This window comes from Limimaricola variabilis (genome assembly GCF_014195545.1).
Lineage (GTDB): Bacteria > Pseudomonadota > Alphaproteobacteria > Rhodobacterales > Rhodobacteraceae > Limimaricola > Limimaricola variabilis.
Genome location: NZ_JACIBX010000009.1, coordinates 1 through 56599, shown reverse-complemented (window position 1 = coordinate 56599; position 56599 = coordinate 1). Strand labels below are relative to the sequence as shown.

Here is a 56599-nt window from a genome sequence, read left to right as displayed (position 1 = left end):
GCGGTGTCGGTCGCCAGCTTGAACTCGTCGGCGCCGTAGCCGGCTTCGTTCAGCTCGGCCAGGATCTCCTCGTTGAGGTTGCCCATGCCGGCACCGATCATGAAGCTCTCGAAGGCGACTTCCTCGTCGACATACTCGTAGCCCCAGTACCACTGGAAGCCGGTCACCTTGATCCGGACATCACCCTCGGGGATCTCCTGCTGGTCGAACAGCACCGGCAGGGAGAAGGCGCCGATGAAGATCAGGATCACGATCGGCACAACGGTCCAGGCGATCTCGAGCGGCGAGTTGTGGGTGAAGGTCGCGGGCTTCGGATTGGATTTGCGGTTGTAGCGCAGGATCACGAAGGCCAGCAGGCCGGTAACGAAGAGCGTGATCGCGGTGATGATCACCAGCAGCATGCCGTCGAGCCAGTGGATGTCGCGCGCCAGCTTGGTCGCGGCGGGCTGCCAGCCCACGGCCCCGTCAACCGGACGGCCGATGATCGGCAGCTCGGCGATCGTCTCCTGTGCCGAAACCGCGCCCGCCGTCAGGCTGGCGGCGATGGTCCCGAGCATGGCGAGGGGCTTTGTGAGGTGCATGTCTCTACCTTGCATGTGTGGCGTAATCCGGCGCCCCGAGGCCCCCGCGCGGGCGGAATCCCCTGTCGTCCGCGGGTCTATTCCCATAAACTGTCGCGCAGAACAAGCTGTCGGGTTGCGGCAAAGGGACGCTCGCCCTACCTGCCCCGGCGCCCCTTTCCCACCCGCCGAGGACGCCAGATGACCGCACGCCAGGCCGAACCCGCCTTCGACCCCTTTGCCACACATCTCGACCGCGCCGCGGCGCTGCGGCTCCTGCGCGAGGCGGTGGCGGGCGCCGATGATGGCGAGCTGTTTCTCGAGCGTCGCCGTTCCGAGGTGCTGGGCTTCGATGACGGGCGGCTCAAGCACGCCAATTTCGACGCGGCCGAGGGCTTCGGGCTGCGCGCGGTGCGTGGCGAGACCGCCGGCTACGCCCATTCGACCACGATCGACGAAGCGGCAGTGGCCCGCGCCGTCGCCACGGCCCGGCTCGCCGTGGGCGATGGCGGCGGCACGCTGGCCGAAGCGCCGGCGCGCACCAACCGCCACCTTTATACCGATGCCGACCCGATCATGGGCGCGAGCTTCGGCGCCAAGGTCGACATCCTGCGCGAGATCGACGCGGTGGCGCGCGCGCTCGACCCGCGGGTGGTGCAGGTGACTGCCAGCCTCGCCGCCTCGCATCAGGAGGTGGCGATCCTGCGGCCCGAGGACGCGCTCTATACCGATATCCGCCCGATGGCCCGGATCTCGATCGGCGTGATCGTCGAGAAGGACGGGCGCCGCGAGAGCGGTCACATGGGCGGCGGTGGACGTTTCGGCCTCGACGGGCTGATGGCGCGCGACCACTGGGAGCCGGTGCTGCGCGAGGCACTGAGGATCGCGCTGGTCAACCTCGACGCCGAGGCAGCGCCCGCCGGGGTCATGGACGTGGTGCTCGGGCCGGGCTGGCCCGGCATCCTACTGCACGAGGCGGTGGGCCACGGCCTCGAGGGCGATTTCAACCGCAAGGGTTCCTCTGCCTTTTCGGGGCTGATGGGCAGCGAGGTCGCCGCGCGCGGCGTCACCGTACTCGATGACGGCACGATTCCGGATCGCCGGGGCTCGATCACCTTCGACGACGAGGGCACGCCCTCGAACCGCACCACGCTGATCGAGGATGGCAAACTGGTGGGCTACATGCAGGACCGGCAGAACGCGCGGCTGATGGGCGTCGCGCCGACCGGCAACGGCCGGCGCGAGAGCTTTGCCCACACGCCGATGCCGCGCATGACCAACACCTACATGCTGGCGGGCAATGACGATCCCGAAGCCATGGTCGCCGATCTCAAGGACGGGATCTGGGCGGTGGGCTTTGGCGGCGGGCAGGTCGACATCACCTCCGGCAAGTTCGTCTTCTCCTGCACCGAGGCCTACCGGGTGAAGAACGGCAAGGTCGGCGCGCCGGTCAAGGGCGCCACGTTGATCGGCGACGGCGCCACGGCCCTCAAGAAGATCCGCGCCATCGGCAATGACCTCGCGCTCGACCCCGGCATCGGCAATTGCGGCAAGGCGGGTCAATGGGTGCCGGTCGGCGTGGGCCAGCCTTCCCTGATGATCGGTGGCCTGACGGTGGGCGGATCGGGCAGCTGATACGCCTTTTGATTTACGCGCTGTTAACCGAGTCGCCCTAGTTCTGGTCGGGCAACAGGCGAGGCGCGGATGGCCCAGAACCCGACTTCTTCCGCTCACCCCCCACTCCCACCCACCTCGGAAGAAGACACGCTGTCCCGCCTGCGCCTGTTGCGCTCCCGCCGCGTGGGTATCGTCACCTACTGGCGCCTGATGGCCGAGCATCGCTGCGCACGCGGCGCGCTTGCGGCGCTGCCCGACATCGCCCGCGCCGCCGGGATCGAGAATTACGTCCCCTGCCCACCCGAGGCCGCGCGCGCCGAAATGGCGGCCGCCGCGCGGCTCGGGGCGCGGTTGCTGGCGCATGGCGATCCCCTCTACCCCTCTGACCTTGCCGCCCTGCCCGACGCGCCCCCGCTGCTGTGGATGCGCGGCCGCGCGGCACTGCTGCGCCGTCCGCTGCTGGCCGTGGTCGGCGCGCGCAACGCCTCGTCTCTCGGGTTGCGCATGGCGCGGCGCATGGCGGCGGATCTGTCGGAGGCGGGCTGGGTCGTGGTATCGGGGCTGGCGCGCGGCATCGACGCCCAGGCGCATGAGGCCGCGCTCGGCGGCGGCACGATCGCGGTGACCGCTGGTGGCGTCGACGTGACCTATCCGCCCGAAAACGCGAAGCTGTCCGACCGCATCGCCCATGATGGGCTGATCCTGTCGGAGCAACCCATGGGCCTCGCGCCGCAGGGGCGGCACTTCCCGGCCCGCAACCGCATCGTCGCCGGGCTCGCTCGGGCCACCATCGTAGTCGAGGCCGCGCCCCGCTCCGGCAGCCTGATCACCGCCCGCGCAGCACTCGAGGCGGGCCGCGAGGTGATGGCCGTCCCCGGACACCCCTTCGACGCCCGCGCCGGCGGCTGCAACGCGCTGATCCGCGACGGCGCGACGCTGCTGCGCGGTGCGCGTGACGTGCTGGACATCCTTGGCACGCCTGCCGCGGCTGCGCCGATCATCGCCGAGCGTCCGACGCCCCGGCCGCCGGATGCTCCGGTCGAGGGACTGGAGGGGCGCATCCTCTCGGCCCTTTCTGCCGCGCCGCTGGCCGAGGACCAGCTGCTGCGCGACCTTGGCCTTCCGGCGGCGCAGGTGGCCCCGACGCTGGTCGACCTCGAACTCTCGGGCCGGGTCGAGCGGCAGCCCGGGGGGCTGCTGGTGCGCCGGGACCTTGCCCGGACCGGCTGAAACGGGGCGACAGAGGGCGGATTGACATTGCGGCGGCGGCCGCCACATGTTGCGCGCCCAAAGCGCCCCTCCCCTGTCCCGAGGATTCCCCATGCCCGTCGTCGTCGTCGAATCTCCGGCCAAGGCCAAGACGATCAACACTTATCTCGGGTCGGACTACACCGTCCTCGCCTCCTACGGGCATGTGCGCGACCTGCCGCCCAAGGACGGCTCGGTCGACACTGAGAACGATTTCGACATGCGCTGGGAGGTCGGAGCCGACAGCCGCAAGCACGTCAAGGCGATTGCCGACGCGCTCAAGAACGACCCGAATCTGATCCTCGCCACCGACCCTGATCGCGAAGGCGAGGCGATCTCTTGGCACCTTCAGGAGGCGCTGACCGCGCGCAAGGTGCTCAAGAAGGACACACCGGTGTCGCGGGTCGTGTTCAACGCGATCACCAAGGCCGCCGTCACCGAGGCGATGAAGAACCCGCGCGAGGTCGACGCGCCCTTGGTGCACGCCTATCTGGCGCGCCGCGCGCTCGACTATCTCGTGGGCTTCAACCTGTCGCCCGTGCTGTGGCGCAAGCTGCCCGGCGCGAAATCCGCCGGCCGCGTGCAGTCGGTCTGCCTGCGGCTCATCGTCGAGCGCGAGATGGAGATCGAGGCGTTCAAGCCTCGCGAATACTGGAGCGTGAAGGCGCAGCTGGTCACGCCGCGTGGCCAGGAATACGAAGCGCGCCTCACCGTGCTGGCCGGCAAGAAGCTCGACCGCTTCGACATCGCCGACCGGACCCAAGCCGAGATGGCCGTGCAGGCCGTGGCCTCGCGCGATCTCACGGTATCTTCGGTCGAGGCGAAGCCGGCGTCGCGCAACCCCTCCGCGCCTTTCATGACCTCGACGCTGCAGCAAGAAGCCAGCCGCAAGTTCGGCATGGGCGCGCGCGCCACGATGTCGGCCGCCCAGCGCCTCTACGAGGCGGGCTACATCACCTATATGCGGACCGACGGCATCGACATGGCGCCCGAAGCGGTGATGGCCGCGCGTGACGAGATCAAGTCGCGCTACGGCGAGGCCTACGTGCCCAAGAGCCCGCGCATGTACAAGAACAAGGCCAAGAACGCGCAGGAAGCCCACGAGTGCATCCGGCCCACCGACATGTCGCGCGACGCCTCGAAGCTGGCGCGGCTGGAGGCGGACCAGCGCAAGCTCTACGACCTGATCTGGAAGCGGACGCTGGCCTGCCAGATGGAAGCCGCGCGGATGGAGCGCACCACCGTCGACATCGCCAGCCGGGACGAGCAGGTCGTGCTGCGTGCCACCGGCCAGGTCGTGCTCTTCGACGGCTTCCTCAAGGTCTATGAAGAGGGCCGCGACGACGTCGAAAGCGATGACGACCGCCGCCTGCCGCAGATCCATCAGGGCGAGGCCGCCAAGTTCGCCTCCGGCACGCTCAAGGGTGCCTTCGCCAAGGCGACCGAGGAGAACAAGGACGCGGCCGTTCTCGGCGGCCCCGATGCCGTGCTGGCACTGCAGCACCACACCCAGCCGCCGCCGCGCTACACCGAGGCGACGCTGGTCAAGCGCATGGAAGAGCTCGGCATCGGCCGTCCCTCGACCTATGCCAGCGTCATCGGCACGATCCAGGACCGCGAATACGTCACCAAGGACAAGAACCGGCTGATCCCCCAGGACAAGGGGCGGATCGTCACGATCTTCCTGCTGAACTTCTTCAAGCGCTACGTCGAATACGACTTCACCGCCGAGCTCGAGGAGCAGCTCGACGACGTCTCGGCCGGCAAGGCGGATTACAAGGAGCTGCTGGCCCAGTTCTGGCGCGACTTCTCGGCCGCCATCGCCGAAACCTCGGAGCTGCGCATCACCGAGGTGCTCGACGTGCTCGACGAGGCGTTGGCGCCGCAGCTCTACCCGCCGCGCGAGGATGGCTCCGATCCGCGCATCTGCCCGCAATGCGGCACCGGCAAACTGCATCTGAAGACTTCGCGCACCGGCGGCTTCGTCGGCTGCGGCAACTATCCCGAATGCCGCTACACCCGCCCGATCGGCGGTGACGGCGCCGACACCGGCGCCGATCGGGTGCTGGGCGAGGATGGCGGCGACGAGATCTGGCTCAAGACCGGGCGCTTCGGTCCCTATGTCCAGCGGGGTGAGCCGACCGAGGACCAGCCCAAGCCGCCGCGCGCCTCGCTGCCGAAGGGGTGGCAGGCCGATGCGATGGATCTCGACAAGGCGCTGACGCTCCTGTCGCTGCCGCGCCTCGTCGGTCACCACCCCGAGGATGGCGAGCCGGTCGAGGCCGGGCTCGGCCGCTTCGGCCCCTTCGTCAAGCACGGCAAGCTCTATGCCAACCTCAAGGAGGTCGACGAGGTCTTCGAGATCGGCATGAACCGCGCGGTCGAGGTACTGGCCCAGAAAGCCGCCGGGCGCGGTGGCCGCGGCGCGGCCGCCAAGGCGCTCAAGGAGCTGGGCGAGCACCCTTCGGGCGGCGCGATCTCGGTGATGCCAGGGCGTTACGGGCCCTATGTGAAATGGGAAAAGGTCAACGCCACCCTGCCCAAGGACGTGGAGCCCGAAGCGGTGACGCTGGAGCAGGCGATCGCTCTGGTCGACGAAAAGGCGGCCAAGGGAGGCAAGAAGGCTCCGGCCAAGAAGGCGGCGGCGAAGAAGCCCGCAGCCAAGAAGACTACGGCCAAGGCCAAGACCGCGACCAAGAAGGCCCCGGCCAAGAAAACCACGAAAAAGGCCGCCGACGCGGCCGAATGAGGCTGGAAGCCGCGCCGCCCGCTGCGGCGCGGCATTTCCATTGACTTCGCGCCCGCTCGGCGCAAGGCTCCCCTCCGTGACAACAGGGGGAGAGCGATGAAAAAGACCTATCCGGACGCGGCTGCCGCGCTCGACGGGCTTCTGTCCGACGGGATGCTGATCGCCGCCGGAGGCTTCGGCCTGTGCGGCATTCCCGAGCTGCTGATCGCCGCCATTCGCGATGCAGGCGTCAAGGATCTCACCTTCGCCTCGAACAACGCCGGCGTCGACGATTTCGGGCTCGGGCTGCTGCTGCAGACCCGGCAGGTGAAGAAGATGATCTCGTCCTATGTGGGCGAGAACGCCGAGTTCATGCGCCAGTATCTGAGCGGCGAGCTCGAGCTGGAATTCACGCCGCAGGGCACGCTCGCGGAGCGCATGCGCGCAGGCGGCTCGGGCATCCCGGGCTTCTACACCAAGACCGGCGTCGGCACCAAGGTGGCCGAGGGCAAGGAGGAGAAGGTCTTCGACGGCGAGACCTACATCCTCGAGCGAGGCATCGTCGCCGACCTGTCGATCGTCAAGGCCTGGAAGGCCGACGAGACCGGCAACCTCGTGTTCCGCAAGACGGCCCGCAACTTCAACCCGCCGGCGGCGATGTGCGGCCGGATCTGCGTGGCCGAAGTCGAAGAGATCGTTCCGGCCGGCAGCCTCGATCCCGACCACATCCACCTGCCCGGCATCTACGTGCACCGGCTGATCCAAGGCGAGCACGAGAAGCGCATCGAGCAACGCACCGTGAGGGAGGGCTGAACATGGGCTGGGACCGCAAGCAGATGGCGGCACGCGCGGCGCGCGAGCTCGAGGACGGCACCTATGTCAATTTGGGGATCGGCATCCCGACCCTGGTGCCCAACTACATCCCCGAAGGTGTTCACGTGACGCTCCAGTCTGAGAACGGGATGCTGGGCATGGGCCCCTTCCCGACCGAGGACGAGATCGACCCCGACCTCATCAACGCGGGCAAGCAGACCATCACGGAGCTGCCGCACACCGCCTATTTCGACAGCGCCACCAGCTTCGGGATGATCCGCGGCGGCAAGATCGCGATGGCGATCCTCGGCGCGATGGAAGTGGCCGAGAACGGCGACCTCGCGAACTGGATGATCCCGGGCAAGCTGGTCAAGGGCATGGGCGGCGCCATGGACCTCGTCGCGGGCGTCGGCCGCGTCGTCGTGGTCATGGACCACACCTCCAAGCATGGCGAGAGCAAGCTGCTGAGAGAATGCACCCTGCCGCTCACCGGCAAAGGCGTGGTCGACCGGGTGATCACCAATCTCGGCGTTCTCGACGTGGTCGAGGGCGGGCTCAGGATCGTTGAATGCGCCCCGGGCGTGACCGAGCAGGAAATCCGCGACGCGACCGAGGCGACCATTGTCTGATCGCGAGATCCGTCGCGAAGGCGGCCCCGACAGGGGCCGCTACGCGCTCGATCTCGGCGGTGGGGCGGAGGCGGAGCTCACCTGGGTAGCGCGGGGCGACACCCGCATCGCCACCTATACCGGCGTGCCGCGCGCATTCGAGGGGCGCGGTCACGCCGCGGCCCTCGTCGCGGCTATGGTCGAGGATGCGAAATCCGAAGGCTTTCGCATCGTTCCCGCCTGCTCCTACGTCGCGCTCTGGGCGCGCAGGCACCCCGAGGCGGCGACGCATTTCGTCTAGAGATTGTTGACGCCGAAGACACAGCCGTCGCTCATCAACACGGGCGGCGTGATGCACAGCCCCCGCGCCACGCCCCAGGCCGCGAGCACCTTGGGCACGTAGGCGCGGGTTTCCGCATAGGGCGGCACCCCTCCATTGTCGCGCACAGCCCCTTCGCCCGCGTTGTAGCCCGCGAGCGCCAGAATGGGGTCGCGGTCGAAATGTCCCATCAACCAGTCGAGATAGGCGATGCCGCCGCGGATGTTGTCGGGGGCCACGGCCCGGTCGCGTACGCCGAAACGGGCGGCGGTGGCGGGCATGAGTTGCATCAACCCCTGCGCCCCCGCCGAGCTCACCGCATCGGCGCGCCCCGCGCTTTCGACCGAGATCACCGCGAGCGCCAGCGCCGGCGAGACGCGGGTACCGATGGTGGCGCGCATGATGTCGGGGCCGTGGATGCGGGCGATCTCCTGTAACTGCTGCAGCCGCGGCGCGACGGCCGCCCCCGGCGGTGCCGCACGCAGCGCGGCCAGCGCCGGTTCGAGCCGACCCGGGCCGCCATCGGCGAGCCGGGGCGACACCGCCTCCCAGAACCAGGCCGCCGTCGTCGCGCCTTGTGATTTTCCCGAAGAAGCCGCGCCTGTAGGCTGGCCGCCCTGCCCCGCCGCCGGGGGCGCGGCCGGTGCACGCGGCGCCGCGGGGTCTATCTGGACGGTGATCCGACGCGCGCCGGGCTTGGGGACCGCGATCCGGCGATAGGTGAAGTCGGTGCCGATCCGCTCCGCCATCACCGGCATCGCAGGGCCGAGAATCAGCGCGGCCAGCAACACCGTGCCGGCGATTCCCCTGCCCAACGCCATGCCTCACCGCCCGTTTTCGTCCGATTCCCTCCCGAGAGTAGCGATGCCGATCGCGCAACGATGCCCCCCTCCGGCGAGGATTTTGCAGATGGTGAGAATACGCCACTTCCTTTCGTATAGCGGCCGGCGTCAGCCGCTGTGAAATCGCTCCAACCGGGACAAACTCCCGCCCCATTCCGACGGCCATATGGGCTCATCCACTGCGATGGACGGGTACACAGCCAACACACGGACCCGCAGAGGCAAGCGTATACCTACCACCCCCCAGGAGGGATCTGACATGCTGAACTTCATCAAGACCTTCGCCCGTGACGAAGCTGGCGCCGTGACCGTTGACTGGGTCGTCCTGACCGCCGCTGTAGTGGGCCTCGGCGTCGCCATCATGGGCCAGGTCGCCACCGGCACCAAGTCGATGGCCGGCGCGATCAGCACCGAGCTTTCGACGACTACCATCATGGGCGCAGGCGATGGCGGCACCTACTAAAGGTACGTGATTTTCTAAGCTCCCGGGGGCCGCATTCTAGTGCGGCCCCCGCTTTGTTTTGGGCGGGCGGCAGTAGCAATGGTCAATCGATCGTCTTGCACCTTCGGCACCAGACAGACGCCCCGCCCTTGACGCCACGCATCCATGGCCGCGCCACAATCGGCCGACAGTGTCGAAGCAACATGAAAACGCGGGCCTCTTGCCCACAACAGGGTCGACCGGATGAAGCGTCGAAAATTCAGGATCCAGTCCGATCAGGATGGGTCCGTCACCGAATGGAGCGCGTTGCTGGCTGGCTCCGTTGCGCTGGCACTTCTCGCGGGCGCGGCCTTCAGCGAGGTCGCGACCAAGATGCTGGCGGATCTGAAGAGCACGGTCGAGACCGAATTGCGGGACGATACCGCCCCGACCCCATGATGCCCGACGCGCAAGGAGACACGAGATGAGAGCAGTATTCGGACTGGTTTTCGCCCTGGGCCTCGGGCTCGCTGGCTTCGCCGTCTACATGGTCAAAGGCTATTTCGACCAGCAGCAGGCCGCGCTCGCCGCCGAACGCGCAGCGGCCGCGCAGAGGCTGCCCACGGTCGAGGTGGTGGGCGTGAAGAACCCGCTGCCCTACGGCACGGTGATCACCCGCGCCGATCTCAAGCCGATCCAGTACACCGAAGCCTTCCTGCCGGAGGGCACCTTCCCCGGCCTCGAGGAGCTTTTCCCCGAAGGCGAGGACGTGCCCCGCATCGTGCTGCGGCCGATGGAGCCGAACGAGCCGGTGCTGGCCTCCAAGATCACCGCGCCGGGCGGCGATGCGGGCATCAGCACGCGGCTCGATGCCGGCATGCGGGCCTTTGCAATCTCTGTCAACGCCACCAGCGGCGTCTCGGGCTTCCTGCGGCCGGGCGACCGGGTCGATGTCTACTGGACCGGCTCGGTCTCGATGAAGGGCGAGGCCCGCGAGGTGACCAAGCTGATCGAAACCGGGCTGGAGCTCGTCGGCGTCGACCAGACCGCCGACAAGGGTCGGTCCGAGGCGATGATCGCGCGCACCGTGACGGTGCAGGCCACGCCGCAGCAGGTCGCCAAGCTGGCGCAGGCACAGTCGACCGGAACGCTGGCCCTGTCGCTGGTGGGCCTTAGCGACGACGCCGTGGCCGGCGCGGTTCAGGTCGACCAGCGCAGCCTGCTCGGCATCGTCGAGGAGGAGGCACCCGAACCGCAGGTGGTCGCGGCCCCTGCCCCCGCGCCGCAGGTCTGTTCGGTCCGCACCCGTCGCGGAGCCGAGGTGGTCGAGATCCCGATTCCCTGCACGAACTGAACCGACTGGGCGCGCGGCCTGTGGCCGGGCGCCCACAAACGAGGTCCGGGGGTCGGGCCGCATGGGCCACGCGCGTTGCATTGCCTGCCCCCGTCGGGCAGGCTTCGGCCGGACGGGGCGTTGCAAGACCCCGATGCAGGACCTGCAGCGAGGCGGCACGATGAACATCCCAAGCATCTTCCGGGCCGGGCTGGCCGGGCTCGCCCTCGGGCTCGCCCTGCCGGGCGCCGCGACGGCCCAACCGCTGCGCATCCTCGCCGGGTCGCCCTCGGCGGCGCTGCAGGTGCCGATGAACCGCGCCGTTGTGGTCGAGAGCGACATTCCCTTCGTCGAACTGTCGATCGCCAATCCCGGCATCGCCGACATCTCATCGCTCACCGACCGGACCATCTATGTGCTGGGCAAGGCGCCGGGGCGCACGACACTGACCGTGCTGGGCGAGAACGGGCGGCTGATCAGCAATGTCGAGGTACAGGTCACCCCCGACATCGCCGAATTCAAGGAACGGCTGGAGCAGATCCTGCCGGGCGAGCCGATCGAGGTGCGGACCGCCAATGACGGCATCGTGCTGTCGGGCGTGGTCAGCTCGATCGCCAAGCTCGACCGCGCGCTGGAGCTTGCGCAGCGCTACGCGCCCGAACGCGTGTCGAACCTGATGAGCGTCGGCGGCACCCAGCAGGTGATGCTCAAGGTCCGCTTCTCGGAGATGCAGCGCTCGGTGAGCAAATCGCTCTCGGCCTCGCTCGGTGCGCGCGGCACGGCGCGGGGCAACGACCTCGGGTTGGCCATCGGCACCAATTCCCTGAACAACTCAGGTGGCCTGGGTACCGCCTTGAGCGGCTCGTTGCCCGCTGCAGGCACCGCCAATGCCTCGACGCTGTTCGGCTTCAATGCCGGAGGCGTCGAGGTCGGTCTGCTGCTCGAGGCGCTGGAGAGCCGCGGCGTGGTACGCACCCTGGCCGAACCCAACCTGACCGCTCTGTCGGGGCAGGAAGCGAGCTTCCTAGCGGGTGGCGAATACCCGGTCCCGGTGAGCCAGGAGAACGGCAACATCTCGATCGACTACAAGCCGTTCGGGGTCGAGCTTCAGTTCGTGCCCCGAGTGGTCGAGGGCGACCTGATCAACCTCGAACTCAAGGCCGCCGTCAGCTCGATCGATCCGACCAACGGCTTCACCTCCAATGGCTTCACCGTCGACGCCTTCAGCCGCCGCGAGACCTCGACCACGGTCGAGATGCGCGACGGCGAAAGCTTTGCCATCGCCGGGCTGCTCTCGGATGACTTCCGTGACCTCAAGGGCCAGGTGCCGTGGCTCGGCGACGTCCCGGTGCTGGGCGCGCTGTTCCGGTCGGCCGAGTATTCCCGCCAGCAGACCGAGTTGGTGATCATCATCACGCCGCACCTGGTGACGCCGACGCGTGGTGAGACGCTGGCCATGCCGACCGACCGGGTCCGCCCCCCTTCGGAGCGCGAACTGTTCCTGTTCGGCCGCGTCGCCGCCGACCGCGCGCCCCAGAGCGGAAGCGCCGGGGAAATCGCGCGCCAGGACTTCTCGGGCTCCTACGGCTACGTGATGGACTGAGAGGAGATCCGAGATGCGCCGCCTTCTGACCTCATGCGGCTGCGCGCTCGCGCTCGCGGCCTGCACCGCCCCGCCCGGCTTCGATCAGGAGGCAGGGCTGGTCCATCCGAGCTTCGGCACGGCGACTCGGACCAACACCCTCGCTCAAAGCGGGGCCTCGGAAGGGCTGCGCGTGGATCTCGCCCGGCAATTCGCGGCCGAGGTCGATACCACGATCACCTTCGCCTTTGATTCGGATGCGCTCGACACCGCCGCCCGCGCCGCCCTGCAGCGCCAGGCCGCCTGGATCCGCCGCTACCCCGAACTGCGGTTCCGGGTCTATGGTCACACCGACCTCGTCGGCTCCGAAGCCTACAATCAGGCGCTCGGCCTGCGCCGGGCCCGCGCCGCGGTCGCCTATCTGGTCTCTCAGGGTCTCGACGCGCGCCGTCTCAAGGCGGTGGCCTCCTTCGGCGAGACGCGGCCGCTCATCGCCACCACCGACCCGGAGCGTGCCAACCGCCGCACCGTCACAGAGGTGTCGGGCTTCGTTCAGGGCCATCCCAACCTGCTCAATGGAAAATACGCGGCCGTCGTGTTCTCGGGCTACGTCGCCAGCGCCGCCCCGGACAGCGCCGTCGCGGCAGGCCAGAGCGCGCTTGGTGGCGGCACGGCGGAGCCCTGAGTCGCGTGGCGACAAAGCGTCGAACCATGCCTTGATCGTTGCCACCGTTCCAACAATTTCAGCTTTTCAGCCCCATTGCAGCCATCATTGAACGGCAAGACTCGTAGTGTGGAGGAGCGGCCCCGAGGGTTCGTCCCACGGATCGCACGCTTCGCCCCGGCGAGGCCCTCCCGCATGACAGAGGATTGGAAGGCATGAACAGCACGGCCCCCCTGCAACCCGAGCCCCAGCCGATCGCAGCCTGCACGATCAGTCGTGACGTGCAGGAATTCGACCTGCTGATCGAGGACATGGAGGCCGCGATGGGCGAGAACTGGGGCGATCTCGGCTTTGCCGACGCCCTGGCCTTTCTCGAACAGCCCGAGGCGGAGGAGCTGGAATTCATCGCCGTCGCGCTGAGCAAGGAAGACGAGCGCGATCTGCCGCTGATCGCCGACATCATCGCCCATGCCAAGCGACGCGGCATCAAGGTGGTGTTGATCGCCGACGAGGTCAGCCCCGGCGCGCTGCACCAGCTGCTGCGCGAGGGCGGCGACGAGTTCGTCCCCTACCCGCTGCCCGAGGGCGAGCTGGCGCAGGCGATCGAGCGGCTCCGCTCGGGGGCCGGACCGATCCTTCCCGAACAGCAAGCCGCGCCGCCCAAGGTCACCAATGACCGCTCGGGCGTGGTGATCCCGGTCCAAGGTCTGTCCGGCGGCAGCGGCGCGACGACGCTCGCGGTCAACCTCGCCTGGGAGCTGGCCAACGTCGACCGCAAGGCGCCGCCGAAGGTCTGCCTGATCGATCTCGACCTGCAATTCGGCTCGGTCGCCACCTATCTCGACCTGCCGCGCCGCGAGGCCGTGCTGGAGTTCCTGAGCGACCTCGCCACCGCCGAGGGCGAGCGGCTGATGACCGCCATGGTCCCCTACCAGGACCGGCTGCAGGTGCTCACCTCGCCGGCCGAACTGGTGCCGCTCGACCTGATCGGCCCCTCGGAGGTGGAGCGGCTGATCGAGATGGCCCGGGTCAATTTCGACTACGTCGTGATCGACATGCCCTCGAGCCTCGTCGACTGGTCCGCGACGGTGCTGCAGGCGGCGCATGTCTACTTCTCGACGCTCGAACTCGACATGCGCTCGGCCCAGAACACGATGCGGATGAAGCGGGCGCTGCAATCCGAGGAGTTGCCCTTCGAGAAGCTGCGCTTCGTGCTCAACCGCGCGCCGGGCTTCACCGACCTGTCCGGCAAGAGCCGGGCCAAGCGGCTCGCGGATTCGCTCGGGATCTCGATCGAGCTGCAGATGCCCGACGGCGGCCGCGCGGTGACCCAGAGCGCCGATCACGGCACGCCGCTGGCCGAGGGTGCGGGCAAGAACGCGCTGCGCCGCGAGATCGCCAAGCTCGCCCGCTCGGTCCACAAGGTCAACATGTCCGAGGCGCGGGCCCCCGCCTGACGCCCCGAAGGGAGCGCGACCCATGTTCTCGAAGTTCCGAAAGCCAGAGCCAGGCCAGCCCGTGGCCGCCCCGCAGACCGCTCCTGCCAACGCGCCGGCCTCCCCGGCCACAGCTGCGGCCGCCCTGCCTCCGCCGACCGCCGCCGCGCGCCGGGCTGCGACGGCCAGTGCGGAGACCGCGCGCCGCGCCGCCGAAGCAGGCCCCGCCGAGAAAGAGCGGCGCCGCAAGGAGCGCCTCGCCGAGATCAAGCTCGAGGTACACAAGGCGCTGCTCGACACCCTCAACCTCGCCGCGCTCGACAAAGCCAGCGAGCAGGATCTGCGCAACGAGATCAACGCCATCGCCAGCGAGACGCTGGACCAGATGGGGGTGTCGCTCACCCGCGAGGAACGCGCCGGGCTTGGGCAGGACCTGTATTTCGAGGTGACCGGGCTCGGCCCGCTCGAAACCCTGCTCAAGGATGACAGCGTCAACGACATCCTCGTCAACGGCCCGCACCAGATCTTCGTCGAGCGCGACGGCAAGCTGCAACTCACCGACATCACCTTCAAGGACGAGCGCCACCTGCTCCGGATCATCGACAAGATCGTCTCGGCCGTGGGTCGGCGTGTCGACGAATCCAACCCCTATGTCGACGCCCGCCTTGCCGATGGCTCGCGCTTCAACGCCATGGTCGGACCGATCGCGGTGGATGGCAGCCTGGTCTCGATCCGCAAGTTCAAGAAGGACAAGCTCGGCATCGACGACCTGATCCGCTTCGGCGCGATGTCCGAGGAAATGGCCGCCTATCTCGAGGCGGCGGTGGCGACGCGGCTGAACATCATCGTGTCGGGGGGCACCGGCTCGGGCAAGACCACCACGCTCAACGCGCTGTCCTCCTTCATCGCCGATAACGAACGGATCCTGACCATCGAGGATACCGCCGAACTGCAGCTGCAGCAGACCCATGTCGGCCGCATGGAGAGCCGCCCCCCCAACGTCGAGGGCAAGGGGGCCGTGAGCCAGCGCGACTGCCTCAAGAACGCGCTGCGGATGCGACCCGACCGGATCATCGTCGGCGAAACCCGCGGCGAGGAAGTGATCGACATGCTGCAGGCGATGAACACCGGCCATGACGGCTCGATGACCACGATCCACGCCAACTCGGCCCGCGATGGCGTGAGCCGACTCGAGAACATGATCGCCATGGCCGGGCTCGAAATGCCGATCAAGGCGGTGCGCAGCCAGATCGCCAGCGCCGTCCACCTGATCGTCCAGGCCAGCCGCCTTCAGGACGGCTCCCGCCGGATGACCTCGATCACCGAGATCACCGGCATGGAGGGCGACGTGATCTCGATGCAGGAGATCTTCCGTTACCGCCGGGTCGGACTGAATCCCGACAACAGCATCATCGGCCACTTCACTGCGACCGGCGTCCGCAGCCATTTTTCGGAGCGGTTCCGGCTCTGGGGCTACGACCTGCCCGCCTCGGTGTTCGAACCCGTAGGAGGGAAGTGACGCATGAACCTCAGCGCCGAACCGGTCATCTACGGCCTCGTCTTCATCGCCGTGCTCGTGCTGGTCGAAGGGGTGTATCTCACCATCTTCGGCCGCTCGATCAGCCTCAACAGCCGGGTCAACCGCCGGCTGACCCTGCTTGAGAAGGGCACGCGGCGCGAGGAGGTTCTCGAGCAGCTGCGCAAGGAGATGACGCAGCATCTCAAGGCCCGCCGGGTTCCGCTCTATGCCCTGCTGGCGCACAAGGCGCAGAAGGCCAACATCGCCTTCAGCCCGGCCCAGCTCGTCATGCTGATGGCGGGGCTGGGCTGCGTGGCCTTCGCCGGGCTGACGCTCGGAACCGGGGCCGGTCTGCCGATCCGCATCGCGGTCGCCGCCGCGATGGGGGTGGGCGGCGTCTATGTCTGGGTCAGCAACAAGGCCAAGAAGCGGATCGACCTGATCGAGGCGCAACTGCCCGAGGCGATCGAACTGATGGTGCGCTCGCTGCGCGTCGGCCACCCGTTTTCCTCGGCGATCGGCATCGTCGCGCGCGAGGTCCCCGACCCGCTGGGCTCCGAGATGGGGGTGATCGCCGACGAGGCCGCCTATGGCCGCGATATGAGCGATAGCCTCAAGTCGATGGCCGAACGGCTCGACATGCAGGATCTGCGCTTCCTGGCGGTGGCGGTGACGATCCAGCGCCAGTCGGGCGGCAACTTGGCCGAAATCCTCGACGGCCTGGCAAAAGTTGTGCGGGCGCGTTTCCGGCTGTTCCGGCGGGTCAAGGCGATCACCGCCGAGGCCAAGTGGTCGGGCATGTTCCTGTCGGGGTTTCCGATCGCCGCGTTGATCGGCATCAACCTGATGGACCCGAACTACTACGATGAAGTCAGCCAGACGTCGGTGTTCATTCCGGCCTGCTTCGCCGTCGCGGCCTTTCTGATCATCAACATCATCGTCATGCGCGCCCTCGTAAACATCAAGGTCTGACCGATGCTCCAACTGCAACAGATCCAGGCCATGCTCGTCGAGCGCTTCGGACCCGCGGGACCGGTTCTCGCCCTCGGGCTGATCGGGATCGTGCTGATCCTGCTGACGTTGCCTTCGCTGCTCCACCGCCGCGAGGACCCGCTCGACAAGCTCAAAGCGCAGAACGGCAACGGCGCGGTCGCACCGGCCGATGCCGCCAAGTCGGCGCGGCTGCGCACCCCCTCGGCCGCCGACAAGCTGGAACGCTACGCCACCTTCCTCGAGCCGCAGAACGCCAAGGAATTCTCGGCGATCCGGTTGCAGCTGATGCAGGCCGGCTACCGGTCGCGCCATGCCGTCCGGATCTTCCACTTCTCACAGTTCGCGCTGGGCATCGTGTCGCTGATCGGCGGGCTGACCTACGTGCTGAGCCAAGGCGCCGAGGGGGCCACCGACCTGATCGCCCCCACCCTTATTCCGGCGGCGATCGGCTATCTGCTGCCGCGCTACTGGGTGACCCGGCGGCGCGAAGCGCGGCGCCAGCAGATCACCGACGGCTTTCCCGACAGCCTCGACATGATGCTGGTCTGCGTCGAGGCGGGCCAGTCGCTTGACCAGTCGATCATCCGCGTCAGCCACGAGCTGCGCGCGGGCTATCCGGATCTGGCTTGGGAATACGGCCAGGTGGCGCATGAGATGAAGGCGGGCAAGGAAAAGACGCAGGTGCTGCGCGACCTGTCCGAGCGCTGCGGCGTGACCGACATCTCGAGCTTCGTGACCGTGCTGGTGCAGAGCCAGCAATTCGGCACCTCGATCGCCGACGCGCTGCGGGTCTTCTCGGCCGAGATGCGCGACAAGCGGGTGATGCGGGCCGAGGAAAAGGCCAACACCTTGCCGACGAAGATGACGCTGGCGACGATGATGTTGACGGTGCCGCCGCTGCTCATCATCCTGATCGGGCCGTCGCTTCTCGACATCTACATGACCCTTGGCGGCGGGGCTTCGGGGAACTGACGCGACCGACATGCGCCCACCGCTCCTGCTTTTCGTGGTCCTGCTTGCGGCCGCCTGCTCCGACGCGGGCGGCCTGTCCGAATCCGCAGGTGGGGTCTATGCGCCCGGCCCGTCCGGCGCCCCCGATGTCGATGGTCTGATCGTCGGCCACCGGCTGATGGCTGCGAACGAGGCCGAGTTGGCGCTTGCCGCCTATGGCCGCGCGGCAGCAGAGCAGGGCATGGGTGTCGACACGCTCTCGGCGATGGGATCGGCCAACCTGCGGCTCGGGCGTCTGGGCCAAGCTGAACGGCTGCTGCGCCGCGCGGTCGAACTCGACCCCGAATTCGCGCCGGCCTGGAACAACCTCGGCGTGGTGCTGATGGAGACCGACCGCGCCCCCGAGGCGGCCGAGAGCTTCCTGCGCGCCTTCGCGCTGGTGGATGGCAATGATGACAGCGTCCGCGACAACCTCCGCCGGGCTATCGCCAAGCGCGATGCCGCCCTCTATGCTGGCGAGGAGGAACCACAAGAGTTCCAACTGGTGCGGCGCGGACCGAGTGAATACGCGATCCTGACCGCGCTTTGAGGATGACGAGCAGCAAAGGACCCCTCATGCGCCTTCCGGCCCGTTATTGCGTCTTCGCGGCCGCGCTTGCGCTCGCGGCCTGCAGCACGTCCGACGGCAAGGTGTCGCGCGCGGTCGACGACCTGCGTGAGGCGCGTGATGCCGATCTCAACGAGATCATGCTGACCGTGGCCGAACCCGCCGAGAGCGTCGCCTATTTCGAACGGCTCGCCACCGCCGAACCGGAAGCCATCACGCCGCAGCGCGGTCTCGCCACCTCGCTGGTGCGCGCCAAGCGCGGCGCCGAAGGGGTGGCCGCCTGGCGCAAGGTGACGGCGCATCCCGAAGCAGAGCCCGAAGATTCGGTCGAGCTGGCCGACGCGCTGATCCGGGTCAACGAATGGGACGAGGCCGAGCGCGTGCTCGATGCCATCCCGCCCACCTACGAGACCTTCCAGCGCTACCGGCTCGAGGCGATGGTCGCCGACAGCAACGAGGAATGGGCCCGGGCCGACAGTTTCTACGAAACCGCCGCGGGGCTGACGACCACGCCGGGCGGCGTGCTCAACAACTGGGGCTACTCCAAGCTGACCCGCGGCGATTACCGCGCCGCCGAGCGGCTCTTCACCGATGCGCTGCGCCAGCAGCCGGGGCTGTTCACCGCCAAGAACAACCTCGTCCTCGCCCGCGGCGCCCAGCGCAACTACAAGCTGCCAGTCATGCCGATGACCCAGACCGAACGGGCGCAGCTGCTCTATACGCTGGCGCTCACGGCGATCAAGCAGAACGACGTGACGATCGGCAAGGAGCTTCTGCGCGACGCCGTCGATACCCATCCCCAGCATTTCGAGGAAGCGGCGCGCGCGTTGCGCGCACTCGACGGCGGCTGACGCCGTACTGCCGGGCTCGCTCCCACTTGCCGCCACAATGATCGTGCAACTTGGCCGCGTCAGGTCGGGAGGACACCGATCGCCGTAGCGGAGTGATCCATGAACATGCAGGTCGGCACGGCCGCGCCGCAGGTCCCGCGCAGCCTCGAGGCGGCGGGGCTGCCGCCGGTCATGATGCGTGACATCGCGCTCAAGACCATCTTTCGCACCAATGTCCGGCTGCCGAGCGAGATCGGCCGGGCACTGTGCCTGCCGGTCAATGTCGCGCAGGAGCTGATCGACGCGCTTCGCGGCCAGAAGCTGCTCGAGGCGATGGGCACGCTGAACGGCATCGATCCCGGCACCGAGATGCCCTACCAGCTCACCGATACCGGCCGGGCGCGGGCGCTCGATGCGCTGGCGCAATCCGAATATTTCGGCGCGATGCCGGTGCCGCTTGCCACCTATCGCGAGCAAGTGGCCCGCCAATCGGTGCGCAACCTGACCATGACCCGCGATCGGCTGGACGCGGCGATGGGGCATCTCGTGCTGCCCAACGCCTTGCTCGGCCAGCTCGGCCCGGCCATCGGAGCCGGTCGTTCGATCCTGATGTATGGTCCGCCCGGCAACGGCAAATCCTCGATCTCCAACGGCATCCGCGACGCCTTGGGCGATCTGGTCTACGTGCCCCGCGCGCTCGAATATGGCGGTCAGGTGATCACCGTCTACGACCCGATCATCCATGCCAGCGTCGAGGACAACGAGGACGCGCCCAGCGCGCTGCGCCGCGCCGGGATGCGGTTCGATCCACGCTACGTGCGCTGCGAACGTCCCACGGTGGTGACCGGGGGCGAGCTGTCGCTCGACATGCTCGACCTGGTCTACAACCCGGTGGCCCGGACCTATCAGGCGCCGCTTCAGCTCAAGGCGACCGGCGGTATCTTCATCGTCGACGACCTTGGCCGCCAGGCGGAGCCCCCCCAGAAGCTCGTCAACCGCTGGATCGTGCCGCTCGAGGAAAACCGCGACATCCTCTCGCTGCAGTCGGGCGAGAAGTTCGAGGTGCCCTTCGATACGCTGGTAATCTTCTCGACCAACTTTCACCCGAACGAGATCTTCGACCAGGCCGCGCTGCGCCGGATCTTCTACAAGATCCGGATCGACGGGCCGAGCCAGGAAGATTTCCTGAAGATCTTCGCCATGGTCGCCCGCAAGAGAAAGATGCCGCTCGACCAGGCGGCGATGCTTCACCTGCTCAAGGTCAAGTATCCGAGCATCGGCAACGTCTTCGCCAACTACCAGCCGATCTTCCTGATCGACCAGATGATCGCGATCTGCGAGTTCGAAGGCATCCCCTACCAGATGACCCCCGAACTGGTCGATCGCGCCTGGGACAACATGTTCGTGCGCGACGGCATGGTGGTCCACTAGGCGCGACCGCGACGGAACGTCCTTCCTCATCCGCTGTGGCAATCTCGTGGCCGCATGGGCTATCAGGTCGAACGGCGGGCCGATGGCCCGGCGGCACGACACGGGAACCGAAGGGCGGAACATGGCCGAACGCGACGAGGAGCTGATCGGGGACATGGCGCGGGCCGGGATCGCGCCGGAGGTCACCCGGGCGGCGCTGGCATTCGACGCGGTGCTGCAGCGGTGGCGGCGACGCGTGCGCACCCGCGAGCTGGGGCATCGGGCGCTCGACGAGCTTGGGTTGCCGCTCGATCTCGCCCAACTCGACGTGATGATCGCGATCCACGCCCCGGCCAACGAGTTCGCCGACGACCCGGCCGAGGAGACCATGGTCTCCACCGTGGCTCAGCGCCTCAACATCGACCCGTCGCGGGCCAGTCGGATCGTCACCGACCTGATCGGCCGCGGCCTCGCCGCGCGCGCCACCAGCCGCGCCGATGCGCGCCGCAGCATCGTGACGCTGACGCCGTCGGGACAGGCCATGGTCGAGGCTGTGCGACGCTACAAGTTCCTGCTGCTCGGCGGTTTCCTGTCGGACTGGACGCCGGATGAGCGCGAGACGCTGCTGCCGCTTCTGGAGCGATTCTCGCACTGGTCCGAGAGCGGCGCCACCGCCGACGAGGCGGGGCTCGAGGACCGAATCGCCCGGCTGCGCGACGAACTGGCGCAGCACCTCGCCACGCTTTGAAACGGAGGGCCGGTCGCCCTAGATCAAGCGGATGACCGCGCTGCCCCCCCTCTTCGACGACTGGTTCGCCAAGCGCGGCTGGAGCATCCATCCGCATCAGCGCGAGATGCTCGCACGCGCCGACGCTCCGGCCCTGATGCTGATCGCGCCCACCGGGGGCGGCAAGACCCTCGCCGGGTTCCTGCCGACGCTGGCCGAGCTGGCGGATGGCAGCCACAAGGGGTTGCACACGCTCTACGTCTCGCCCCTGAAGGCACTGGCCACCGACATCCGGCGCAACCTCACCATCCCGGTCGAGGAAATGGGCCTGCCGATCCGGATCGAGGACCGCACCGGCGATACCAAGCAGACGGCCAAGAAACGGCAGCGCGCCGATCCGCCGCATATCCTGCTGACCACGCCCGAAAGCCTCGCCTTGATGATATCCTACGAGGATGCACCGCGCATCTTCGCGGGGCTCAAGCGCATCGTGGTGGACGAGATTCACGCGCTGATGGAGGGCAAGCGCGGCGATCAACTGATGCTGAGCCTCGGACGGCTGGAAACCCTCGCGCCCGGCCTGCGCCGGGTCGGCCTTTCGGCCACGGTCGAGGACCCTGAGGCGCTGGCCTCTCTACTCGCGAAGCATCCCGAGCCTTGCGAGATCATCGAGGCCGATCCTGGCCCCGATCCCGACATCTCCATGCTGCGCACCGAGGCACCGCCGCCCTGGGCGGGGGCCGGCGGCGGCTACGCCGTCCGAGAGGTGCTCGAGCAGGTCAAGAAGCACAAGACGACGCTGATCTTTCACAACACCCGCGCGCAGGCCGAGATCTTCTTTCACAAGCTCTGGCTCGCCAACGAGGACGACCTGCCGATCGGCATCCATCACGGCAGCCTGAGCCGGCAGGTCCGTGCCAATGTCGAGGCAGCAATGGTGGCGGGCGAGCTCAAGGCCATCGTCTGCACCGGCAGCCTCGATCTCGGCATCGATTGGGGCGACGTCGACCTCGTGATTCAGATCGGCGCGCCCAAGAACGTGAAACGGCTCGTGCAGCGGATCGGCCGGGCCAACCACCGCTACAACGCCCCCTCCAAGGCGCTTCTGGTGCCAGCCAACCGTTTCGAGGTGGTCGAATGCATGGCCGCGCTGGAGGCGGTGAAGGCGCACGAGCTCGACGGCTCGCCCCGCGGGCCCGGACCGCTCGACGTGCTGTGCCAGCACATCATGATCACCGCCTGTGCCGGACCCTTCGACGAGGATGCGCTCTTCGCCGAGGTGAAGACCGTCGGCCCCTATGCCGGGATCAGTCGGGCGCAGTTCGACGACTGCCTCGATTTCGTCGCCACCGGCGGCTATGCGTTGCGCGCCTATGACAAGTGGAAACGACTGCTGCAGCGACCCGACGGGCTGTGGCAGCTGCGTGACCCGCGCTCCGCCCTGCGCATCCGCATGAATATCGGCACGATCCAGGATGCCGACATGCTCAAGGTGCGGATGCGCGGTGGCGGCGGCCGGCCACTGGGCGAGGTCGAGGAAGGCTTCGCCTCCTCGCTCACCCCCGGCGACACCTTCCTCATCGGCGGACAGGTCGTGCGCTACGAGACGCTGCGCGAAATGACGGTGGAGGTCACCCGCCGCGCCGACCGCGAGCCGCGCATCGCTACCTATGCGGGCGCCAAGATGCCGACCTCGGCACAACTCGCGCACCGCATTCTCGACGACCTGCAGCGTCCCGACTGGCCCGAGCTGCCGCGCCATACGCGCGACTGGCTGCATCTCCAGCGCGAGGTGTCGAAGATGCCCGAGCGGGGCCGCATCCTCGTCGAGACCTTCGAACATGACGGGCGCCACCATGCCTGCTTCCACACCTTCGCGGGCAGGCACGCCCAGCAGACGCTCGGCCTGCTGCTGACCCGTCGGATGGAGACGCTCGGCCTGCACCCGCTGGGCTTCGTCGGCACGGACTACGCGACACTGGTATGGGGGCTCGACGAGCTCACCGATCCGGCGCCGCTGTTCGAGGCGCATGAGTTGCGCGAGGGGCTGGAGGGGTGGTTGACCTCGAACGCGGTGATGAAGCGGACCTTCAGAGGGGTCGCCAGTATTGCGGGGCTGATCGAGAAGAATCTGCCGCAGGTCCGCAAGACCGGCAAGCAGGCGACGTTCTCGTCCGACATCCTCTATGACACGCTGGCGAAATACGATCCCGACCATCTGATCCTGCGCGTGACCCGCGATGAGGCGATGCGCGGCCTCGTCGATTTCGCCCGGGTCGAGGAGATGCTCGAGCGTACCAAGGGCCGGGTCGATCTGGTCCGCGCCGCCCGCCCCACCCCGCTTGCCGCTGCGATGCTGCTGGAACGGGACCGGGTGCCTGTGGCGGGCGCCGGGCGCGAACGGCTGGCCGAGCAGGAGGCGGCACGTCTGTTGAAGGAGTCAGGCCTTGCGGCCTTCGGCGCGCCCACCGTCGCGGGGGTGTGAGGGACCGCCCGCTTGCATGGCGCGGCCTGCGCGGGCATGGGGACGTTCCATGAACGCCATCGAGATTCCCTTCCAAGGCGAGACGCTTTGCGCGTTGGCCTCGGGCGCGCTGCTTTGGCGCGCGCGCGACCTGTTGATCGTGTCGGACCTACACTTGGGCAAGTCCGAGCGCATCGCGCGGCGGCGTGGCACCATGCTGCCGCCCTACGAGACCCGCGCGACGCTCGAGCGGCTGGAGGCCGATCTCGCCGCGACGGGCGCGAATGGCGTGCTTTGCCTGGGCGACAGTTTCGACGATCTCGACGCGGCGACCGGTCTGGAGCCGCAGGACCGCGCGCATCTGGTCTCGTTGATCGAAGGGCGGGCATGGCATTGGGTCGAGGGCAACCACGATCCCGGCCCGGCGGGGCTGCCCGGCGTGCATCATGCCGAGCTGGTCATGGGCCCGCTCACCTTCCGTCATATCGCCGAGCCGGGCGCGCAGGGCGAATTGTCGGGACATTACCACCCCAAGCTCGGCCTGCCCGGCTGTGGCGAGGCGCGGGCCTGCCTGCTCTTCGACGCGACCCGGATGATCCTGCCCGCCTACGGGGCCTATACCGGCGGCATGCCCGCCACCGCGCCGGAGCTGCGCGCGTTGATCGGCAGCCCCGGCTTCGCGGTGCTGACCGGATCGAAGCCCTTGCTCGTTCCCTACCCCGCGCGCGCAGGCGCGGGGCGAGGTCGCAGGCGGTTCTAGACGGTGAGCCCTTCGGGCTCGGGCAGGCCATTGGCGCGGCAGGCAGCCGTGAGCGTGTTGGCCAGCAGGCAGGCGATGGTCATCGGGCCGACGCCGCCGGGGACCGGGGTGATCGCGCCCGCAACCTCCTTCGCCGCGTCGAAGTCGACATCGCCCACCAGCCGCGTCTTGCCGCCCTGGGCCTCGACCCGGTTGATGCCGACGTCGATCACGGTCGCGCCGGGCTTGATCCAGTCACCCTTGACCATCTTCGGACGGCCAACCGCCGCGACCACGATATCGGCACGGCGCACGACATCGGCGATGTCCTTGGTGCGGCTATGGGCGATGCTCACCGTGCAGCTCTCGCCCAACAGCAGATGGGCCATCGGCTTGCCGACGATGTTGGAGCGGCCGATCACCACCGCTTCCTTGCCGGACATGTCGCCGAGATGATCGCGCAGCATCATGAGACAGCCCAGCGGCGTGCAGGGCACCATCGCCTTCTGTCCGGTGCCCAGAAGACCGACATTGGAGATATGAAAGCCGTCCACGTCCTTGGCCGGATCGATGGCGTTGATGACAGCGTCTGAGTTCATGTGCTTGGGCAGCGGCAGCTGCACGAGGATGCCATGTACCTTCGGGTCGGCATTGAGCTTGTTCACCAGCGCCATCAGATCGGCCTCGGAGGTGTCTTCGGACAGGCGGTGCTCGAAGCTCTCCATCCCGACCTCGACCGTCATCCGCCCCTTGGAGCGGACATAGACCTCTGAGGCCGGGTCGGCGCCGACCAGAACCACGGCCAGGCCGGGGGTGATGCCATGCGCTTCCTTCAGGGTCGCGACCTGCTCGGCCACGCGGCCGCGAATGTCGGCGGCAAACGCCTTGCCGTCGATGATGGTGGCGCTCATTCGGCGTCTCCCTTGCCCAGAACCTCTTCCTCGCGCGCGATGAAATGCTCCATCATCTCGCGCCACAGCCGCTCGGTCAGGCCGATGTCGAGACCTTCGGCATGGGCGCGGGCGATCACCTTGTCGAGCACGTCCTGCACCCGGCTTTCGATCCGGGCGGGCAACCCCTCGCGCGGCTTCAGCTCGATCGCGCGTTCGATCATCGTGGAGCGGTGCGCCAGAAGCCGCACCAGCTCCGCGTCGATCGCGTCGATCTCGCGCCTGAGCGCCGCCATGTCGCCGATTTCGGCCGCTGCCGTCATTCGAAACCCTCCGAAAGCTCGTTCGGGGGCCTTTTCCCACAGTGCGACGGCCTAGAACAGACCCTCGACATGACCGGCATCGCATAGCCGAATCTTCTCTGCTGCAGGACGGCTCGGTAGGCCGGGCATGGTCATGATCTCCCCGCAGACCGCGACGACGAAGCCCGCCCCAGCCGAGAGCCGGACCTCGCGGACCGGCACGTCGTGGCCGGTAGGGGCGCCGCGCCGGGTGGGATCGGTGGTGAAGGAATACTGCGTCTTGGCCATGCAGACCGGCAGATGGCCGTAGCCCTGCGCCTCCCATGCATGGAGCTGGTCGCGGATCTTGGCATCCGCGATGGCCTGATCGGCGTGGTAGATGCGCCGGGCGATGGTGTCGATCTTGTCGAAGAGGCCCATCTCGTCCTCGTAGAGCGGCGCGAATGAGGAGGCGCCGCTCTCGGCCAGCTTCACGACCCGCTCGGCCAACGCCTCGGCGCCCTTGCCGCCCTCGGCCCAATGCCGGCACAGCACCGCCTCGGAGCCGTGCTGGTGGACATAGTCCGTCACGGCGGCGATCTCGGCCTCGCTGTCACCTGCGAAATGATTGATCGCGACGATCACCGGCACGCCGAAGCCCTTGAGGTTGGCGAGGTGCCGCCCGAGATTGGCGCAGCCGCGCGAGACGGCTTCCGCATCCGGGGTGCCGAGATCCTCCTTAGCGGTGCCGCCATTCATCTTCAGCGCCCGGATCGTCGCCACGAGCACCGCCGCATCGGGGTGCAGCCCGGCCTTGCGACACTTGATGTCAAAGAACTTCTCGGCGCCCAGATCGGCGCCGAAACCGGCTTCTGTCACCACGAAATCGGCGAGCTTGAGCGCCGTGGTGGTGGCGATGACCGAGTTGCAGCCATGCGCGATGTTGGCGAAAGGGCCGCCATGGACGAAGGCGGGGTTGTTCTCGAGCGTCTGCACGAGGTTGGGCTGCATCGCGTCGCGCAGCAGCACCGTCATCGCGCCATCCGCCTTGAGATCGCGGGCAAAGACCGGCGACCTGTCACGTCTGTAGGCCACGATCATGTCGCCCAGCCGCCTTTGCAGATCGCGCAGATCGGTGGCGAGGCAGAGGATCGCCATGACTTCGGACGCGACGGTGATGTCGAACCCCGCTTCGCGCGGAAAGCCGTTGGTCACGCCGCCCAGGCTCGCGGTGATCTGCCGCAACGCTCGGTCGTTCATGTCGATCACCCGGCGCCATGTGATGCGGCGGGTGTCGATGTCGAGCTCGTTGCCCCAATAGATGTGGTTGTCGATCATCGCGGCGAGCAGGTTGTGGGCACTGGTGATCGCGTGGAAATCGCCGGTGAAATGAAGGTTCATCTCCTCCATCGGCACGATCTGCGCATAACCGCCACCAGCGGCGCCGCCCTTCATGCCGAAATTCGGTCCGAGGGACGCCTCGCGGATGCAGATCGCGGCCTTGCGGCCGATCCGGTTGATCGCATCGCCCAGCCCCACGGTCGTCGTGGTCTTGCCCTCGCCGGCCGGGGTCGGGTTGATGGCGGTGACGAGGATCAGCCTGCCCGAAGGGCGATCCTTCAGCCCGTCGATGAAGCGTTGGGAGATCTTGGCCTTGTCGTGCCCATAGGGCAGCAGGTCGGCTTCGGGAATGCCCAGCCGTGCGCCGATCTCGCGGATCGGCAGCTTGTCCGCCGCGCGGGCGATCTCGATGTCGGATTTCTGTGCCATGCGCCTAGTTCCCCCCTGTCCTGACCCCAGCCTCACCCGCCCGGCCGCGCTGTCCCGCGCCCAGGCGACCCATCGCGGCCCTTATGCGTCGCCTGCGGCAACGGGACGCCACGCCCGCTGATCCGGCAGATGCAGGCGAAGCGTATCGCCCGACCGCAATGTGCCGGGGCGTTCGACCCATGCCGTGACGCCGCGCAGCCCCTTGGAGGCAGATTTGAACGCCTTGCCATGGCCCGGCCGTGCCGTCTCGATGGTCATGGCGGGGAACTGGCAGGGCCGGTTCTGCATATCGATGACCAGGGTGCAGCCGTCTGGCCCCTGCAGGCGCGCCGAGGGCGGCAGGTGGCTGAAATCCGGCAGACCGGCGATCACCACCGAGGCGCCGAGCCAAGCGGGATCGACCGCCTCGAGGTCGAGCCGTTTCGCGATCTCGTCGAGCTCCTCTGCGCCCACAAGGCTGAGCTGACGGGTGTTACGGATCTCGGTCCCCTTGGGATGCTGCGAGGTGACGCGCGAGCAGGAGGGACGGGTCAGGCCGGCATGAACCTCGCCATCCATGCCACCGAAACCGAGCTCCATCTTTTCGAGCGCCAGCGTTTCGATCGGCGCTTCGTTGCGGTGCGGAACACGGCCGAGCCAGGTGATGCATCCGGTGAATTCGGTAGGGGCAAGCGCGGGCATGGCGATTCCTGCATTGGTTGCACTCCTCATGCCAGCAGGTTCCGCCTCGCTCAAGCGCACATGAAAAGCCCCGGCGCCTTGCGGGGCCGGGGCCGATATCGATTCACGTGGAACGTGGCGCTCAGGCGCTGGGCTCGGGCAGCCCGCCATCGGGCGCCTTGGGCTTGCGCGTCTTGGGGATCGCGGTGATCGACGCGCCGCCGCCCTGCTCGGGCTTCTGGTGGTCGTCATCGTCGCCCCTGTTGAGCGGCTCGCCGGCGATAACGCGGGTGATCTCGTTGCCGGTCAGCGTCTCGTACTCCAGGAGACCCTGCGCCAGACGCTCGAGATCCTCGCGCCGCTCGGTCAGGATGCGCTTGGCGGTCTCGTAACCCTCGTCGATGATCCGGCGGACTTCTTCGTCGATGATCTTCTGGGTCTCGGCCGAGTGGCTCGCCCCGCCGGAGTAGGAGCCGAGATAGCTCTGCTGCTCGTTGGCGTAGTCGATATGGCCGATCTTGTCCGAGAAGCCGAACTGCGTGACCATCGCACGGGCGATCTTGGTCACCTGCTGGATGTCCGAGGTGGCGCCCGAGGTCACGTTCTCCTTGCCGAAGATCAGCTCCTCGGCGACCTTGCCGCCCATCGCCATGGCGATCTTGGACTTGTACTTGGTGTAGGTGACCGAGAGCTGGTCGCGCTCGGGCAAGCTTAGCACCAGACCAAGGGCCCGGCCACGCGGGATGATGGTCGCCTTGTGGATCGGGTCATGCTGCGGAACGTTGAGGCCGACGATGGCGTGACCGGCCTCGTGATAGGCAGTCAGCTTCTTCTCGTCCTCGGTCATGACCATGGAGCGACGCTCCGAGCCCATCATGACCTTGTCCTTGGCGTTCTCGAAATCGATCATCGTCACGAACCGGCGGCCGACGCGCGCGGCCATCAGCGCCGCCTCGTTGACGAGGTTGGCGAGATCCGCGCCCGAGAAACCGGGGGTGCCACGCGCGATGATGCGCAGATCGACATCCGGGCCAAGCGGCACCTTGCGGGCATGCACGCCGAGGATCTTCTCGCGGCCCTTGATGTCAGGGTTCGGCACCTGCACCTGGCGGTCGAAACGGCCCGGGCGCAGCAGCGCGGGGTCGAGCACGTCAGGACGGTTGGTCGCCGCGACGATGATGATGCCCTCGTTCGCCTCGAAGCCGTCCATCTCGACCAGAAGCTGGTTCAGCGTCTGCTCGCGCTCGTCGTTGCCGCCGCCATAGCCCACGCCACGCGACCGACCCACGGCGTCGATCTCGTCGATGAAGACGATGCAGGGTGCGTTCTTCTTGGCCTGCTCGAACATGTCGCGCACGCGGCTGGCGCCGACGCCCACGAACATCTCGACAAAGTCGGAGCCCGAGATGGTGAAGAAGGGCACGCCCGCTTCGCCCGCGATGGCACGTGCCAGCAGCGTCTTACCGGTGCCCGGAGGGCCCACGAGCAGCGCGCCCTTGGGGATCTTGCCGCCAAGGCGCGAGAACTTCTGCGGGTTGCGCAGGAATTCGACGATCTCCTCGAGCTCGTCCTTGGCCTCGTCGATGCCGGCGACGTCGTCGAAGGTGACGCGGCCATGCTTTTCCGTCAGCAGCTTGGCCCGGCTCTTGCCAAAGCCCATGGCGCCGCCGCGTCCGCCGCCCTGCATCCGGTTCATGAAGTAGATCCAGACACCGATCAGCAGCAGGAAGGGCAGCAGCGACAGCAGGAAGGTGGTGAAACCCGACTGCTCCTGGCTGCGCGCGCTCACGGGGATGTCGCGTTCGATCAGCAGCTGCGTGACCTCGGCATCCTCGGGCTTGATGGTGACGTAGTCACGACCGTCGGTGCCGCGGTAGCGGACCTCTTCGCCGTCGAGCGTCACCTGCGCGACATTGCCCGTCTCCACCGCCTCGACGAAGTCGGAATAATTGCGGGAATTCGACTGGAGCGTGGACTGCCCGCCGCTGAACAGGTTGAACAGCGCCAGGATCAGCAAGAAGAGCACGACCCAGAAGGCGATGTTGCGCGCGTTGCCCAAGGGATTTCCTCCGAAAAATAGATCAGTCCGCGCTTATCGGCGCGAGGACCGTGAAATCAAGATAGAGATTGCCGTGGCATCTTCAATGCGGAAGCGCCGGATAAGGGAACTCCGCGACAATCCGCGCGCCGGAATCGTTCCCACATCCGGCGATCGGCGCCGCGAGGAGCGTTTCGCCGCGCCACAGCGCCGGGCTGGCGAGCAAGGCGGGTCGCGGCAGTCCGGTGTCACGCCAATCCGGACAGTGCGCGAGCCCGGCGGTGCCCAGCGCCCCGAGTCGCAGCCCCGCCTCCCTGGGCGCGGTCTCGAGCCGCCAGCGCCCGTCCCAGAGGGCATCGGGCGCCACATCCGGTCCGACCCGTGCGGGTTCGCGGCACAGCCACAGCTGCCCTGCCCTCTCGCCCAACAGCACCCCTGACAGGCTGCGCCATTGCCCAGCCGCCGCTTGGTCGAGCGCGCGGCGCAAGCTGTCGAGCCTTGGACGATAGGCCGCCCCGCCAATCCAGCGCAGCGCCGCCGACACCAGCCGCAGTCGCGTCTCCTCCGGGGCCTCGCGCAGCGCAACGGCGTCGATCCGGACCGCGCCGCCTGCAAGCCGCAGCGCGCGGGCGGAGAGGTCGCCTGCAAGGTGATCCAGCGCCTCCCGCGCCATCGCCATGCGCTCCGCGGTCTCGGCCAACCCCTGCGCATCGATGCCGACCGGTTCGAGCTGCGCAAGCGCGTCCCGGGCGCGAACCCGCTGGAACCGCGGATCGGCGTTGGAGGGATCCTCGTCCCACGCGATACCCCGTTCCTGCAGCCAGTCACGCAACGCATCCCGACGCAGACCGAGCAATGGCCGCAGCCATGTGAACCCGCCTTCGCGCCGCGCCTGAGCCATCCCCGACAGCCCGTCGACGCCGGAGCCGCGCGCCAGCCGCATCAGCACCGTTTCGGCCTGATCATCCAGCGTGTGTCCCAGTGCCACCGTGCCGAGCCCATGGCACGCGGCCCAGTTCCCGAGCAGGCGTTGCCGCGCGTGGCGGGCGGCGTCCTGCAGATTCCCCCTGCGGTCCCAACCGGTCCAGTGAAGAATCTCGTGCGGCACGCCCAATTCCATACAGGCACTGGCCACGCGCATCGCCTCGGCCCTGGCCTCGGGGCGCAGCCCGTGATCGACCGTCGCCGCGCGGCAAGGGATGCCACGAGCCTGCGCCTCACGCGTCATGAGGTGCAGCAGCGCCATGGAATCCCCGCCCCCCGATACGGCGAGACCGAACCCCTCGCGGAGCTCGGTCTCGAACGTCTCGAAGAAACTCGCGACCACCGCACCCGGCGGATCGGGCCGCGTGGTCACTGGCAGGACAGGTTTCGCATCGCGGTCTGCGCCTCGGTCGCTGCCGGGTCGCCCGGAAAGCGGGTCCCGACCTCGCCCAGCGTCACGCAAGCGTCGGGCACCTGACCCAGCGCCGCGAGCGACTGGCCGAGCTTAAGCAGCGCCTGTGGTGCGACCTTGCCGTCGGGATCGCCGGAGAAGCTGTCGAGATAGGCCCGCGCCGCGCCGGCGCTGTCACCCAGCCCGGTCAACGCTTCGCCGCGACCGAACAGTGCCTCAGAGCTCAGCGCGCCGCCTGGGTAGGCCTGGAGATAGGCCGCAAACTGGTCAGCGGCGCTGCGAAAGTCACCTTGGGCGAGCACCTCCGACGCCCGCTCGAAATCCGCCTTCTCGCCGACGGCGAGAGCGGGGCCGGACCCGGTCGGAGCCGGGGCCGCAGGGGTGGGTACGGAAGACGCGCTGTCGACGCCGCCGAGGCTCGGCGTGTCGCCGAGCTGGCTGATGTCGCAATCGGACTCAAGCTCGCAGATCCGGAATTCGAGATCGCCGACCCGGTTGGTGCCGTCGGTGGTGATCCGGTTGATCCGGAACTCCAGCTCCTCGGTCTTGGAGGTCAGGCCCTGAAGCTGCGCTTCGATGGCGTTGAGGCGTTCCAGCGCCGAGTTTCCGCCGACCGCCTGCGGCGTGGCGCCGGTGGTGTCGAGCTCGCGGCGGAGCGACTGGATGTCGCCATAGAGCACCGACAGCTCCTGCCGGATGTCGGCTAGGGTCTGGGACTGCCCCTGCGCATTGCCCACGGCCGGAGCCGCAAGGGCGCACAGGAGCGCGAGGCTGCGCAGGGGGGCCTTCATCAGCTCAGCGCCCCGGCCGCGATCACGGTGACGGCGCGACGGTTCTGCGCATAGCAGCTCGGATCGGAGCAGGTCGCGATCGGACGCTCCTTGCCGTAGGAGATGGTGCGCAGCCGGTTCGCCGGCACGCCGCGCGAGATCAGGTATTCGCGCGCCGCGTTGGCCCGCCGCGCGCCCAGCGCGACGTTGTATTCGCGGGTGCCCTGCTCGTCGGCATGGCCTTCGATCACCGCGAGGTAATCGCTGTTGGCCTGCAGCCATTGCGCCTGTCCGTCCAGCGTCGCCATCGCCTCCGCACTCAGCGTCGACTGGTCGACCGCGAAGAGCACGCGGTCACCGATGGTCTGCTGGAAGTATTCGGGGCTGTTGGGATTGCCGGCGCCGAGGCCGCTCTGGCCGATACCAGCCTGATCGAAGCCCGCGCCGGCGCCCGCCCCGACGCCCATGCCGTCCGCGCCAGCACCGGCACCCGCACCGAAGCGGTCGGGCCGGGTACAGGCAGAGAGCGCCAGCGCGCCGACGAGGATGGATACGGTGAGATACTTGTTCATGAAATTGGTCCTGCCCCTCGAGGAGTGTTCGTTAAAATGCCTAGCACGGGGTCGCCCCCGTGCAAACGCCGGGTCCTTACTGTTGCAGCGGTCCCCAGGACGGATCCGAGGCAAAGCCACCGGTCGGCACCTGCTTGAGATTGCGACCCGAGATGTCGACCGAGTAGATCTGCGGGCCGCCCGAGGCGCCCTGCGTCTCGCGGGTGAACATCAGCACGCGGCCGTTCGGCGCCCAAGTCGGGCTTTCGTCCAGGAAGGACGAGGTGAGCAGCCGCTCCTCGGAGCCATCGGTGCGCATCACGCCGATATGGAACCGGCCCGCATTCTGCTTGGTGAAGGCGATCAGGTCGCCGCGCGGCGACCACACCGGAGAGCCGTAGCGGCCCTCGCCGAAGGAAATGCGCTGCGGCTCACCGCCGGAGGCGGACATGACGTAGAGCTGCTGGGTGCCAGAACGGTCGCTCTCGAAGACGATGCGGCTGCCATCGGGCGACAGCGAGGGCGATGTCTCGATCGAGGGCGCCGAGGTCAGGCGGCTATGCGAACCGGAGCCGAGGTCGGTGCGGTAGATGTCGGTGTTGCCGCCGGTGGAGACCGAGTAGATCACCGCGCTGCCATCCTTGGAGAAACGCGGCGAGAAGGCCATCTCGCCCTCGACGGTGGTGATCTGCCGCCGGCCGACGCTGGCCACGTCGAGCAGGCTGATCCGCGGGAAGCCGCTCTCATAGCTGGTGTAGAGCACCCGGTCGCCATTGGGCGAGAAGCGCGGGGCGAGGACGAGGCTGTTGCTGTCGGTCAGGAACTGCCGGTTCTCGCCGTCGTAATCCATGATGCCCAGACGACGGGCGCGGTTGTCCTTGGGGCCGCTTTCCGCGACGAACACGACGCGGCTGTCGAAATAGCCGCTCTCGCCAGTGATGCGCGAATAGACCGCGTCGGCCACCTTGTGACCCATGCGACGCCAGCCGCCGGTGGTACCGGCGAACTGCAGCCCCTCACCCAGCTCGGCGCCGGTGAAGACGTCGAACAGGCGGAACTTCACGGTGAGCTGGTTGCCGTTCACGGCGACCGCACCGGTGATCAGCGCCTGCGCGTTGATCGCGCGCCAGTCCGGGTAGGCTACCGGGCTGGCAAAGCTCGCGGGCGTCGAGATGAAGGACGAGGCCGGGATCTCGCGGAACAGGCCGGTGCCGGTCAGGTCCTGCGCCACCACGCGGGTGATGTCGGCGGCGATCTGCTCGGCGCCGCCGGTCTCGGCCTGGAACATCGGCACCGCGAAGGGCAGCGGCTCGATCACGCCTTCAGAGATGGTGATCCGCAACGGGCCGCTCTGGGCGGTCACCGGGGCGGGAAGCACGGTCGCCGCGACGAGCGGCGCCAGCAGAAGCGCGATGGTTCTGGTCAGCATCTTGGTCCTCGTTCCGTCAGGCCGCGGGGGTCTGGCGCCCCTTTGTGCGCAGCGGCGTGTGTTTGGGCAACGCCCCTTCGGGCGCGCGGGTTCAACGGTTTCGTGAGCGCGCCGAAACATCAGCGCATTCTCATGCCCGAGGGGTCGAAGGTCATCTCGACCTCCTTCCACTGCTCGTACTTGTCGGCGGGCAGCACGTAGCCGTCGCGCTGGCAGCGCAGGATCGCGCGCCGCGCTGCCTGGAAGGCCGCCTCGATCGCGCCGTCGCTGCCGCCTTCACCGGAGATCCGCCGCACGTCGCCCTGCACCCGGCCCTGCGGGTCGAGATCGAAAGCCACGGTCAGCGTCACCCGTGCCGCCTCGGAGCCGACATCGACGTTCCAGCACTGCTGCACCGCGACACGGAAGGCGTCCTGCTCGGCCCCGGTCATCGGCGGGCCGGGATTGGCGGCGGGCGCGGCCGGAGCGGGCGTGGAGGCCAGTGCAGCGGCCAGCGCGTCGGCCACGGCGTCGCTGGTGTCGACCGGGGCGGGCGTGGGCTCGGCCTCCTGCGATGAAGCGCTCTGCGTCTCGGCAGGCGTTTCGGGCGCAGGCGCCGGAGCTGGATCGCGGCGGGCCGGACGCGATGGCGGACGCGGCGCCGAGGGCGGCGCAAGCGCCGCGACCTGCGGGGCGGGCGGCGTCTCGGGCGCGCTGGCGGGCTCCTCGGCCTCGGTCACGATCTCGGTCGTGGCCTCCTCGGGGGCGGTTGCCTCCTCCTCGATCTCGGCCACCTCGGCGCTTTCGGCATCGGGCGTCGCGGCCTCGCGCACGGCATCGGCCACCTGCGCATCGGGCGGCGGCGGCGCGACGGCCTCCGGCGCCACGCGGGGCGCGGGGCGGGGCACGGGGCGCTCGGAGATGTTCGGCAGCTCCGGCACCGGCGGCGGCGCGGCGGCGGGAGGCGCCGGCGGCGGTGCGATCTCCTCGACCGCCTCGGCGGGTGGCTCGGGCAACGGCTCCGGGGCGGGCGGCGGCGGGGTTTCCTCGGCCGGGGCCGCCGGGGCGGGCGGCGGCGGGGCCGGCTCGGCCGGGGGCTCCTGCGGCGTCTCGGGCGCGGGCGGGGTCTCCTCGACCACGGGCGCCTCGGGGGCGGGCGGCTGCTCGGTCTGCGGCTGCGGCGAGGTTGCGGCGACGAGGGCGGCATATTCCTCGCCGGAGACGACGGACACGGGCGCGACCTCGAAATCCAGCGGTTCGGCGTCGAAACCCCAGCCCATGACGAGCCAGAGCAGCAGGCCGGCGTGGCCGATGCCCGAAATATAGCCGCCGGTGCTCATAGCAAGGGCCTCAGCCGCCCGAGGGCAGCGCGGTCGGCGCGCCCGCCCCGAAATCAGACCCGCCCACATCCGTAACCAGGCCGATATTCGAGAAGCCGCCGGCGTTGAGCGCGCCCATCACCTCGGCGACCCGGTTCCAGGCATTGGCGCCGTCAGCGCGCAGGAAGATGCGGTTCGAGCTGCGCTCGGACGCGATCGCCTGCAGCCGGCCGATCAGCTCGCCCTGCGGCACCTCGGTGGTCTGGATCATCAGCCCGCCTTCGGCGGTCACGGTCACGGTCAGCGGCTCCTCCTCGTCGGAGGGCAGTGCCGCGGCCGCGGTCTGCGGCAGCTCCACCGGGATGCCCACGGTCATCAGCGGCGCCGCGACCATGAAGATGATCAGCAGCACCAGCATCACGTCCACGAAGGGCGTGATGTTGATCTCGGCCATCGGCTGCGCCCGGCCCCGGCGGCGTCCGCGGCGATTGCCGCCTCCGCCCGATTTCATGACCCCAGCGCCCATCTCAGCTATCCAGCTGGCGCGACAGGATGGTCGAGAATTCGTCGGCGAAGGCCTCGTAGCCGCCGATCAGCCGGTCGGCATCGGCCGACAGCTTGTTGTAGAAGATCACGGCCGGGATCGCGGCCATGAGGCCGAGACCCGTGGCGAGCAGCGCCTCGGCGATGCCCGGCGCCACGACGGCGAGGTTGGTGTTCTGCGCCTCGGCGATCTCGATGAAGGCGTTCATGATGCCGAACACGGTGCCGAACAGGCCGACGAAGGGCGCGGTCGAACCGGTCGTGGCCAGCACCGGCAGGCCGCGTTGCAGCCGCGATGCCTCCTTGGCGATGGCCACATCCATGCCCCGGTCGATCCGTGCCTGAGCACCGGCGATCAGCCCGCCATCCTGACGATGCGAGCGGCGCCACTCGGTCATGCCGGCGGCGAAGATCCTCTCGGAGGCGCCGCGCGGGTTGGCACCGATCTCGTCGAAGAGCTGGTCGAGCGGTTCGCCGGACCAGAAAGCGCGGTCGAATCGCGCGGCCTCGCTGCGCGCAGCGCGGTACTGGATGACCTTGTCGACGATCACGGCCCAGCACCAGATCGAAGCCAGGATCAGAGCGATCATGACGAATTTGACGGTGATCGTCGCGCGGGCGAACAACCCCCACATCGAGAAGTCTACTACCTGATCCATCTGCCTGCTCTTTGTGACGCGCGCGCGGCCTCTGCCGGGCCGCTAGGGGGGCGCATACCCGATCCTCAAGGCGAAATCCACTTCGCGCTTTGCACGGTGCGGTGAGAGGGGACAGCCCCGCCGACACCCCCATGGCGTCGTCGGCGGAACTCCGCCACCCTAGCCTGCCGCCAGCGCGGCGCGCAGCCCGGCCGGCAGTCGCATCGGCCGCCCCGCTTCCGACAGCGCCACGAGTTGCACCTGCGCCGCGAAGCATGCCGTCTCGCCCCGCCGCACCGCCTGAGACAGAGTGATCCGTGCGCCGCCGAGTTCTTCGAGTTTGGTCTCCACCGTCAGAACGTCATCGAAGCGCGCAGGAACGAGGTAGTCGGCCTCGACCCGCCGGACCGCAAAGACGATGCCTTCCTCCGCCTTGAGACGGGCCTGATCGACGCCCAGGCTCCGCACCCACTCGGTGCGGGCCCTCTCGATGAATTTCAGGTAATTGGCGTAATAGACGATCCCGGCGAGATCGGTGTCCTCATAGTAGACACGGATGTCGAAACGATGCGTCATGCGTGGCCTTCGGCGCGATAGAGTACGAGGGGCATTTCGGACACGGCGCCGTTCATGCCTCGTCCGGAGCCGCCGCCGCGCCGCCCTCTCCCGCACGGATACGCGCGGCGAGCCGCAACGCCGTGGCCGGGTCGTCCGAAGCCGCCGGCAACACCGGGTCGTATGCGGCGCGGATCAGCGCCGCGATCTCGGGCTTGAGCACGACCGTGCCATCCGGGGCGGAGGCGAGCGGCGAGGTCGCGTCGAAAGCGCTCTCCGACCAAGTCAGCATGGACAGCACCGCCTGGCTCAGCGCCAACACGTCGGCGGGCACCTCGGCCGCTTCGCCCTTCATGCGCAGAAAGACGATGCCGGCCCGGATTGCACCATCCGGCTCGAAGCGGAAGGCGCGGTACTGGCTGGCATCGTTCTCCGCCAGTTTCGCCAGCAGTTCCGGCAGGCCCGGTACCAGCTTGTCGAGATCGGGCACGGCCGCGAGTTCGTCCCATTCGCGACAGAAGAAAACCAGCAGGTTCACGCCCAGCTCGGGATCGGTTTCGGCCATGTCGTGATCGGCGAGGCGGCACAGCGCCTGCAGCGCCGATTTCATCACGCCGAGCGTTTCGTCCTCGACCCCGAACACCACCGGCACGATCGGCCGGCCCCAGCGCGCGCACATATAGCCGCCATCGCCCCGGGTGAACATCGCCTCGACGGCTTTTGCATCCAACATCGCCGGTCCTCCTGTTTGGGCCGGGATACGCGTCGCGGCCCTGTCGGGCAAGCGCGGGGGATCAATCGAACAGGACGCCCTGCCCCGATTCGGGCGCGCGCGGCACAGCGAGGCCGAGATGCCGCCATGCAGCATGGGCCAGCATCCGTCCGCGCGGCGTGCGCTGGATCAGCCCCTGCTGCAGCAGGAAGGGCTCGATCACCTCCTCCAGCGCATCCCGGCTTTCCGACAGCGCCGCCGACAGCGTCTCGATCCCCACCGGCCCGCCGCCATAGGCCTCTGCGATGAGCCGCAGGTAGCGCCGGTCGGCCCCGTCGAGGCCGAGATCGTCGACGCCGAGCCGGGTCAGCGCGCTGTCGGCCAGCTCCCGGGTGACCCGCCCGTCGCCCTCAACCACCGCGAAATCGACGACCCGGCGCAGCAGCCGCCCGGCGATGCGCGGGGTGCCGCGCGCCCGACGCGCGATCTCGCGCGCGCCGTCATCATCGGCGGGGGTGCCCAGCAGCCGGGCATTGCGGGTGACGATCTCGTGCAGCTCGTCGACTGTGTAGAACTGCAGCCGCGTCGGGATTCCGAAGCGGTCGCGCAACGGCGTGGTGAGCAGGCCGAGCCGGGTCGTCGCGCCGACCAGCGTGAAGGGCTGCAGCTCGATCCGCACGGTGCGCGCGGCCGGACCCTCGCCGATCACCAGATCGAGCGCGTAATCCTCAAGCGCCGGGTAGAGCACCTCCTCGACCGCCGGGTTCAGACGGTGGATCTCGTCGATGAAGAGCACGTCGCGCGGTTCGAGATTGGTGAGAATGGCGGCGAGATCGCCCGCCTTGGCCAGCACTGGCCCGGAGGTCATGCGGAATCCCACGCCCAGCTCGCGGGAGATGATCTGCGCCAGCGTCGTCTTGCCGAGACCCGGCGGGCCATGGAACAGCGTGTGGTCCATCGCCTCGCCACGGATCCGCGCGCTTTCGATGAAGATGCGCAGGTTGGCGCGGGCCTCGGCCTGGCCGATGAACTCGTCGAGACCCTGCGGCCGCAGCGCGCGATCGTGGTCTTCGGGAAGCCGCTCAGGGCGCAGCGCGGGATCGGGAGCGTCGGTCATCGTCCAGTCCTAAGCATCGCAGGGCAACATTGTAAGGCAGCGCGGCATCTCACCGCTCCTTGGGTGCGAGCTTACGCAGCGCCGCGCGGATCAGTCCCGCCGTGTCGGCCTCGGGCGTCTCATGCGCGGCCTCTGCCACGGCGCCCGCGGCTTCCGACAGGCCATAGCCGAGATTGCCCAGCGCCGAGAGCGCCTCGGCCTGCGCCGCGGCATTGCCCTCGTCCTTCTTCTTGGCAGCCTGCCGTTTCGGCGCGGGCGCGGCGGCGGGCGCATCCTCGATCACTGCCTCGGCGTCGTCCATACGCATCGCGGCCGGCTGTGCGCCCATCGCCATGATCGACGGCGCCTTGTCCTTGAGCTCGTTGACCACGCGCTGCGCAGTCTTGGGGCCGACCCCCTTGGCGCGGGCCACGGCCGACCAGTCGGCAAGCGCGATGGCGCGGCTCAGCCCGTCGGCGCCGAGCGCGCCCAAGATCGCCAGGGACGCCTTGGCGCCAATGCCCTGCACGGTGAGCAACAGCCGGTGCCATTCCTTTTCCACCAGCGTCGGAAAGCCGAAGAGCTGAAGGATGTCCTCGCGCACCAGTAGCTCGGTATAGAGCGCCACGGCCTCCCCCGGCCCCGGCAACTGCGCGAGCACCCGGTCGGAGACATAGACGACATAGCCCACGCCGCGCACGTCGATCAGCACGTGATCGGTGGCCCGGTATTCGAGCCGTCCCGCGATGCGGCCGATCATGCCCGCGCCCTCGTCGTTTCGGCCCGCGCGACAGCGGCCGCAAGGTGGCCCGCGGATTGCAGGTGATGGGCATGGCAGATCGCGACGGCCAGCGCGTCGGCGGCGTCGGCACTGTCGAGCTTTACGCCGGGAAGCTGCAGCTTCACCATGTGCTGCACCTGCGCCTTGGCGGCAGCGCCGTTGCCGACCACGGCCTTCTTGATGGTCGAGGGCATGTATTCGCCCACCGCCAGCCCCGCCTCGGCCGGAATCATCAGCGCGATGCCGCGCGCCTGACCGAGCTTGAGCGTGCCGGCGCCGTCGGAGTTGACGAAGACGTGCTCTACGGCAGCGGCCTGCGGCGCATGCAGCGCGATCACCGCGCGCAGCTGGTGGGCCAGCGACAGCAGGCGCTCGGCCAGATCGTCCCCTTCGGAATGGCAGGTGCCGTTGGCGACATGGCGCAGGCGGGCGCCTTGCGCCTCGATCACGCCCCAGCCGAGATTCCGCAGACCCGGATCGATCCCGATGACTCGCATGTGCCCCCATTCGCCGATCGCGGCTGCTCTCCGCCCCGGCCCTTGTTCTACGTGGTTTTTCCGATCCCTAGCACAAAGCGCGAACGCAAGCCATGGCCGCGAGACATGCGCCGTCACCTGTCGCGCAACCGCCGCGGTCGTTCAGAGACCGAGCCGGGCGATCGCGTCTGAGAGCTGTCGCTGCATGTAGGGCTTGGCGAGGCGCGGCAGATCGAGCGCGTCGCCCTCGGGCAGCTCGGCATAGCCGGTGGCGAGCAGCACCGGCAGATCGGGCCGCAAAGCGCGGGCCCGGCGCGCCAGCTCGCCGCCGTTCATCCGGGGCATCGAGAAATCGGTGATCAGCAGATCGATTTCCGCCCCACCTTCGAGCAGGCCCAGCGCCTGCGCCGCCGAATTAGCCTCGGTCACCTCGTGACCCAGATCCTCCAGTAGCTCCACGCTGCTCATCGCGATCAGCGCGTCGTCGTCGACGAACAGGATCCGCAGTGGCGCGCCCGGCGTCGTGCTGCTGGCCGGCGCTTCGATCGCCGCCATGGCCACGCCCGTCGCCACCGGAAGCCATAGCTCGGCCCGGGTGCCTTCTCCGACCCGGCTCGACAGCCGCAGCGCGCCGCCCAGCTGCTGCGCCAGCCCATGGATCATAGACAGGCCCAAGCCGGTGCCCTTGCCGAGCTCCTTGGTCGAGAAGAAGGGCTGCGTCGCCTGATCGAGCGTCGCGGCGTCCATGCCGATGCCGGTGTCGCCGACGATCAGCCGCAGGTACCGGCCATCCGCGAGGTCGGGCGCATTCGCGGCCGCAGCTTCTTCGAGCGAAATGGCGATCCGGCCGCCGCCCGGCATCGCGTCGCGCGCGTTGACCACGAGGTTCAGCAGCGCGAGGTCGAACTGGGGACCGTCGACCTGCGCCGCCGGCAGACCCTCGGGCAGCGAAATCTGCAGCTCGATCCCGTCTCCCAGCGATCGGCGCAGCAGCTCCTCGGACTCGCGCACGAGCCCGGCTAGGTCGCGCGGCGCGACCTCCAGCTCCTGCTTGCGCGCGAAGGCGAGCAGGCGCTGGGTCAGCGCGGCACCGCGTTGCGCCCCTTGGATCGCGCCGTCGATCAGCCTGGCGGCGCGCGCATCACCCGCGACATGGCGCGATAACAGATCGAGATTGCTCAGCACCGCCATCAGCAGGTTGTTGAAGTCATGCGCCACGCCGCCGGTAAGCTGCCCGATCGCTTCCATCTTCTGGCTTTGCAGCAGCTGGCCCTCGGTGCGTTCGCGCTGGCGGATTTCCTCGAGCACGCGCGCATGTGCGCTTTCCAGCTCGGCGGTGCGCTGGGCCACGCGCCGTTCCAGTTCCTCGGTCTGTTCGCGCTGGTCGGCCTCGGCCCGCTTGCGGTCGGTGATGTCGGAGGTCACGCCAACGAGCTGGATTTCGCCGTCAGGCTCGCGCTCGGTCCGCGCCACCGCCTCGGCCCAGCGCTGGCTGCCATCGGGCCAGACAACTCGGAACTGGGCGCGATACTCGGTCCCGTCGCGGACCGCATTGGCGATGGTGGCGCTTACCCTTTCGACATCGTCGGGATGCAGGCCGGCGATGAATTCCTCATAGGTCAGCCCCTCGGCCTCTTGCCGGCCGAAGATCGCCCGCAATAGCGGCGAGGTGACCAGTTCACCGGTCGAGGGCCGCAGCTTCCATGCTCCGAGCCGCCCGGCCGTTAGCGCGGTACGCAACATCTCGTCGCTGCGATTGAGCTGCTCGACCGCGGCGCGTGCCTCGAACTGCCGCTCGCGGCCGCGCAGGGCGCTGCGCGCGACACTTGCAAAGGTGGTGGCGTGGAAGGGCCGTTCGAGGAAGGTGACGTTGCCCAGGATTTCGGAGAGCCGCGCCGCCTCCGGGTTACGCTCGGGCCCACCGCCATGCCGGGTCAGGATGATGAAAGGCAGCGCCGACCAGCTTGGCTGAGCCTCGACCGCTGTCGCGAGAGCGGCGAGATCGGCATGCTGGACCGTCTCCTCGGTCAGCAGGCAGAAGGCCGTGCCCTCGCCCAGCGCCGTAACGAAGGAGGGCATGTCGTCGCAGATGATCGAAGGCTGGCCGATTTCCGCGAGCAATGCCGATGCGAGCCGCGCGTCCCGCCCGCCGGGCGCGAGGATCAGCGCGCGTGCCGGTTCAGCTCCCGGCATTGTCGGCATCCATCCCCATCAGCGGCCCGGCGGAGCCAATGAAGTCCGGCACGCCGCGCAACACGCCCTGGAAGCCACGCAGCGGTGCGCCGAGCTCAAGCCCTTCGCCGCCGATCCGGTATTCGCGGATGGTGTCCTCATGCGCGCCGGTGCGCTTCTTGATGATCGAGACCGCGCGGCGGACCTGACCCATCGCCTCGAAATAGCGCAGCAGCACGACGGTATCGGCCAGGTAGGTCAGATCGAGTGGCGACCGCATGTCGCCCACCAGCCCGTGCTGCGCCACGGTCAGGAAGGTCGAGGCACCCTGCCGATTGAGGAACTGCAGGAGCTCATGGATGTGCAGGATCAGCGCGTTCTCCTGCGGCATCGCGGCCTGGTAGCCATTCATGCTATCGATCACTACGGTGCGCACGCCCAGCGTCGCCACGCAGTCGCGGACCTTCTGCGAGAACTCGCCGGGCGACATCTCCGCGGCGTCAATCTGCTCGACCAGCAAGGCGCCGCTTTCGCGCAGCGACGGCAGGTCGATGCCCATCTTGACCAATCGCGCCTCGAGCTGGCTCAGCTCCTCGTCGAAGACAAAGAACGCGGCACGCTCGCCCCGCTCGATCGCGGCCAGCGCGAACTGCAGCGCGAGCAGGCTCTTGCCGGTGCCCGAGGGTCCCAGCACAAGCGTGCTCGACCCCTGCTCGACGCCACCGCCGAGCAGCTTGTCGAGCTCGGGGATGCCGCTGCCGCGCGGGCTGCGGTCGAAATCGGTGCGGTGCTCGAGCGCCACGAGGCGCGGGAACACCTCGATGCCGCCGGTCTTGATGGCGAAGTCGTGGTAGCCGCCGCGGTAGCGCTGGCCCCGATACTTGGTGACCCGGAGGCGACGCCGCTCGGCCCCGTATTCTGGCGCCAGCTCTTCGAGCTGGATCACCCCGTGCACGACGCTGTGCACGGTGCGGTCATGCGCCTCGGCGGTGAGATCGTCGAGCATCAGCACGGTGGCGTCCTGCCGCGCGAAGTAGTGCTTCATGGCAAGGATCTGGCGGCGGTAGCGCAGAGAGCCCTGTGCCAGCAGCCGGATCTCCGAGAGGCTGTCGATCACCACCCGCTGGGGGCGGATCCGCTCGAAGGCGTCGAAGATCTGGCGGGTCGCCTCGCCCAGCTCCAGATCAGAGGAATAGAGCAGGCTTTGCTGCTGATCTGCATCGAGCAGGCTTTCGGCGGGGACGACCTCGAAGACGGAAACGCGTTCGTCCAAGGTCCAGCCATGCGAGGCGGCGCTGTCGCGCAGCTCTTCCTCGGTCTCCGACAAGGTCACGTAGAGACAGGTCTCGCCGCGCTCGGCGCCTTCCAAGAGAAAGCGCATCGCGGTGGTGGTCTTGCCGGTGCCGGGCGCGCCCTCGACCAAGAAGACATGGCGGCGGGTCAGCCCGCCCGCCAGAACATCGTCGAGCCCTGGCACCCCGGTACGGGCATACTCCTTGGGTCTCATGGGCTCAGCTCCTTCACGCCGGTCAGTGCCTCCTAGCAGCTTTGAGGGGGCGCCAAAAGGCAGCTTGAAGGGGGTGCGGCACGGCCCGGAGGCCGTGCCTGCAGAGTATCAGCCGAGCCGTGCGATCAGCGCGCCGTTCGGACCGAGCCAGACCTTGCCATCCGCGCTCTCGGCCGAGAGCGCGAAGAGGGTTTCGGTGATCCCCGGCAGCTCGATTTCCTGCGGCGTGGCCGAAAGATTGAAGGCGCAGACGGTCTTCTCGCCGCGATGGAAGGCCAGCACCGGCTCCTCGGTCTCGGCGAACATGGTGCGGCCCTCGCGCAGGTCCGGAGTCTCGCGCCGCAGCTTCAGTAGCGCGCGGTAGGTCTCGAGCACCGAGCCGTCGACGCCCTTCTGGGTATCGACGGCACGCGCCGCCTGCGGTGCCTTGACCGGCAGCCACGGCTTGTCACTGTCGGAGAAGCCGGCATTGGGCGCGCTCCGCTCCCAGACCATCGGCGTGCGGCAGCCGTCGCGGCCCTTGTCGGCGGGCCAGAAGTTGATGCCCTGCGGGTCGGTCAGCTCCTCGAATTCCAGCTCGGTCTCGGTCTGGCCCAGCTCTTCGCCCTGATAGACGCAGATCGAGCCTTCCATCGACAACAGCATCGCCGCGGCGAGCTTGGCGACCGCCTCCTGGTCGCCATGCTCGGCCCAGCGGGTCACGTGGCGCGGCACGTCGTGGTTCGAGAGCGCCCAGCACGGCCAGCCCTTCGGCGCGTGCTTGAAGAACTGGTCGATCTGGTGACGGAAGTGCTCGGCGGTGAAGTTCGGCCCCAGCATCTCGAAGCTGTAAGCCATGTGCAGACGGTTCGCCGAGGTGTACTCGCCCATGATCTCGATAGGGTGGTGGCTCTCGCCGACCTCGCCCACCAGAGTGCGGTCGTCATACTCGTCCATCAGCCGGCGCATCTTCTCGAGGAAGGCGATGTTGTCCGGCTGGTTCTTCGAGAAGATGTGGTACTGCATGTCGTAGGGCTTGACCGCCTGGGTGCCGTTCAGACGGAAATCGGCCGGGTCGTCGCGCAGATGCTTGTCGTGGAAGTAGAAGTTCACGGTGTCGAGACGGAAGCCGTCAACGCCGCGATCGAGCCAGAAGCGCATCGTGTCCAAGAGCCAGTCCTGCACTTCCGGATTGTGGAAGTTGAAGTCGGGCTGCTCCTTTAGGAAGTTGTGGAAGTAGTACTGCCGACGGCGCGGCTCCCACTCCCAGGCGATGCCGCCGAAGATGGCCTGCCAGTTGTTGGGGGCTGAGCCGTCATGCTTGGGATCGGCCCAGACGTACCAGTCGGACTTGGGGTTGTCGCGGCTCTGCCGGCTCTCCTCGAAGAAGGAATGTTTGTCCGAGCTGTGCGACAGCACCTGGTCGATCATCACCTTGAGCCCGAGCTCGTGCGCGCGGGCGACCATCTCGTCGAAATCCGCGAGCGTGCCGAAGGTCGGGTCGATGTCGGTGTAGTTCGACACGTCGTAACCCATGTCGGCCATGGGCGAGGTGAAGATCGGCGACAGCCAAACCGCGTCGACGCCGAGATCGGCGATATGGGGCAGCCGCGCCGTGATCCCCTTGAGATCGCCGATGCCGTCGCCATTGCCGTCCTGATAGGAGCGCGGATAGATCTGGTAGATCACCGCACCCTTCCACCAATTCGCCTTGCTCATCCTCGAATCCTTTCGTCCCAGGGGTGCCATCGGGTCACGGGCAGGCTTGCCCGAAGCGTTTCGGTTTGACAAGGTGCCGCGGCAAACCCGGGAGAGATCATGTCGGCGACACTCAAGGACATCGCGGCCAGCACAGGGCTGTCGGTCACGCAGGTGAGCCGTGCGTTGAACGACCACGCCGATGTCAGCGCCGAAACCAAGATCCGGGTGAGAAAAGCAGCTAAGGCCCTGAACTACAGCCCGAATCTTTCAGCGCGCAAGCTGGCTTCCGGTCGCTCCCACATCGTCGGACTGGTGCTGCCGCCGCTCGACCGGACACCGCGCGACAGCCTCTTCGTGGAGATGGTGCGGGGGCTGTCGGGGGCCTTCTCGCGGCGCGGCCGACTGTTCGTGCTGCACGCCGCCGAAGAGGGCGAGGACGTGGTGGCGGTACATCGCAGGCTGATCGATGGCGGGTCGCTCGACGGCTTCGTGCTGATCGAGCCGGAACGGGACGACCGCCGCGTGACCTATCTGCAGGGGCGGGGCGTGCCGCTGGTGATGCATGGTCGTGGCAGCGACGCGCCCGACTATCCCTATTACGACATCGACAACCTGGCGGTCGGCAGGACGCTGACGGAGATGCTGCTGCGCGCCGGTCATCGCAAGATCGGCTTCATCAACGGGCTTGCCGAGATGTGCTATGCCGATCATCGCCGCCTCGGTTGGGAGCGGGCGCTGGAGGCGGCCGGGCTGCCCGCCGACCCTGCCCTCCACGAACACGGCCAGATGACCGAAAGCCACGGCGCCCTTGCCACGTTGAGAATGATGTCCAGCGATGGCCCCCGCCCGAGCGCGCTCATTGCCGGCAACATGCTGATCGCCAAGGGCATCCACAATGCGCTCGCGATGCTCGGCCTGCGGGTGCCGCATGATGTCTCGGTAGTGGCGCATGACGACGCGCTTCCGGGCGAGGACCTGCTGGCGCTGCCGCCCTGTTCGGGCACCCGCTCGGCGCTGTCGCTCAGCTGGGAGCCGCTGGCCCAAGGGCTGATCGGCGCGATCGAGGGGCAGCCGCTCGCGGATCTGCAGCGGCTGGGTGATTTCGAGGTGATCGAGGCAGGATCAGTGTCTTCGCCTTTGGTGGAGTGAAACCCCGAAACGGTTCGGCTTTCACCGCGCCATGCGGTGAGCGCAAGTCGCTGCGGCGCTTTCGGCCATGGTCACCGACGCCGTGAAACGCCAGATGAGGCTCAACGGCGCCACAGGGGTGCCGCTCCGGTCGACGGCGTGCCGCCCGTCGCACAAGCCCAAGGACCAAAGCCAATGACCACGCTCGTCGCCACCCGCCCCACCTCTCCCCTCGCCCGTCTCATTGGCCGCCTGACCGCCTGGCGGGCCAGCGCCCGCGCCTACGGCACCACCCGCCGCGAACTCTCCGCGCTGAGCGAGCGCGAGCTGGCCGATCTGGGCATCCATCGTTCGATGATCGAAGAGATCGCCCGCCAGTCGGCGCGCCGCGGCTGAGTTTTCGCCATCCGGCGCGGATCTTTTCCGGGTCTAGGGGGTTGGGCGGTACATGACGGCCCTCCTCCCTCACCGTCTATATAACAAGGCGGCGGCACCTCTCCTCCCGGGCGCCGCCGCCTTTCTCTTTTCCGGGATACTGATTCAGTCCTCGCGCAGGCCCAACTGCGCCTCGCCAAAGCCCAGCTCCACCGTCAGGCCGGTCGAGCCGCCAGAGGTGCGCACGAAGCCGCCATGCTTCTGAACCATGGTGCGAATCATCCGCCAGCCCAACGAGTCCGAGCGTTCGGGACGCTCCATCCCCGGTGCCAGACCGCATCCGTCATCCGCGACGGTGAGCTTGAGCATCCCCTCCTCCCGCGCCAGCGCCACGTGCAGCCGGCCCTTGTCGCGACCGGCAAAGGCATGCTTGCAGGCGTTGGTCATCAGCTCGCCGGCCGCCAGCGCAAGATCGGTCGCGGCATTGCCCGACAGGCTCAGGGCCTCACCCGTTACTGCGACCGCGACCTCCTGATCCGGCGTCGAGAAGGCTTGCCGCGTCTGCTCCGCCACGTCGCGCAACAACGGCAGCAGCGGCGTGCTGTCCGCTCCGGCGGCGCGCTGCAACCGGTCGTGCAGCGCCGTGATCGCCTTCACCCGCAGTTCGAGGTCGCGCAGCACCTCGCGAGTTTCTTCGGTCTTGGCCGCGCTGCGCGACAACCGCATCAACCCGGTCACGAGGGCGAGGTTGTTCTTGGTGCGATGGTGCACCTCGGCCATCAGCAGGTCGCGCTCCTCGAGCGCATCGAGCAGATCACGGTTCTGCTGGGCGAGCATCGCGGCCGGGTCGGCCCGTCGCAGCACCGCCAGCGCCTCGCCGATCTCGCTGCCCAGCGCGGCCGCCTCACCTGCCCCGCACGAGGTGGCGAAGATCACCCGGATCCGAGTCCCTTCCGGGCCGGTATCCACATCCATCCGGTCAGCGATCCGCCTGACACCGCGCAGTCCGAGGCCAAGGCCCGCAGCGGGTCCGCCATTGGTGCCCGGCAGCGGCCCAGCGGCCGAGAGCCGGGCGTCGAGATCGGAGATGCCCGGACCATGGTCGATCGCCTCGGCCACGAGGTCGAGGCCGGCGTCGCGCGGCTCGAGCGTCAGGATCATCCGGCCGCCACCGCCATGCTGGACGATGTTCCTGCCCAGCTCGAGCAGCGCGGTGACGATGCGGGTCTCGGCAAACTTGCCGAAGCCACAGCGCCGCGCCACCTCCTGACCGACCATGCGCAGGCGCACGATGTCGTCATCGGCCTCGATCTTAAGCGTCGTGATCCTCATGCCGCCTCCTCCGGGGCAAGCCGGGCAACCAGCGCGCAGCAGTCGTCGCGCCCTTTCGCCCGGTCTCGAATGAGTTGCGCCGCGATCATCGCGCAGCTCATGCCTGCAAGCTCCGGCAGATCGGCCGGGCTGCGCAGCGTCGAAAGCCCGTCGCTGTGCAGGATCAGCACGTCACCCAGCGTCATCGTCTCGGTTTCGATCGGCGGCGTGCGCACCGCTCCACCGAGCCGGCCCTCGCGGCTGATCAACCGCCGCATCCGCCCCCCGGGCCGCACCAACAGCGCCGAGATGTTGCCGATACCTGCAAGGCTGAGCCGGCCATCCGCAGCCTCGATCTGCGCCAGGGCGGCGACAGAGCCTCGGCTGCCCGAAAGCCGGGCCGACAGCTCGGCCAGAAGGCGCGCGGGATCGTCGCCCCTCAGCGCCGCAAAGCCGTCGAGCGTCTCGGTGGCGGCGACCTCCGCGCGGGCGCCATGGCCCAGCCCATCGATCGAGATGAGATCGACCCGACCGCCGACATTGCGCGCATGCAAAGCATCGCCGCAGGCCCGGTCACCGGGGTAGTTCGTCAGGAAACCGCCGATCTCGACCCCGGCCAGCACCGGCGATGCGCCGAAGCCGCAGACCGTGACGGTCCCCTGCCCGGGCGTCGACTGGATCTCGAAGCTGTCGGCCAGCCGCTTCATCGCACCGAGGCCGCCCCCCGCGCTCGATCCGGTCGAGAACCCGTCGGAGAGCGCCTGCTCGATATCGGGGATGCCGGGGCCGCGGTCGATCGCCGCCAGCGCCACGCGCGGTCCCGCGACAGGCTGCGCCAGCAGCATCAACTGTCCGCCCCTGGCATGCCGCAGGAGGTTGGTCGCCATTTCTGTCACGACGATGGCCAGCGCGGCCGTACGGGTGGCATCGAGGCCCACGTTCTCGGCCAGATTGCGCCCCAGCCGCCGGGCTTCGGCCACGGCGCTGGGCTCGCTCACTTCGACGACATGCCTCATGGTCTGGCCTCCATTTCGACGGTGGTCCCGACCCCGGGCCGGCTATCGATGCGGAACGCCTCGACCAGTCGTCTGGCTCCGCCCAGCCCCTTGCCCATGCTGCGCGCGGTCGAGAAGCCGTCGGTCATCGCCTGATCGATATCGGCGATACCGGGTCCCTCGTCGCGGCAGCGGATCATGATTCGCGCGGGCCGGTCCAGCCGCCAGACCTCGATCACCCCGCCGCCACCATGGTCGAGCGCGTTGCGAGCGATCTCGCTCACGGCGGTGACGAAACGGGTCTTGCGCAGAGCCCGCGCGCCCATCGCATCCATCACCCGCGATACGGCGAGCCGCGCCGCCGCCACATCGCGCTCCTGGCGCAGCTCGACGCGGGCCGCCGGCTCGGCCGGCGGGCCGCTCACGCCAGCCCCTTGGCCTTCAGCGCGCGCAGCGCGTGACTGAGCGACAGCGCGGTCTTTGAGCCCGGCAGGTCCATGCCCAGCTCGACCAGCGTCATCGCCACCGCCGGACGCATGCCGACGATGTAGGTCTCGGCCGCCAGCAGCCGCGATATCGCCGAGAGCTGCGCGAGGATGCGGCCGACAAAAGTGTCGACGATCTCCAGCGCCGCGATGTCGATCACGACACCGCGCGCCTTTTCGCTGACGATCCGCTCGGACAGATCCTCCTGAAGGTTGATGATGTCGGTGTCGGTGATGTTGTCGCGGATCGCGACCAGCAGCACCTTGTCGACCTTGTAGATCGAGGCCGCCTCAGGCACGGGTGTCCTCGACCCGGGTGATGGCGAAGCCGACCCTGCGGAACGCCTCGGCCAAGGCCGCGCGGATCGAGGGCCGCGTCGTCACCTCGCCCACGTCGACGCCGAGCTCGACCATGGTCTGGGCGATTTTGGGCGAAATGCCCGAGATGATCGCCTCGGCACCCATCAGCCGCACCGCGGCGGCGGTGCGCAGCAGGTGCTGGGCGACCTGGGTATCCACCACCCGCACGCCGGTGATGTCGACGATCACCACTTCGGCCTGATGCTCGACGATGGCGTTGAGCAGGTTTTCCATCACTTCCTGGGCGCGCATCGAATCGAGCGTGCCGATCAGCGGGATGGTCAGCACCCGCTCCCACAGCTGCACGACCGGGGTCGACAGCTCCATCATCTCGGCGCGCTGACGCTCGATGATCTCGTCGCGCTCGGCGATGAAGTGCTCGTTGATATGCATCGCGAAGGCATCGACGATGCGCCCGAAATCGGCGGCCTCCTGCAACAGCCGATCGGGCGTGTCGCGCAGCCGCTCGTTCAGCTTGCCGAAAACCGGCTGCTTGAGCGCCAGAACGAAGGTCGTCATCTCCCAAGGCGCGACACCGCGCTCGGCGCGCACCAGCGTGATCTCGGAGAGCGCGAGGCGCAGGTCCGACCACTCCTCTGCGTCGACGTCGACACTCTGGCTCAGATCGATCCGCCCCAGCGTATCGGCGAAGGCGCGCAGCAGATCCGAGAGCTGTCGGCGGCTCTCGCGGTCGGAAAACAGATCGGGCCGGCGCACGCCCTCGCGCTTCTGCGTGGCGAACCAGGCGTCGACCACCTCTTCGAAATCCTCCTGCAGGAGGCGGCTTACCTCGGTCATCGCTGCGGTCATGATGGATCCTAACTGGTCACGGCGGCGCCATCGATAGGCGTTGACAGAGCAGAAGAAAAGCCTTGCCTGCCCCTGCCGGCACGGCACCGCCGGGGCTCAGCCGCCGCGACGGCGCCCCAGCAGCAAGTCGGCCCGGCCCAGCGCCGCGTCGAGATCGGCAAAGGCGCGGGCCATTGCCGCCCGGCCGGCTTGCGGATCGGGCACGACGGCCTCGGTCGGCGGCCGGGTCGCCACCTTCCGCGGGCGCGCCGCGAGCCGTTCCGCCAGCCCCGGCACCGACCAGATCCGCGCTGTCCGCCGGCGGGTGATCTCGCGCAGCAGCCCCTCGGCCACCAGCGCGTCGATCAGGTTGGTTGCGCCACGCGGGGTCACGCCGATCCGGTCGGCGAGAAGCCCTGCCGTCAGGCAGGGCGCCGAGGCGAAGGCCTGCGCCGCGTCGCCCAGTCGCGAGCGGCCGTGCCGCCCCTCGCCGCAGGCCCGGGCCCGGCGCAGCCAGTCGCGGGCCCGGCCGACGCGGCCGATCTCCATGCCCAGCACCTGCCCCAGCCCCTCGAGCAGATCGGCGAGACCGGCAGGGCTCGATGGCGACCACGGCTTGTAGCCATGAGTCGAGAGCGCCAGCGCCGGCGTCGCCACCCAGTCGGCATCGACCCGGCCCGAGAGCCCGCGCAGCGGATCCTCCTCATGCGTCACGGCGCCGCCGGGTCCGGGCGCCTCCCGGCGCCGCGCGCCCTCCACCGCCATGAACAGCGCCCGTTCGACCATCGGCTGCGCGCGCTCGGTGGCGAACGCGTAGGCGGCACTGACCCGCAGCCCAGCCAGGATCGGGGGATCCCCGGGCCGCAAGGTCGCCAGAGCGTCTCGCAGTGCCGAGAGCGGGGCATCGGCATCCGGCTCCGTCTGATCGTCATTCCAGTTGCGCCCGCCCACCCGGCGTTCGAGCCGCTCCAGCGTCTCGGCCGGCTGCGCGATCGGATCGCCCGGCGCCTTGAGCGCCCGGATCAGCGCCAGCGCCTGTTCGCCCGCCACGGGGTCGCCTGCGACGGCGCCACCCGCGACGCGCGGCAGCAGGTCGGTCTCGCTCAGCCGCCGCCCTTCGAGCGCCACGGAAGCGACGGCCTCGGCCACTGCCATTTCCGAACGCCACAGATTGCCTGCATCCGGGTCGGCGCGCCCATGCGCCTCGATCCGCGCGGCGAGCACCTCGATCCGCAACAGGTCGAGCGCCCCGTTGCCATCGGCCTCCGCCACGGTCCTGCCCATTCCAGCCCCTTTCGGTTGCCGCCTCAGACTGGACCGGCGCAGCGGCGCTTGTCCATCGCGCGACGCGCAATGGCTCGTTCAGGCCAGAGAAAGTGCCGGGCTGGTACATTTCCGCGCCGCATGAGCGACGGCACGCCCTGCGCTCCCGGCCGCCGCCTCAATTGACCGGGGCCTGCTCGCGCACGACCACCTCTTCGCGCGACTGACCGAGGCGGACCTCGTCGAACACCACCCATTGCGTCGGGATGCGCCCGGGATAACGGGAGATGAAGGACCGGTAGAGGCCGTATTTGAAGTAATAACGCTCCCCCATGTGCCGGTGGAAACCCTCGACGCGTTTGACGAGACGGCCATTCGCCCAGATCTCGATGCTGCCCCCCTGTCGACGCAGGTCGAGGCCGATCTGGATGTCCGTCCACCTCCCCCTCATCTGACCGAGAGTGGCGATCTGCACATGCAGGCAATCGTCCTGAACCGCCTGACGCGGTCCACTCAGCCTGATGACGCAGGCGGTATAGCCCGACTGGTTCAGATCCATGAGCAGAACACCGGGCTGCGACAGATGTCCGCCGCGCATGTTGGTCGGTCCGCCTTGCATGTGGATCTGCCCCGCGACGGTTCCCAGCGGATCGATCTCGGGGAAATCCGGCGGAAGATAGAGGCTGTAGCCAATCCATTGCAGCGTGCCGGGCCCCCATTGGTCGTCCGGCAGCCAAACCTCGGTACGCTCGCGATCGGTGGCGCAGTCGCTGTGCCAGCGATCCGCCCCGCAATCGCCGTGGCGCAGCTCGAAATACTGCGCGGTCCGCCCGGCACGTACCGGCGACGACACCCGCAAGAAGCCATGCGGTGTGTCGTTGAGGCTCCGTTCGACCCGAAGCTCGGCATGGGCGAGTGCCGGAAAAGACAACACCGCGATCGCGACGACACGGGTCATCAAATGAATGATCGAAAAGGAAAAACGCATATCCACCCCTTAACTGGAAATCCGGCGGCGTGATCGAGAGCGTCGCCAGAAATCGGAAATGAAGCGAAAACCAGACTATGGATCCGCTTGACTGATATCGCCAAGGTATCATGATTTTTCCGGAGATGACCGCTTGGGAACTCGTCGCAGGAGCAGACCGGCAGGCTCGATTCAGGTCAGGCCAAAGCATTTGAGGCGATCATTCTTGGGAGGCGTATTTAACTCGGCCGCCAATCCCTCCGACGTACCAAGCGCTTAAGCCGAACATAGTGGGTTCGATCCAGTAGTCGAGAAGCCAAGTGCCCCAAGATTGGGCGCCACCGAGACACTTCAAGGGGCGCGCCGTTCAAAGGATAGAGAGCGCTCGATTCCGGCGGATATGCGCCATCCACGGGGACGGAAATTGGCAGGCCCTCGCTGGCTTTTACCTCCAATCGGAACTGCAAGCCAATCAACGTTGCGCATGCAGCATGCGATAGGCAGGTAGGCTGCACGGCAAATATTGGGACTGAAGGACGGGCCTGTGATCAAGATGACCACCATGCTTCGAACCGCTTTGACGGCCGGCTGTCTGCTTGCGACGACGCCCTTTGCAACCGCTCATGACGGCGGCGTCACCAAGGTCTTCGAGGGAACCGCTTCTTGGTACGGACCCGGCTTCCATGGCCGCCAGACCGCGAATGGCGAGACCTACGACATGAACGACCTCACCGCGGCCCACCCCAACCTGCCTTTCGGAACGCGAGTCCGCGTCACGAATGAAGCGACCGACGAGTCGGTCGTGGTGCGGATCAACGATCGTGGCCCCTATGCCAAGAACCGCGTCATCGACCTGTCGAAGGAAGCGGCGGCGGATATCGGCATCCTCGACACCGGCGTCGGCCGCGTGACCATCGAAGTGCTCGCCTGAGACGGTGGACGAATAAGAACAGGCTTGGGCGATGCAGATCGTCGCCTCGGCCCAGTCCCGGCACTACGCTTGAACCAGCGGCCGCTTGACGGTGGCACCGGATGGCCGAGTATCGCCATTCACGCGATCTCGCCGCGTTTGAGCGTGTGATGCTGAGAAATGAGAGTGTCAGATTTTTTCGTATCTGAATCAAAGCTTGGCCCACACTAATTGCCAGGCCACATCGACTATACCCCTGAAAGATTGCCCTAGTTCTGATCGAGAAGGCTTTCCGTGGCGTGCACGACTGGAAGCTTTTTAAGGAGTCGTGGAACGTAGCGGTGAATGGCATTCACATAGAGAGGCTGTCGCCGGGGTCTAAGATGTTGGAATTCATGCCTTCAACCATCCCCTCGTCACGAGCAGGCTGAGCGCTTTGTCTTCTAGGCGAGACGCCAGCTCAAGGATGGCTAGGCCGCCCTCGCCCGCATCTCGATACGTCGAATGCAAAGGCTAGCTAAGCCGAACCCGAGTCGGAGGGCTGCGGGGGTAGTACACCCTTTCGGCACAAGCCTTAGCCACTGATGTTTTCGGGTGTGACGCACATCCTTGGCGGAGGAGGTGGCCGCCATCATCGTGTTGCGACCCGCTGCACTAACCTGCATCATCCCTCTGAAGCCGCTATACTTTAACGGAAAAATGCCTTTGCCATGTAGTACCTGTTGCATCGTGTTGCACCTATACCCATCATCCTATGGTGGGTGTGAACAGGGGTGCGATTTTGCCACGTCTTGCCAAAGAGCTTTCTGCCCTTGAGGTCAAACGCCTCAAGCATCCCGGCCGGGGGCACAACGCCTGCTTGCCGGTGGGCGGTGTCGCTGGGCTCTACCTGCAAATCACTCCGACCGGTGGCCGCACATGGCTCCTGCGCGTGGTCGTGGGCGACCGGCGGCGCGAGATAGGGCTCGGAGGCTATCCCGAGGTGCCGCTTGCCCAGGCAAGAGAGCGCGCCCGTGAGGCCAAGGACGCCATCCGCCGGGGCATCGACCCGGTGGAAGAGCGCAAAGCCGCCCGCGCCGCGCTCATGACCGCCCAGCGCCGGGGCCTCAGCTTCGCGGATGCTGCCGATCGCTTTCTCGACGCGAAGCTCTCCGAGTTCCGCAATGTCAAACATGCCGCACAATGGCGCTCCACCCTGACGACCTACGCCTTGCCGCAGCTTGGGCACATGCTGGTGTCCGACATCAAAGTTCAGGACGTGCTGCGCGCAGTTCAACCGATCTGGCACGACAAGACCGAGACGGCGAAGCGGGTGCGGGGCCGCATCGAGGCGGTGCTGTCATGGGCGACCGTGGCCGGGCACCGCCAGGGCGACAACCCGGCGCGCTGGAAAGGCAATCTCGACAGCCTGCTACCCAAGCCCGATCGCGTGACGAGGAAAGAAAACTGGCCTGCTCTCGCGATAGATGATGCTGCCGCATGGTTCGGGCATCTACGCCAGCGCGATGGCATTTCGGCCCGTGCGCTTGAGTTCCTAGCGCTAACCGCCGCCCGGTCGGGTGAGGTGAGAGGCGCGACATGGGCCGAGGTGGACCTTGAGGCCGGGCTCTGGACCGTGCCCGCCCAGCGCATGAAGATGGAGCGCGAGCACCGCGTGCCGCTGACGGCTGAGGCGGTCGCACTCCTGCGCGCCCTCCCCCGCATGGAGGGCAACCCGCTGGTGTTTCCGGCCCCGCGCGGCGGCCCTCTCTCAGACATGAGCCTTTCCGCCGTCATGAGGCGAATGCAGAAGGACGAGGAGAAGGCGAGTCGTCCCGGATGGCTCGACCCCCGTAGCGCCCGCCCTGCGGTGCCGCACGGGCTGCGCTCGACGTTCCGCGATTGGGCCGCCGAGCGGACGCACTACCCACGCGAGATGGCCGAGATTGCCCTCGCCCAAGAGGTTGGCTCGGAAGTCGAACGGGCCTATCGGCGTGGCGACATGATGGAGAAACGGCGCGACCTCATGGCGGCGTGGGCGGGTTTCTTGACCCAATCAAAACAGGAATTGGAAACGTAGTGGACTTCAAATGACATTGAGCGCGTTCGACTTGTGGAAACTGGTAGACCACTACACCGTAGAAGACGCGGCCATTCTGATAGCTGGAGGAGAGCCGCATTATCATCGCGCACATGTAGGCATTGCTGATAGCCAGTTTCTCGCGCAAATAGCGACAGCCGAGACCGCCCTAAAGAGGGCAATCTTGAAGAACGCCTTGAGAGCTGAACTAGGGTCAGGACTCGTTAACCCTCAAAGCCAGAACATGACGGTCGCGGCCAGGGCGATGGCAGAAAGGAAGACCTTCGGGCATCTGTCGTAGCG

Annotated in this window: 54 protein-coding genes (1 of these 54 cut by a window edge); 25 read left to right on the top strand and 29 right to left on the bottom strand. The window is 68.0% G+C overall.

The window, feature by feature from the left end; translation table 11 throughout:
• Positions 1 to 581 carry the 5' portion of a cytochrome c oxidase subunit II gene (gene coxB, locus FHS00_RS12270; protein WP_246391293.1) on the bottom strand. It extends 277 nt beyond the left edge of the window, so the window shows 581 of its 858 coding nt (coding positions 1–581); it begins with the start codon at positions 579 to 581; the stop codon falls past the left edge of the window.
• 180 nt (positions 582 to 761) lie between these two features.
• Here coxB and tldD point away from each other — a divergent pair, with 180 nt between their 5' ends.
• The 6 genes from tldD (at position 762) to FHS00_RS12240 (ending at position 7875) form a co-directional block, all read left to right on the top strand.
• Positions 762 to 2195: a metalloprotease TldD gene (gene tldD, locus FHS00_RS12265; protein ID WP_183473980.1), complete on the top strand. Its 1434-nt coding sequence runs from the start codon at positions 762 to 764 to the stop codon at positions 2193 to 2195.
• A gap of 69 nt (positions 2196 to 2264) precedes the next feature.
• The gene (dprA, locus tag FHS00_RS12260) at positions 2265 to 3407 is read left to right on the top strand and encodes a DNA-processing protein DprA (protein WP_183473977.1); all 1143 of its coding nucleotides are present in this window, start codon (positions 2265 to 2267) and stop codon (positions 3405 to 3407) included.
• A 91-nt stretch (positions 3408 to 3498) separates the two neighbouring features.
• The gene (gene topA, locus FHS00_RS12255) at positions 3499 to 6174 is read left to right on the top strand and encodes a type I DNA topoisomerase (protein WP_183473964.1); all 2676 of its coding nucleotides are present in this window, start codon (positions 3499 to 3501) and stop codon (positions 6172 to 6174) included.
• Between the two features lie 96 nt (positions 6175 to 6270).
• The gene (locus FHS00_RS12250) at positions 6271 to 6966 is read left to right on the top strand and encodes a CoA transferase subunit A (RefSeq protein ID WP_183473961.1); all 696 of its coding nucleotides are present in this window, start codon (positions 6271 to 6273) and stop codon (positions 6964 to 6966) included.
• A gap of 2 nt (positions 6967 to 6968) precedes the next feature.
• Complete coding sequence (locus tag FHS00_RS12245) at positions 6969 to 7595, top strand: 3-oxoacid CoA-transferase subunit B (RefSeq protein WP_183473958.1); 627 nt, start codon at positions 6969 to 6971, stop codon at positions 7593 to 7595.
• Complete coding sequence (locus FHS00_RS12240) at positions 7588 to 7875, top strand: GNAT family N-acetyltransferase (protein WP_183473955.1); 288 nt, start codon at positions 7588 to 7590, stop codon at positions 7873 to 7875. The genes FHS00_RS12245 and FHS00_RS12240 overlap by 8 nt, the downstream gene beginning before the upstream one ends.
• Here the strand turns inward: FHS00_RS12240 and FHS00_RS12235 are convergent.
• Complete coding sequence (locus FHS00_RS12235) at positions 7872 to 8714, bottom strand: lytic transglycosylase domain-containing protein (protein ID WP_183473952.1); 843 nt, start codon at positions 8712 to 8714, stop codon at positions 7872 to 7874. The genes FHS00_RS12240 and FHS00_RS12235 overlap by 4 nt on opposite strands.
• Before the next feature lie 280 nt (positions 8715 to 8994).
• Here FHS00_RS12235 and FHS00_RS12230 point away from each other — a divergent pair, with 280 nt between their 5' ends.
• The 15 genes from FHS00_RS12230 to pdeM all read left to right on the top strand — a co-directional run bounded on the left by FHS00_RS12230 (position 8995) and on the right by pdeM (position 24432).
• Positions 8995 to 9198, top strand: coding sequence for a hypothetical protein (locus FHS00_RS12230; protein ID WP_183473949.1), 204 nt, complete (start codon positions 8995 to 8997; stop codon positions 9196 to 9198).
• Positions 9199 to 9420: 222 nt separating this feature from the next.
• The gene (locus FHS00_RS12225) at positions 9421 to 9615 is read left to right on the top strand and encodes a hypothetical protein (RefSeq protein WP_183473946.1); all 195 of its coding nucleotides are present in this window, start codon (positions 9421 to 9423) and stop codon (positions 9613 to 9615) included.
• A gap of 25 nt (positions 9616 to 9640) precedes the next feature.
• Complete coding sequence (gene cpaB / locus FHS00_RS12220; RefSeq protein ID WP_183473943.1) at positions 9641 to 10510, top strand: Flp pilus assembly protein CpaB; 870 nt, start codon at positions 9641 to 9643, stop codon at positions 10508 to 10510.
• 160 nt (positions 10511 to 10670) lie between these two features.
• Entirely contained in the window at positions 10671 to 12092 is a 1422-nt protein-coding gene (locus tag FHS00_RS12215; protein ID WP_183473940.1) for a type II and III secretion system protein family protein, read from the top strand.
• Positions 12093 to 12105: 13 nt separating this feature from the next.
• Positions 12106 to 12756 (top strand): OmpA family protein, encoded by a 651-nt coding sequence (locus FHS00_RS12210; protein ID WP_183473937.1) that lies wholly within the window; start codon positions 12106 to 12108, stop codon positions 12754 to 12756.
• 194 nt (positions 12757 to 12950) lie between these two features.
• A complete protein-coding gene (locus tag FHS00_RS12205; RefSeq protein ID WP_183473934.1) occupies positions 12951 to 14192 on the top strand; it encodes a CpaE/TadZ family protein in 1242 nt (413 codons plus the stop codon).
• Positions 14193 to 14214: 22 nt separating this feature from the next.
• A complete protein-coding gene (locus tag FHS00_RS12200) occupies positions 14215 to 15690 on the top strand; it encodes a TadA family conjugal transfer-associated ATPase (RefSeq protein ID WP_183473930.1) in 1476 nt (491 codons plus the stop codon).
• 3 nt (positions 15691 to 15693) lie between these two features.
• The gene (locus tag FHS00_RS12195) at positions 15694 to 16662 is read left to right on the top strand and encodes a type II secretion system F family protein (RefSeq protein WP_183473927.1); all 969 of its coding nucleotides are present in this window, start codon (positions 15694 to 15696) and stop codon (positions 16660 to 16662) included.
• A 3-nt stretch (positions 16663 to 16665) separates the two neighbouring features.
• On the top strand, positions 16666 to 17655 hold the full coding sequence (locus FHS00_RS12190) for a type II secretion system F family protein (RefSeq protein ID WP_183473912.1): 990 nt from the start codon (positions 16666 to 16668) through the stop codon (positions 17653 to 17655).
• A 10-nt stretch (positions 17656 to 17665) separates the two neighbouring features.
• Positions 17666 to 18223 carry a tetratricopeptide repeat protein gene (locus tag FHS00_RS12185; RefSeq protein WP_183473909.1) on the top strand — a complete coding sequence of 186 codons (558 nt, stop codon included), beginning with the start codon at positions 17666 to 17668 and terminating at the stop codon, positions 18221 to 18223.
• Positions 18224 to 18249: 26 nt separating this feature from the next.
• Positions 18250 to 19092, top strand: a complete 843-nt coding sequence (locus FHS00_RS12180) for a tetratricopeptide repeat protein (RefSeq protein WP_183473906.1) — start codon at positions 18250 to 18252, stop codon at positions 19090 to 19092.
• Positions 19093 to 19191: 99 nt separating this feature from the next.
• Positions 19192 to 20502, top strand: coding sequence for an ATPase (locus FHS00_RS12175; RefSeq protein ID WP_183473903.1), 1311 nt, complete (start codon positions 19192 to 19194; stop codon positions 20500 to 20502).
• A 121-nt stretch (positions 20503 to 20623) separates the two neighbouring features.
• On the top strand, positions 20624 to 21229 hold the full coding sequence (locus FHS00_RS12170; protein WP_183473900.1) for a MarR family winged helix-turn-helix transcriptional regulator: 606 nt from the start codon (positions 20624 to 20626) through the stop codon (positions 21227 to 21229).
• A 31-nt stretch (positions 21230 to 21260) separates the two neighbouring features.
• Positions 21261 to 23693 carry a ligase-associated DNA damage response DEXH box helicase gene (locus FHS00_RS12165; RefSeq protein WP_183473897.1) on the top strand — a complete coding sequence of 811 codons (2433 nt, stop codon included), beginning with the start codon at positions 21261 to 21263 and terminating at the stop codon, positions 23691 to 23693.
• A gap of 49 nt (positions 23694 to 23742) precedes the next feature.
• Complete coding sequence (pdeM, locus tag FHS00_RS12160) at positions 23743 to 24432, top strand: ligase-associated DNA damage response endonuclease PdeM (RefSeq protein WP_183473894.1); 690 nt, start codon at positions 23743 to 23745, stop codon at positions 24430 to 24432.
• On the opposite strand, the gene folD is transcribed toward pdeM, so the two are convergent.
• From folD to FHS00_RS12060, 20 genes are all read right to left on the bottom strand, one after another.
• A complete protein-coding gene (folD, locus tag FHS00_RS12155) occupies positions 24429 to 25322 on the bottom strand; it encodes a bifunctional methylenetetrahydrofolate dehydrogenase/methenyltetrahydrofolate cyclohydrolase FolD (protein WP_183473891.1) in 894 nt (297 codons plus the stop codon). The genes pdeM and folD overlap by 4 nt on opposite strands.
• Entirely contained in the window at positions 25319 to 25624 is a 306-nt protein-coding gene (locus FHS00_RS12150) for a chorismate mutase (protein WP_183473888.1), read from the bottom strand. Before FHS00_RS12150 ends, folD begins: the two co-directional genes overlap by 4 nt.
• A gap of 51 nt (positions 25625 to 25675) precedes the next feature.
• The gene (locus tag FHS00_RS12145) at positions 25676 to 27352 is read right to left on the bottom strand and encodes a formate--tetrahydrofolate ligase (RefSeq protein WP_183473884.1); all 1677 of its coding nucleotides are present in this window, start codon (positions 27350 to 27352) and stop codon (positions 25676 to 25678) included.
• Positions 27353 to 27433: 81 nt separating this feature from the next.
• Positions 27434 to 28033, bottom strand: coding sequence for an MOSC domain-containing protein (locus FHS00_RS12140; protein ID WP_183473882.1), 600 nt, complete (start codon positions 28031 to 28033; stop codon positions 27434 to 27436).
• A gap of 121 nt (positions 28034 to 28154) precedes the next feature.
• On the bottom strand, positions 28155 to 30071 hold the full coding sequence (gene ftsH, locus FHS00_RS12135) for an ATP-dependent zinc metalloprotease FtsH (protein ID WP_183473879.1): 1917 nt from the start codon (positions 30069 to 30071) through the stop codon (positions 28155 to 28157).
• 82 nt (positions 30072 to 30153) lie between these two features.
• A complete protein-coding gene (gene tilS / locus FHS00_RS12130) occupies positions 30154 to 31407 on the bottom strand; it encodes a tRNA lysidine(34) synthetase TilS (RefSeq protein ID WP_183473876.1) in 1254 nt (417 codons plus the stop codon).
• The gene (gene ybgF, locus FHS00_RS12125; protein ID WP_183473862.1) at positions 31404 to 32237 is read right to left on the bottom strand and encodes a tol-pal system protein YbgF; all 834 of its coding nucleotides are present in this window, start codon (positions 32235 to 32237) and stop codon (positions 31404 to 31406) included. Before ybgF ends, tilS begins: the two co-directional genes overlap by 4 nt.
• A complete protein-coding gene (gene pal, locus FHS00_RS12120; RefSeq protein ID WP_183473859.1) occupies positions 32237 to 32788 on the bottom strand; it encodes a peptidoglycan-associated lipoprotein Pal in 552 nt (183 codons plus the stop codon). The genes ybgF and pal overlap by 1 nt, the downstream gene beginning before the upstream one ends.
• 76 nt (positions 32789 to 32864) lie before the next feature.
• Complete coding sequence (gene tolB, locus FHS00_RS12115; RefSeq protein ID WP_183473856.1) at positions 32865 to 34196, bottom strand: Tol-Pal system beta propeller repeat protein TolB; 1332 nt, start codon at positions 34194 to 34196, stop codon at positions 32865 to 32867.
• A 119-nt stretch (positions 34197 to 34315) separates the two neighbouring features.
• Complete coding sequence (locus FHS00_RS12110) at positions 34316 to 35515, bottom strand: hypothetical protein (protein ID WP_183473853.1); 1200 nt, start codon at positions 35513 to 35515, stop codon at positions 34316 to 34318.
• 10 nt (positions 35516 to 35525) lie between these two features.
• The gene (locus tag FHS00_RS12105; RefSeq protein ID WP_183473850.1) at positions 35526 to 36020 is read right to left on the bottom strand and encodes an ExbD/TolR family protein; all 495 of its coding nucleotides are present in this window, start codon (positions 36018 to 36020) and stop codon (positions 35526 to 35528) included.
• A 1-nt stretch (position 36021) separates the two neighbouring features.
• A complete protein-coding gene (tolQ, locus tag FHS00_RS12100; protein ID WP_407660130.1) occupies positions 36022 to 36672 on the bottom strand; it encodes a protein TolQ in 651 nt (216 codons plus the stop codon).
• A 183-nt stretch (positions 36673 to 36855) separates the two neighbouring features.
• Positions 36856 to 37251, bottom strand: a complete 396-nt coding sequence (gene ybgC / locus FHS00_RS12095; protein WP_183473844.1) for a tol-pal system-associated acyl-CoA thioesterase — start codon at positions 37249 to 37251, stop codon at positions 36856 to 36858.
• 52 nt (positions 37252 to 37303) lie between these two features.
• The gene (locus FHS00_RS12090) at positions 37304 to 37963 is read right to left on the bottom strand and encodes a hypothetical protein (protein WP_183473841.1); all 660 of its coding nucleotides are present in this window, start codon (positions 37961 to 37963) and stop codon (positions 37304 to 37306) included.
• 61 nt (positions 37964 to 38024) lie between these two features.
• Positions 38025 to 39059, bottom strand: a complete 1035-nt coding sequence (gene ruvB, locus FHS00_RS12085) for a Holliday junction branch migration DNA helicase RuvB (RefSeq protein ID WP_183473838.1) — start codon at positions 39057 to 39059, stop codon at positions 38025 to 38027.
• Between the two features lie 49 nt (positions 39060 to 39108).
• Positions 39109 to 39798 carry a Holliday junction branch migration protein RuvA gene (ruvA, locus tag FHS00_RS12080; protein ID WP_183473835.1) on the bottom strand — a complete coding sequence of 230 codons (690 nt, stop codon included), beginning with the start codon at positions 39796 to 39798 and terminating at the stop codon, positions 39109 to 39111.
• On the bottom strand, positions 39795 to 40316 hold the full coding sequence (ruvC, locus tag FHS00_RS12075; protein WP_183473832.1) for a crossover junction endodeoxyribonuclease RuvC: 522 nt from the start codon (positions 40314 to 40316) through the stop codon (positions 39795 to 39797). Before ruvC ends, ruvA begins: the two co-directional genes overlap by 4 nt.
• A gap of 141 nt (positions 40317 to 40457) precedes the next feature.
• Positions 40458 to 42488 carry a hybrid sensor histidine kinase/response regulator gene (locus FHS00_RS12070; RefSeq protein ID WP_221188820.1) on the bottom strand — a complete coding sequence of 677 codons (2031 nt, stop codon included), beginning with the start codon at positions 42486 to 42488 and terminating at the stop codon, positions 40458 to 40460.
• On the bottom strand, positions 42475 to 43974 hold the full coding sequence (locus FHS00_RS12065; protein ID WP_183473826.1) for an ATPase domain-containing protein: 1500 nt from the start codon (positions 43972 to 43974) through the stop codon (positions 42475 to 42477). Before FHS00_RS12065 ends, FHS00_RS12070 begins: the two co-directional genes overlap by 14 nt.
• A 108-nt stretch (positions 43975 to 44082) precedes the next feature.
• Positions 44083 to 45672, bottom strand: a complete 1590-nt coding sequence (locus FHS00_RS12060; protein WP_183473823.1) for an alpha-amylase family glycosyl hydrolase — start codon at positions 45670 to 45672, stop codon at positions 44083 to 44085.
• Between the two features lie 99 nt (positions 45673 to 45771).
• Between FHS00_RS12060 and FHS00_RS12055 the strand changes: the two genes are divergently transcribed.
• The gene (locus FHS00_RS12055; RefSeq protein WP_183473820.1) at positions 45772 to 46803 is read left to right on the top strand and encodes a substrate-binding domain-containing protein; all 1032 of its coding nucleotides are present in this window, start codon (positions 45772 to 45774) and stop codon (positions 46801 to 46803) included.
• A 174-nt stretch (positions 46804 to 46977) separates the two neighbouring features.
• Complete coding sequence (locus FHS00_RS12050) at positions 46978 to 47178, top strand: DUF1127 domain-containing protein (RefSeq protein ID WP_183473818.1); 201 nt, start codon at positions 46978 to 46980, stop codon at positions 47176 to 47178.
• Positions 47179 to 47322: 144 nt separating this feature from the next.
• Here the strand turns inward: FHS00_RS12050 and FHS00_RS12045 are convergent, their stop codons facing one another.
• The 7 genes from FHS00_RS12045 to FHS00_RS12015 form a co-directional block, all read right to left on the bottom strand.
• Positions 47323 to 48489, bottom strand: coding sequence for a sensor histidine kinase (locus FHS00_RS12045; RefSeq protein WP_183473815.1), 1167 nt, complete (start codon positions 48487 to 48489; stop codon positions 47323 to 47325).
• Positions 48486 to 49484 carry an ATP-binding protein gene (locus tag FHS00_RS12040; RefSeq protein ID WP_183473812.1) on the bottom strand — a complete coding sequence of 333 codons (999 nt, stop codon included), beginning with the start codon at positions 49482 to 49484 and terminating at the stop codon, positions 48486 to 48488. Before FHS00_RS12040 ends, FHS00_RS12045 begins: the two co-directional genes overlap by 4 nt.
• Positions 49481 to 49888: an ATP-binding protein gene (locus FHS00_RS12035; protein ID WP_183473809.1), complete on the bottom strand. Its 408-nt coding sequence runs from the start codon at positions 49886 to 49888 to the stop codon at positions 49481 to 49483. Before FHS00_RS12035 ends, FHS00_RS12040 begins: the two co-directional genes overlap by 4 nt.
• Positions 49885 to 50247 carry an STAS domain-containing protein gene (locus tag FHS00_RS12030; RefSeq protein ID WP_183473806.1) on the bottom strand — a complete coding sequence of 121 codons (363 nt, stop codon included), beginning with the start codon at positions 50245 to 50247 and terminating at the stop codon, positions 49885 to 49887. The genes FHS00_RS12035 and FHS00_RS12030 overlap by 4 nt, the downstream gene beginning before the upstream one ends.
• Positions 50240 to 51118, bottom strand: coding sequence for an STAS domain-containing protein (locus FHS00_RS12025; RefSeq protein WP_183473803.1), 879 nt, complete (start codon positions 51116 to 51118; stop codon positions 50240 to 50242). Before FHS00_RS12025 ends, FHS00_RS12030 begins: the two co-directional genes overlap by 8 nt.
• Before the next feature lie 96 nt (positions 51119 to 51214).
• Complete coding sequence (locus tag FHS00_RS12020; RefSeq protein ID WP_183473800.1) at positions 51215 to 52381, bottom strand: hypothetical protein; 1167 nt, start codon at positions 52379 to 52381, stop codon at positions 51215 to 51217.
• A gap of 157 nt (positions 52382 to 52538) precedes the next feature.
• Positions 52539 to 53318: a heparin lyase I family protein gene (locus tag FHS00_RS12015; protein WP_183473797.1), complete on the bottom strand. Its 780-nt coding sequence runs from the start codon at positions 53316 to 53318 to the stop codon at positions 52539 to 52541.
• A gap of 562 nt (positions 53319 to 53880) precedes the next feature.
• Between FHS00_RS12015 and FHS00_RS12010 the strand changes: the two genes are divergently transcribed.
• Complete coding sequence (locus FHS00_RS12010) at positions 53881 to 54258, top strand: septal ring lytic transglycosylase RlpA family protein (protein WP_221188825.1); 378 nt, start codon at positions 53881 to 53883, stop codon at positions 54256 to 54258.
• A 760-nt stretch (positions 54259 to 55018) separates the two neighbouring features.
• Positions 55019 to 56296, top strand: a complete 1278-nt coding sequence (locus tag FHS00_RS12005; protein ID WP_183473782.1) for a tyrosine-type recombinase/integrase — start codon at positions 55019 to 55021, stop codon at positions 56294 to 56296.
• The last annotated feature ends 303 nt before the right edge of the window (positions 56297 to 56599 follow it).

Bases quoted from the DNA above. Each gene is read 5' to 3' on its own strand.
- FHS00_RS12200 (WP_183473930.1), top strand. From the start codon at position 14,215: ATGTTCTCGAAGTTCCGAAAGCCAGAGCCAGGCCAGCCCGTGGCCGCC.
- cpaB (WP_183473943.1), top strand. From the start codon at position 9,641: ATGAGAGCAGTATTCGGACTGGTTTTCGCCCTGGGCCTCGGGCTCGCT.
- FHS00_RS12235 (WP_183473952.1), bottom strand. From the start codon at position 8,714: ATGGCGTTGGGCAGGGGAATCGCCGGCACGGTGTTGCTGGCCGCGCTG.
- FHS00_RS12165 (WP_183473897.1), top strand. From the start codon at position 21,261: ATGACCGCGCTGCCCCCCCTCTTCGACGACTGGTTCGCCAAGCGCGGC.
- ybgF (WP_183473862.1), bottom strand. From the start codon at position 32,237: ATGAAGGCCCCCCTGCGCAGCCTCGCGCTCCTGTGCGCCCTTGCGGCT.
- FHS00_RS12105 (WP_183473850.1), bottom strand. From the start codon at position 36,020: ATGGGCGCTGGGGTCATGAAATCGGGCGGAGGCGGCAATCGCCGCGGA.
- FHS00_RS12190 (WP_183473912.1), top strand. From the start codon at position 16,666: ATGCTCCAACTGCAACAGATCCAGGCCATGCTCGTCGAGCGCTTCGGA.
- topA (WP_183473964.1), top strand. From the start codon at position 3,499: ATGCCCGTCGTCGTCGTCGAATCTCCGGCCAAGGCCAAGACGATCAAC.
- FHS00_RS12210 (WP_183473937.1), top strand. From the start codon at position 12,106: ATGCGCCGCCTTCTGACCTCATGCGGCTGCGCGCTCGCGCTCGCGGCC.
- pdeM (WP_183473894.1), top strand. From the start codon at position 23,743: ATGAACGCCATCGAGATTCCCTTCCAAGGCGAGACGCTTTGCGCGTTG.
- FHS00_RS12010 (WP_221188825.1), top strand. From the start codon at position 53,881: ATGACCACCATGCTTCGAACCGCTTTGACGGCCGGCTGTCTGCTTGCG.
- FHS00_RS12050 (WP_183473818.1), top strand. From the start codon at position 46,978: ATGACCACGCTCGTCGCCACCCGCCCCACCTCTCCCCTCGCCCGTCTC.
- FHS00_RS12145 (WP_183473884.1), bottom strand. From the start codon at position 27,352: ATGGCACAGAAATCCGACATCGAGATCGCCCGCGCGGCGGACAAGCTG.
- FHS00_RS12040 (WP_183473812.1), bottom strand. From the start codon at position 49,484: ATGAGGCATGTCGTCGAAGTGAGCGAGCCCAGCGCCGTGGCCGAAGCC.
- FHS00_RS12060 (WP_183473823.1), bottom strand. From the start codon at position 45,672: ATGAGCAAGGCGAATTGGTGGAAGGGTGCGGTGATCTACCAGATCTAT.
- FHS00_RS12215 (WP_183473940.1), top strand. From the start codon at position 10,671: ATGAACATCCCAAGCATCTTCCGGGCCGGGCTGGCCGGGCTCGCCCTC.
- FHS00_RS12195 (WP_183473927.1), top strand. From the start codon at position 15,694: ATGAACCTCAGCGCCGAACCGGTCATCTACGGCCTCGTCTTCATCGCC.
- FHS00_RS12090 (WP_183473841.1), bottom strand. From the start codon at position 37,963: ATGTTGGATGCAAAAGCCGTCGAGGCGATGTTCACCCGGGGCGATGGC.
- FHS00_RS12070 (WP_221188820.1), bottom strand. From the start codon at position 42,488: ATGCCGGGAGCTGAACCGGCACGCGCGCTGATCCTCGCGCCCGGCGGG.
- FHS00_RS12055 (WP_183473820.1), top strand. From the start codon at position 45,772: ATGTCGGCGACACTCAAGGACATCGCGGCCAGCACAGGGCTGTCGGTC.
- dprA (WP_183473977.1), top strand. From the start codon at position 2,265: ATGGCCCAGAACCCGACTTCTTCCGCTCACCCCCCACTCCCACCCACC.
- pal (WP_183473859.1), bottom strand. From the start codon at position 32,788: ATGAACAAGTATCTCACCGTATCCATCCTCGTCGGCGCGCTGGCGCTC.
- ybgC (WP_183473844.1), bottom strand. From the start codon at position 37,251: ATGACGCATCGTTTCGACATCCGTGTCTACTATGAGGACACCGATCTC.
- FHS00_RS12150 (WP_183473888.1), bottom strand. From the start codon at position 25,624: ATGACGGCAGCGGCCGAAATCGGCGACATGGCGGCGCTCAGGCGCGAG.
- FHS00_RS12015 (WP_183473797.1), bottom strand. From the start codon at position 53,318: ATGACCCGTGTCGTCGCGATCGCGGTGTTGTCTTTTCCGGCACTCGCC.
- tolQ (WP_407660130.1), bottom strand. From the start codon at position 36,672: ATGTGGGGGTTGTTCGCCCGCGCGACGATCACCGTCAAATTCGTCATG.
- FHS00_RS12230 (WP_183473949.1), top strand. From the start codon at position 8,995: ATGCTGAACTTCATCAAGACCTTCGCCCGTGACGAAGCTGGCGCCGTG.
- FHS00_RS12245 (WP_183473958.1), top strand. From the start codon at position 6,969: ATGGGCTGGGACCGCAAGCAGATGGCGGCACGCGCGGCGCGCGAGCTC.
- FHS00_RS12020 (WP_183473800.1), bottom strand. From the start codon at position 52,381: ATGGGCAGGACCGTGGCGGAGGCCGATGGCAACGGGGCGCTCGACCTG.
- FHS00_RS12170 (WP_183473900.1), top strand. From the start codon at position 20,624: ATGGCCGAACGCGACGAGGAGCTGATCGGGGACATGGCGCGGGCCGGG.
- ruvB (WP_183473838.1), bottom strand. From the start codon at position 39,059: ATGACCGACGCTCCCGATCCCGCGCTGCGCCCTGAGCGGCTTCCCGAA.
- ruvA (WP_183473835.1), bottom strand. From the start codon at position 39,798: ATGATCGGCCGCATCGCGGGACGGCTCGAATACCGGGCCACCGATCAC.
- ruvC (WP_183473832.1), bottom strand. From the start codon at position 40,316: ATGCGAGTCATCGGGATCGATCCGGGTCTGCGGAATCTCGGCTGGGGC.
- FHS00_RS12045 (WP_183473815.1), bottom strand. From the start codon at position 48,489: ATGAGGATCACGACGCTTAAGATCGAGGCCGATGACGACATCGTGCGC.
- FHS00_RS12025 (WP_183473803.1), bottom strand. From the start codon at position 51,118: ATGACCGCAGCGATGACCGAGGTAAGCCGCCTCCTGCAGGAGGATTTC.
- tolB (WP_183473856.1), bottom strand. From the start codon at position 34,196: ATGCTGACCAGAACCATCGCGCTTCTGCTGGCGCCGCTCGTCGCGGCG.
- tldD (WP_183473980.1), top strand. From the start codon at position 762: ATGACCGCACGCCAGGCCGAACCCGCCTTCGACCCCTTTGCCACACAT.
- FHS00_RS12205 (WP_183473934.1), top strand. From the start codon at position 12,951: ATGAACAGCACGGCCCCCCTGCAACCCGAGCCCCAGCCGATCGCAGCC.
- folD (WP_183473891.1), bottom strand. From the start codon at position 25,322: ATGAGCGCCACCATCATCGACGGCAAGGCGTTTGCCGCCGACATTCGC.
- FHS00_RS12225 (WP_183473946.1), top strand. From the start codon at position 9,421: ATGAAGCGTCGAAAATTCAGGATCCAGTCCGATCAGGATGGGTCCGTC.
- FHS00_RS12110 (WP_183473853.1), bottom strand. From the start codon at position 35,515: ATGAGCACCGGCGGCTATATTTCGGGCATCGGCCACGCCGGCCTGCTG.
- FHS00_RS12185 (WP_183473909.1), top strand. From the start codon at position 17,666: ATGCGCCCACCGCTCCTGCTTTTCGTGGTCCTGCTTGCGGCCGCCTGC.
- FHS00_RS12250 (WP_183473961.1), top strand. From the start codon at position 6,271: ATGAAAAAGACCTATCCGGACGCGGCTGCCGCGCTCGACGGGCTTCTG.
- FHS00_RS12140 (WP_183473882.1), bottom strand. From the start codon at position 28,033: ATGCCCGCGCTTGCCCCTACCGAATTCACCGGATGCATCACCTGGCTC.
- FHS00_RS12180 (WP_183473906.1), top strand. From the start codon at position 18,250: ATGCGCCTTCCGGCCCGTTATTGCGTCTTCGCGGCCGCGCTTGCGCTC.
- FHS00_RS12175 (WP_183473903.1), top strand. From the start codon at position 19,192: ATGAACATGCAGGTCGGCACGGCCGCGCCGCAGGTCCCGCGCAGCCTC.
- FHS00_RS12065 (WP_183473826.1), bottom strand. From the start codon at position 43,974: ATGAGACCCAAGGAGTATGCCCGTACCGGGGTGCCAGGGCTCGACGAT.